At 66.8% G+C, this 51023-nt stretch carries 43 protein-coding genes and 1 riboswitch (1 of these 44 cut by a window edge); of the genes, 18 read left to right on the forward strand and 25 right to left on the reverse strand.

Annotation, left to right across the window (positions count from 1 at the left end):
- The 8 genes from H5T73_06130 to H5T73_06165 all read right to left on the reverse strand — a co-directional run.
- On the reverse strand, positions 1 to 122 hold the 5' portion of the coding sequence (locus tag H5T73_06130; GenBank protein ID MBC7247338.1) for a dTDP-4-dehydrorhamnose 3,5-epimerase family protein. It extends 346 nt beyond the left edge of the window; only the first 122 of its 468 coding nucleotides appear in the window; it begins with the start codon at positions 120 to 122; the stop codon falls past the left edge of the window.
- Positions 123 to 332: 210 nt separating this feature from the next.
- Positions 333 to 3965 carry a carboxypeptidase regulatory-like domain-containing protein gene (locus H5T73_06135; protein MBC7247339.1) on the reverse strand — a complete coding sequence of 1211 codons (3633 nt, stop codon included), beginning with the start codon at positions 3963 to 3965 and terminating at the stop codon, positions 333 to 335.
- A gap of 251 nt (positions 3966 to 4216) precedes the next feature.
- Positions 4217 to 4301, reverse strand: a riboswitch (cyclic di-GMP riboswitch).
- 236 nt (positions 4302 to 4537) lie between these two features.
- Positions 4538 to 6127, reverse strand: coding sequence for an O-antigen ligase family protein (locus H5T73_06140; GenBank protein ID MBC7247340.1), 1590 nt, complete (start codon positions 6125 to 6127; stop codon positions 4538 to 4540).
- A complete protein-coding gene (locus tag H5T73_06145; GenBank protein MBC7247341.1) occupies positions 6124 to 7281 on the reverse strand; it encodes a glycosyltransferase family 4 protein in 1158 nt (385 codons plus the stop codon). The genes H5T73_06140 and H5T73_06145 overlap by 4 nt, the downstream gene beginning before the upstream one ends.
- A complete protein-coding gene (locus H5T73_06150; GenBank protein ID MBC7247342.1) occupies positions 7278 to 8720 on the reverse strand; it encodes a class I SAM-dependent methyltransferase in 1443 nt (480 codons plus the stop codon). Before H5T73_06150 ends, H5T73_06145 begins: the two co-directional genes overlap by 4 nt.
- A 78-nt stretch (positions 8721 to 8798) precedes the next feature.
- Positions 8799 to 9848 carry an alpha/beta fold hydrolase gene (locus H5T73_06155; protein ID MBC7247343.1) on the reverse strand — a complete coding sequence of 350 codons (1050 nt, stop codon included), beginning with the start codon at positions 9846 to 9848 and terminating at the stop codon, positions 8799 to 8801.
- A gap of 84 nt (positions 9849 to 9932) precedes the next feature.
- Complete coding sequence (locus H5T73_06160; protein ID MBC7247344.1) at positions 9933 to 11723, reverse strand: flippase; 1791 nt, start codon at positions 11721 to 11723, stop codon at positions 9933 to 9935.
- A 222-nt stretch (positions 11724 to 11945) separates the two neighbouring features.
- Entirely contained in the window at positions 11946 to 13922 is a 1977-nt protein-coding gene (locus H5T73_06165) for a hypothetical protein (GenBank protein MBC7247345.1), read from the reverse strand.
- 540 nt (positions 13923 to 14462) lie between these two features.
- Between H5T73_06165 and H5T73_06170 the strand changes: the two genes are divergently transcribed.
- The 6 genes from H5T73_06170 to H5T73_06195 all read left to right on the forward strand — a co-directional run bounded on the left by H5T73_06170 (position 14463) and on the right by H5T73_06195 (position 20425).
- A complete protein-coding gene (locus tag H5T73_06170; GenBank protein ID MBC7247346.1) occupies positions 14463 to 15278 on the forward strand; it encodes an acyltransferase in 816 nt (271 codons plus the stop codon).
- Complete coding sequence (locus tag H5T73_06175; GenBank protein MBC7247347.1) at positions 15262 to 15978, forward strand: class I SAM-dependent methyltransferase; 717 nt, start codon at positions 15262 to 15264, stop codon at positions 15976 to 15978. Before H5T73_06170 ends, H5T73_06175 begins: the two co-directional genes overlap by 17 nt.
- A 9-nt stretch (positions 15979 to 15987) precedes the next feature.
- Positions 15988 to 17196, forward strand: a complete 1209-nt coding sequence (locus tag H5T73_06180; protein MBC7247348.1) for a glycosyltransferase — start codon at positions 15988 to 15990, stop codon at positions 17194 to 17196.
- Positions 17197 to 17340: 144 nt separating this feature from the next.
- Positions 17341 to 18462, forward strand: a complete 1122-nt coding sequence (locus H5T73_06185; GenBank protein ID MBC7247349.1) for a glycosyltransferase family 4 protein — start codon at positions 17341 to 17343, stop codon at positions 18460 to 18462.
- 202 nt (positions 18463 to 18664) lie between these two features.
- Positions 18665 to 19732: a glycosyltransferase family 2 protein gene (locus tag H5T73_06190; GenBank protein MBC7247350.1), complete on the forward strand. Its 1068-nt coding sequence runs from the start codon at positions 18665 to 18667 to the stop codon at positions 19730 to 19732.
- 6 nt (positions 19733 to 19738) lie between these two features.
- The gene (locus H5T73_06195; GenBank protein MBC7247351.1) at positions 19739 to 20425 is read left to right on the forward strand and encodes a serine O-acetyltransferase; all 687 of its coding nucleotides are present in this window, start codon (positions 19739 to 19741) and stop codon (positions 20423 to 20425) included.
- A 201-nt stretch (positions 20426 to 20626) separates the two neighbouring features.
- On the opposite strand, the gene H5T73_06200 is transcribed toward H5T73_06195, so the two are convergent.
- The 6 genes from H5T73_06200 to H5T73_06225 all read right to left on the reverse strand — a co-directional run bounded on the left by H5T73_06200 (position 20627) and on the right by H5T73_06225 (position 27630).
- Positions 20627 to 22231: a sugar transferase gene (locus H5T73_06200; GenBank protein MBC7247352.1), complete on the reverse strand. Its 1605-nt coding sequence runs from the start codon at positions 22229 to 22231 to the stop codon at positions 20627 to 20629.
- Positions 22206 to 23408, reverse strand: coding sequence for a glycosyltransferase (locus H5T73_06205; protein MBC7247353.1), 1203 nt, complete (start codon positions 23406 to 23408; stop codon positions 22206 to 22208). The genes H5T73_06200 and H5T73_06205 overlap by 26 nt, the downstream gene beginning before the upstream one ends.
- Before the next feature lie 857 nt (positions 23409 to 24265).
- Positions 24266 to 25240: a hypothetical protein gene (locus H5T73_06210; protein MBC7247354.1), complete on the reverse strand. Its 975-nt coding sequence runs from the start codon at positions 25238 to 25240 to the stop codon at positions 24266 to 24268.
- An 82-nt stretch (positions 25241 to 25322) separates the two neighbouring features.
- On the reverse strand, positions 25323 to 26303 hold the full coding sequence (locus tag H5T73_06215) for a hypothetical protein (GenBank protein ID MBC7247355.1): 981 nt from the start codon (positions 26301 to 26303) through the stop codon (positions 25323 to 25325).
- Positions 26304 to 26420: 117 nt separating this feature from the next.
- Complete coding sequence (locus H5T73_06220) at positions 26421 to 27113, reverse strand: hypothetical protein (protein MBC7247356.1); 693 nt, start codon at positions 27111 to 27113, stop codon at positions 26421 to 26423.
- Between the two features lie 226 nt (positions 27114 to 27339).
- Positions 27340 to 27630, reverse strand: a complete 291-nt coding sequence (locus H5T73_06225) for a hypothetical protein (protein ID MBC7247357.1) — start codon at positions 27628 to 27630, stop codon at positions 27340 to 27342.
- Positions 27631 to 27730: 100 nt separating this feature from the next.
- On the opposite strand from H5T73_06225, the gene H5T73_06230 reads away from it, so the two are divergent.
- Positions 27731 to 27940: a zinc ribbon domain-containing protein gene (locus tag H5T73_06230; protein ID MBC7247358.1), complete on the forward strand. Its 210-nt coding sequence runs from the start codon at positions 27731 to 27733 to the stop codon at positions 27938 to 27940.
- Between the two features lie 379 nt (positions 27941 to 28319).
- Here the strand turns inward: H5T73_06230 and H5T73_06235 are convergent, their stop codons facing one another.
- Both H5T73_06235 and H5T73_06240 read right to left on the reverse strand, forming a co-directional pair.
- Positions 28320 to 29648, reverse strand: a complete 1329-nt coding sequence (locus tag H5T73_06235) for an FAD-dependent oxidoreductase (GenBank protein ID MBC7247359.1) — start codon at positions 29646 to 29648, stop codon at positions 28320 to 28322.
- Between the two features lie 165 nt (positions 29649 to 29813).
- Positions 29814 to 30455 (reverse strand): TetR/AcrR family transcriptional regulator, encoded by a 642-nt coding sequence (locus tag H5T73_06240; protein MBC7247360.1) that lies wholly within the window; start codon positions 30453 to 30455, stop codon positions 29814 to 29816.
- A gap of 216 nt (positions 30456 to 30671) precedes the next feature.
- On the opposite strand from H5T73_06240, the gene H5T73_06245 reads away from it, so the two are divergent.
- Positions 30672 to 31172, forward strand: coding sequence for a MarR family transcriptional regulator (locus H5T73_06245; GenBank protein MBC7247361.1), 501 nt, complete (start codon positions 30672 to 30674; stop codon positions 31170 to 31172).
- Positions 31173 to 31298: 126 nt separating this feature from the next.
- On the opposite strand, the gene H5T73_06250 is transcribed toward H5T73_06245, so the two are convergent.
- A complete protein-coding gene (locus H5T73_06250) occupies positions 31299 to 31841 on the reverse strand; it encodes a LemA family protein (GenBank protein MBC7247362.1) in 543 nt (180 codons plus the stop codon).
- A 285-nt stretch (positions 31842 to 32126) separates the two neighbouring features.
- Here H5T73_06250 and H5T73_06255 point away from each other — a divergent pair, with 285 nt between their 5' ends.
- From H5T73_06255 to H5T73_06275, 5 genes are all read left to right on the forward strand, one after another.
- Positions 32127 to 33254 carry a DNA repair exonuclease gene (locus tag H5T73_06255; protein ID MBC7247363.1) on the forward strand — a complete coding sequence of 376 codons (1128 nt, stop codon included), beginning with the start codon at positions 32127 to 32129 and terminating at the stop codon, positions 33252 to 33254.
- Positions 33251 to 35359: an AAA family ATPase gene (locus H5T73_06260; protein MBC7247364.1), complete on the forward strand. Its 2109-nt coding sequence runs from the start codon at positions 33251 to 33253 to the stop codon at positions 35357 to 35359. The genes H5T73_06255 and H5T73_06260 overlap by 4 nt, the downstream gene beginning before the upstream one ends.
- A 25-nt stretch (positions 35360 to 35384) precedes the next feature.
- The gene (locus tag H5T73_06265) at positions 35385 to 35924 is read left to right on the forward strand and encodes a hypothetical protein (GenBank protein MBC7247365.1); all 540 of its coding nucleotides are present in this window, start codon (positions 35385 to 35387) and stop codon (positions 35922 to 35924) included.
- 215 nt (positions 35925 to 36139) lie between these two features.
- Positions 36140 to 36712 (forward strand): flavin reductase family protein, encoded by a 573-nt coding sequence (locus H5T73_06270; protein ID MBC7247366.1) that lies wholly within the window; start codon positions 36140 to 36142, stop codon positions 36710 to 36712.
- Between the two features lie 386 nt (positions 36713 to 37098).
- The gene (locus tag H5T73_06275; GenBank protein MBC7247367.1) at positions 37099 to 37368 is read left to right on the forward strand and encodes a hypothetical protein; all 270 of its coding nucleotides are present in this window, start codon (positions 37099 to 37101) and stop codon (positions 37366 to 37368) included.
- 39 nt (positions 37369 to 37407) lie between these two features.
- On the opposite strand, the gene H5T73_06280 is transcribed toward H5T73_06275, so the two are convergent.
- From H5T73_06280 to H5T73_06295, 4 genes are all read right to left on the reverse strand, one after another.
- Positions 37408 to 38889: a phenylacetate--CoA ligase family protein gene (locus H5T73_06280; protein MBC7247368.1), complete on the reverse strand. Its 1482-nt coding sequence runs from the start codon at positions 38887 to 38889 to the stop codon at positions 37408 to 37410.
- A gap of 198 nt (positions 38890 to 39087) precedes the next feature.
- Positions 39088 to 41265, reverse strand: coding sequence for a M28 family peptidase (locus tag H5T73_06285; GenBank protein MBC7247369.1), 2178 nt, complete (start codon positions 41263 to 41265; stop codon positions 39088 to 39090).
- Positions 41262 to 42902, reverse strand: a complete 1641-nt coding sequence (locus H5T73_06290; GenBank protein ID MBC7247370.1) for a CocE/NonD family hydrolase — start codon at positions 42900 to 42902, stop codon at positions 41262 to 41264. The genes H5T73_06285 and H5T73_06290 overlap by 4 nt, the downstream gene beginning before the upstream one ends.
- A 453-nt stretch (positions 42903 to 43355) precedes the next feature.
- Positions 43356 to 43688 (reverse strand): hypothetical protein, encoded by a 333-nt coding sequence (locus H5T73_06295; protein ID MBC7247371.1) that lies wholly within the window; start codon positions 43686 to 43688, stop codon positions 43356 to 43358.
- A gap of 147 nt (positions 43689 to 43835) precedes the next feature.
- On the opposite strand from H5T73_06295, the gene H5T73_06300 reads away from it, so the two are divergent.
- Positions 43836 to 44849: a YafY family transcriptional regulator gene (locus tag H5T73_06300; GenBank protein ID MBC7247372.1), complete on the forward strand. Its 1014-nt coding sequence runs from the start codon at positions 43836 to 43838 to the stop codon at positions 44847 to 44849.
- Complete coding sequence (locus H5T73_06305; GenBank protein ID MBC7247373.1) at positions 44842 to 45819, forward strand: WYL domain-containing protein; 978 nt, start codon at positions 44842 to 44844, stop codon at positions 45817 to 45819. The genes H5T73_06300 and H5T73_06305 overlap by 8 nt, the downstream gene beginning before the upstream one ends.
- 79 nt (positions 45820 to 45898) lie before the next feature.
- Here the strand turns inward: H5T73_06305 and H5T73_06310 are convergent, their stop codons facing one another.
- Positions 45899 to 46171, reverse strand: a complete 273-nt coding sequence (locus H5T73_06310) for a hypothetical protein (protein ID MBC7247374.1) — start codon at positions 46169 to 46171, stop codon at positions 45899 to 45901.
- A 191-nt stretch (positions 46172 to 46362) separates the two neighbouring features.
- Here H5T73_06310 and H5T73_06315 point away from each other — a divergent pair, with 191 nt between their 5' ends.
- The 3 genes from H5T73_06315 (at position 46363) to H5T73_06325 (ending at position 49530) form a co-directional block, all read left to right on the forward strand.
- Positions 46363 to 47184 (forward strand): hypothetical protein, encoded by an 822-nt coding sequence (locus H5T73_06315; protein ID MBC7247375.1) that lies wholly within the window; start codon positions 46363 to 46365, stop codon positions 47182 to 47184.
- 67 nt (positions 47185 to 47251) lie between these two features.
- Positions 47252 to 48721 (forward strand): CoA-binding protein, encoded by a 1470-nt coding sequence (locus tag H5T73_06320; protein MBC7247376.1) that lies wholly within the window; start codon positions 47252 to 47254, stop codon positions 48719 to 48721.
- Positions 48721 to 49530: a UDP-diphosphatase gene (locus H5T73_06325; GenBank protein ID MBC7247377.1), complete on the forward strand. Its 810-nt coding sequence runs from the start codon at positions 48721 to 48723 to the stop codon at positions 49528 to 49530. The genes H5T73_06320 and H5T73_06325 overlap by 1 nt, the downstream gene beginning before the upstream one ends.
- A 50-nt stretch (positions 49531 to 49580) precedes the next feature.
- Here H5T73_06325 and hypB read toward each other — a convergent pair whose 3' ends face one another.
- The 3 genes from hypB to H5T73_06340 all read right to left on the reverse strand — a co-directional run.
- On the reverse strand, positions 49581 to 50246 hold the full coding sequence (hypB, locus tag H5T73_06330) for a hydrogenase nickel incorporation protein HypB (protein ID MBC7247378.1): 666 nt from the start codon (positions 50244 to 50246) through the stop codon (positions 49581 to 49583).
- 125 nt (positions 50247 to 50371) lie between these two features.
- On the reverse strand, positions 50372 to 50713 hold the full coding sequence (gene hypA, locus H5T73_06335) for a hydrogenase maturation nickel metallochaperone HypA (protein ID MBC7247379.1): 342 nt from the start codon (positions 50711 to 50713) through the stop codon (positions 50372 to 50374).
- Positions 50714 to 50881: 168 nt separating this feature from the next.
- On the reverse strand, positions 50882 to 51023 hold a 142-nt coding region (locus H5T73_06340), incomplete at its 5' end, for a transposase (protein ID MBC7247380.1).

The following is a 51023-nucleotide window of genomic DNA, read 5'->3' on the forward strand; positions in this document are numbered from 1 at the left end:
AAGCGCTCCAGCAGCCCGTCGTCGTCGCGCAGCACCTCCAGCAGGTAACCCCTCTCGTCACAGTACCTGGCGAGCGGCTTTACCAGCACTCCCTCGATATCGCCTTCCGTTTTGCCCGTCATGCCTGACCACCTCGCTTTCCCGGTTTAGGTTATCGGAGCGGGGAGGGAAAGGCAACCGGGTGCCCCGTTTCATACATCACCGCACTTGGCACTTCCCGTTTGTCCTGGGGGTGAGCGGAGAGTGGCCCGTGGTCCGGCAGGCAAAGGGGGAGAGGGCCCCCTCAGGGAGCCCTCTCCTTTAAGCGGTGTGACGTCGCAGAGCGACCGCTGTTAGACCGCTTGCCGTCCGTAACGCCGGCGCAGCCCCAGTGCCAGGAGGACCAGGCCTGCGAGGACGAAGCCCGCCGCCAGCAGGAGCAGGGGAAGCTGCTCCATGCCCGTGGCCGGGAGCGCCGTGGTGCCGGCGGTGACCGCCGGAGGTTTGGGCGGGGTCACCACCTCGCCTCCCACCGGGACGTCCGCGTTGAGGAAGTCGATGTCGTCCCTGTCCTCCCCCGGGGCCAGCTCAACGTCCATGCTGGTCTCGAAGACGTTATAGTATTTCGTGGTGTCGAACTCCTCGCTCACCGTGTAATCCCCCGCCTCGAGCAGGGGGAAGGCGTAGGTGCCGTCATCGGCGGTGGTCTGGGTGAAGCTCACCAACTCGCCGCCAAGGGTCTCCCCCTCCAGCTTGATGGTGACGCCCGCCAGCGGCGTGTCCGCGTCGTCTATGGCGCCGTTGCGGTTGACGTCCAGCCACTTGGTGCCGGAGATGGAACCGTAAGGGGCGTTGGAGAAGATCACCGATGCCTCGTCGCCAGGCTCCAGTGTGATGTCCACGCTCACGGGACCGGTGGCGTAATAACCGGTGGGCACCTTCTCGGATACGGTGTAGTCGCCGGGGATGAGGTCCTCGAAGGCGAAGGTGCCGTCCTCGCCGCTGTAGGCTGTCACCGTGAGGTCATCGGGGCCCGTGAGGGTGATCTCCACGTCCTTGAGGCCCTCCTCGCCCTCGTCCCGCACCCCGTCCCCGTCCAGGTCCTCGAACTTGAGCCCGTCGATGCGGGAGTAGGGGCAGTTGCCGAAGTCCCTTTCCTCTCCCTCGCCCGGGGAGAGTTCCACCACGAAGGTGGTCGGGGTGGTCGGGAAATAACCCTCCTCCGCCTCCTCGACCAGGGTATAGGTACCCGCCTCCAGGTTGGGGAAGGCGTAGGAACCGTCCAGCCCCGTGTCCATGGTGGCGATGGGATCCCCCAACGGGGAGTCGCCCTCGTAGAGCTTGATGGTCACGCCGGGGATGGTCACCGTCTCTCCGGCATCCCACACCCCGTCGAGGTCGGCATCCAGCCACTTATGGCCGGAGATAGAACCGTAGGGGCTGTTGCCGAAGGAGACCGTCTCCGTCTCCCCGGACTCCAGTCCCACGGGGAGGGAGGTGGGGGTGGTGGGGTAGTAACCGGGCACGGAGGACTCGTCCACGGACACCGTGTAGTCGCCGGGCACGAGGTTCTCGAAGGAGAACTGGCCCCCGCCGGCGGTGACGGTGGAGAGGCCTCCCGGATCGAGGGTGATGGTCACACCGTCCAACCCCTCCTCGGTGGGATCCATGATCCCGTCGCCGTCCAGGTCGAGGAACTTGATGCCCCTTATGGAGGCGTACTCGCAGTTGAGGAAGTCGATGTTCTCCACGTCGTCCCCGCTCACCACGATGCCCTCTTGCGCACCGTCAGCGGGGTTGGTGGGGAACCAGCCGGGGTCGAGCACCTCCTTCACGTCGTAGGTGCCGGGAGGGAGGTCGGTGAAGGAATAGAATCCCCCCGCCCCCGTGGTGGTCCAGTCCACCATGGTGCTCCCCTGCCAAAGCTCTATCCTCACTCCCTCCAGCGCCGGCTCGCCGGCATCCTTTACCCCGTCCCCGTCCAGGTCCTCGTACTTGTGCCCGGAGATGGACCCGTACTCGCAGTTGAGGAAGTCGATGTTCTCCACGTCGTCCCCGCTCACCACGATGCCCTCTTGCGCACCGTCAGCGGGGTTGGTGGGGAACCAGCCGGGGTCGAGCACCTCCTTCACGTCGTAGGTGCCGGGAGGGAGGTCGGTGAAGGAATAGAATCCCCCCGCCCCCGTGGTGGTCCAGTCCACCATGGTGCTCCCCTGCCAAAGCTCTATCCTCACTCCCTCCAGCGCCGGCTCGCCGGCATCCTTTACCCCGTCCCCGTCCAGGTCCTCGAACTTGTGTCCGGAGATGGAGCAGTGCTCGCGCTGGTTGAGGAAGTCCAGGTTCTCCACGTTGTCCCCGCAGCCCACCGCGACGTCCTCGTGCACGCCGTCAGCGGGATTGGTGGGGGACCAGCCGGGGTCGAGCACCTCCTTCACGGTGTAGACGCCGTGCGGGAGATCGTCGAAGAGGTAACTGCCGTCAGTTCCCGTGGTGGTCCAGTCCACCATGGTGCTTCCCTGCCAGAGCTCGATCCTCACTCCCTCGAGCGCCGGCTCGCCGGGATCATTCACCCCGTCCCCGTCCAGGTCCTCGTACTTGTGCCCGGAGATGTGGAAGCGGCCTTGAAGCAGGAAATCTCTGCGATACCAGTAGCAGGGGAGCGGACAGTTCCGCAGGGGAAGATCGTATTCCGTATCACCGACGGCATCATAGCCTTCCGGTACCACCAGTTGCAGCTTGTACCAGGCGAACTGGTCACCGGCATAAGCGCGTGGCAGGTTTTCCCAGATAACGTGGCCCCCAGTATAGTTCACGGGGATCTTGATTATATAAAATAGCACCTCCCATCCCCAGCCGGGGCCTGTTATCTGGCTGGGGGGTGTCACCGGGGTGAGTCCACCGTCGTGTTCTATATGGAAAAGCCTCAGGGTTACGCCGTCAAGTGGAGTGTCGCCGCCGTCGAACTTCCCATTGCAGTTGCTGTCCACACTCACTCTGGCTTCAATTATGCCATCGTTGCAGACAACCGGCTCATGCAGCCGGTTGAGGAAGTCGAGGTCGGTTATGTCCTGCCCTTCGGCCACCGCTATATCGTCGTGGGAGCCGTCGGCCGGGTTGGTGGCCACCCACTCCGAGGTCAGGATCTCCTTCACCGTGTAGGTGCCGGGGTCGAGGTCGCCGAAGAAGTAGCTGCCGTCTGCTCCCGTGGTGGTCCAGTCCACCATGGTGCTTCCCTGCCAGAGCTCGATCCTCACTCCCTCCAGCGCCGGCTCGCCGGCGTCCAGCACCCCGTCCCCGTCCAGGTCCTCGTACTTGTGCCCGGAGATGGAGCCGGGTTCGGGCGGTTCCACGGGCGTGTTCCCGAAGAAAACGGTCACCGTGTTGTAAGAACAGGAGGGGGTCGTGCAGGAGATGGAATAGGAACCGTAACAATTCTTGGTGATCTCCACGCGGTACGAGGTGTCGGTGGTGGCGCGGTAACCCGCCGGCACCACCTCGCTCACCGTGTACCAGCCCGCTTCCAGGCCGTCGTAGCATACCGTCCCGTCGCTCCCCGTGGTCTTGGGATTACCGCCGTTGAGCTTGATGGTAACCCCGGGCATCCCGCCCTCGCCGCAGTCCTTCTTGCCGTCCTTGTCCAGGTCGAGGAACTTGACCACGCAGATCTTTCCCTTGGGCTCCGGCTCCGGCGTAGGCCAGCAGAGGGGGGATAATTCCCCCTGGGTGCTTTCCGTTCCCCCGCCGCCTTCCTCTACCTGCGGCCCAGGTGCCGCCTGCTCGGCCACCTCACCGCCGTTCCCCGGCTCAGCCGGGGCTTCCTGTGGCAGCAGCGCCGTTCCGTCGCCCGTTTCTCCCGCCGTCGTCTCCTGCACGGGTTCAGCCGCCTCGCCGTCTCCGGCCAGTGCGTTGACGATGCCCCCCAGAAGGGTCACCAGGAGAAGGACGGCGATGGAGAGGACCACCAGCCATCGCTCTCGCCTTTTCACGATACGTCACCTCCGCTTAAGACTGCCTTTTGCCGCTCCGTTTCGTCGGCTGCCGGGTATGGACGAAGGAGCCGGGGATGCAGGTAAATCATCGGGTTAGAGGGGTAGGATGACGATATGCCCTTTACAGCCACGCCGAGTCAGTTCTGGACCAGACCGGAAAACCTGCCCCTTTTCCAGCCCTTGCGATCCTCTTGCATCCTCCTTTTGCTAACCGGTTCTCAATACCCGTATAAAAAACCCGACCGTTTACACGATCGGGCCGGTTTCACCACTCGCTCCCCGCAACCCAGGCGACCAGCTTGAGGTTACGGATCCTCGCTTTCCCCATCGTACGCTCGCCTATTCGATTGTATGACAATTATACATGAATATAGGGGTTTTGTGAACGTTTCTCGAAAACGTGACAGCTTTGTCACAACAAGGGCAGGTCATAAGGCAGATCATGGGAAAGGACCAGAAGGGACCGCCGTCATCCGGAACCCCTGCTCGAGCCGCTGCAAGGTCAAGGTGTGACCGGGTTTTCCGTCGTTTTCCGTGGGAAGAAAAGCCACCTCGGCGCCGCCGCGAGGTCAGGGCGTGACCCCCCGGAGGGAGCCGGGGCCGTGGAGAGAGGACGCGGCCCCGCCGACCGCGAAGAGCGGGGCGGGCCTGGTCGCCGCCTCCTCGCGGTAAAGGTTGTAGAGCACGCTTCCCATGCCCAGGTAGAACCAGAAGAGGGTGAGCATGGGGATGGCGAAGAGGATCCACGCCCCGAACATGTTGGCCACGGCGTAGCCCACCATGCCGAGGATGAAGGCCTCCGCGTGGAAGTAGATATAGGGGTCGTGACGGGACGCAGAACGCGCCCGCAGCAGCGTCCCCCAGTAGATGGCGAAAAGGAGCAGGAAGGCGGTCAGACCCACCAGGCCATGGGAGACCAGGTAGGTGAGGTAGGCGTTCTCCACCGCCGCCCAGGTCTGGCGGATATTGTTGTCTATGATGCGCTGCCCCTCCATGCCCATGCCCAGGCCGAAGAGGGGGCGCTCCAGGAAGTAATCGAAGGCTATCCTGTAGGAGTACGTGCGCGCCTCCACCGCCTCCTTGGCGCTCAGGCCGGAGAACCTCTTCTGCACGAAATCCGGGGGATGCAGCATGACGAAAACGAGGGCGACGATCATGACGACCGTGGCCGCGGCCAGCCACACGCGGCGGTCCATGAAACCGAAGGCGCCGTAGGCGAGGGCGATGACGCCGAAGGCCACCCAGGCGGCGCGCGAGCCCGTGAGGAAGAGGGCGGCCAGGTTGGCGCCCAAGCCCAGCAGGAGGAGGAACCAGATGAAGGTCCTGCGACGGCGCCAGTAGAGGCTGAGCAGGCTCACGTAGAAGGGGAGGGCGAAGACAAGGTACCCTCCCAGGATGTTGGGGTGGAGGAAGGTGGAGTTGATGCGGTAGGCCTGGCCCTCGCTCTCACCCGCCACGTAGTTGACCTGCTGCGGGTAGCCGAGCCTGTTGAGCACGTGCTCCGCGATCCATTCCGTCTTCGTCTGCCCGATGCCCTTCTGCACCAGGCCGAAGACGGCCACCAGGGTGAAGCAGACGAGCATGATCACCACCAGGCGGTGGAAATCCTCGCGCGTGCGCACGATGTTGATCACGGGGAAGAACATGTAGACGAAGACGACGGTGCGCACGAAGCGGAAGGCGAGCACCAGGCCGTGCGCCCCGTTGATGATGCCTATGAAACTGGCCAGGATGGAGGTGGCGACGTAGAGGGCGATGCCGATTACCATGGGGCTGTAGGTCTTCCACTCCGCCTTCCCGTTCGCGGCCTTGATCACCCACGCCACGAAGGTCATGGCCATGACTATCTCCTGGAGGTTGAAATGGATGCCGCGCCCCTCCCCCAGCATGGCTGTCCCGAGGCCCAGGTTCCAGGTGGGTCCAGCCTGGGGGATGACCAGGTTGAAGACGGCGAAGAGGGCTATGCCCACCCACAGGTGGTGGTAGATGAGCACGAAGAGGGCGCACCCCCCTATCACGGCGCAGGTCGCGATCACCGGGGCGCGGGTGGAGATCAGCCCAGCGAGGACACCGGTGGCCGCGATCGCGGCGAGCAGCGCCGCCGTCTTGCGGGAAGACGGCAGGCCGCGTGCTTTAACGTCACCGGCAGTCAGCTTCATGTCGCGCACCACCCCGCCACGCGGCGGTAGAGGGAGAGCACCTCGAGGGCGGCACGGTCCCAGGTGAAGGAAGCCGCCCTTGCCAGGCCCCTCTCCGCCAGCTCCTCCCGGTACCTGGTATCTTCTACCAATTTTAACATGCCCCCGGCGATCCCGTCCGCGTCCGCGGGGTCGACCAGCAGGCCTGCGTCCCCCACCACCTCCGGCAGGGACGAGGTGCGCGAGGCCAGCACCGGCGTCCCGCAGGCCATGGCCTCCAGCAGGGGAAGGCCGAAACCCTCGTAGAGGGAGACGCAGATGAAGGCGTCCGCCCCGGAGTAAAGGGCGGGGAGGTCCTCCTCGGGGAGGAAGCCCGTGAAGACGACCTCCTCTTCCAGTCCCAGCTCCTGCACGAGCCCGTCCAGGTAGGCCTCAAAACCGCGGCGGTCTCCCGCCATCACCATGCGGTGGGAGGCGCTGTGCGCGAGCAGGAAGCGCTTGAAGGCCAGCAGCATGACGTGCAGGTTCTTGCGCGGGTCGAAGCCGCCCAGGTAGAGAAAGTACGGGCCTTCCAAGCCGTGGCGTGACAGCACCTCCCGCACCCTCTCCCTCTCGCGCACCGGCGCGTACCGCGGGGACACGCCCTCGTGTACCACCGCGATGCGCTCCGGTGGGATCTTCCAGAGGCGCTCCACGTCCCGCGCCGTGTTGCGGGAGACGGCGATCACGCGGCCGGCGCGCCTGGCGGCCGCGCGGTGGAAGCGCATCCACGCCCAGGCGGTGGGGCCCAGGTAGGGGCCCCGCAGCACCAGCAGTATGAGGTCGTGCACGGTCACCAGGCTGGGACAGGGGAGGAAGGGGGTGAGGTTGTGGTCGATGCCGTGGAAGACGTCCACGCCGGCCCTGCCTACCGCGCGGGCGTAAAGGAGGTGTTCCGCCAGCATGCCCGGGTAGGAATACTTTTCCAGGGATGGCAGGGGGCACCAGTGCACGCGCCGCCGCGCCTCCGCGTCCAGCAGGCCGGGATGGGGCCCATCCCCGTAGCCGAAGAGCAGGAATTCCATTTCTTCCCCGGCGTTCCTCGCCAGGGCCTCCACCAGGCATGCCGTGTAGCGACCTATGCCCCGCAGGCGGTTGGCGTTGCCGAGCCCCCGCGCGTCTATGCCCACCCTCAACCCGCCGTCCCCCCTGCGTCGCCGGTCCTGCGTGCCCGCAGGAAAAGGACCCTCCCCCGCTTGGCGAGGAAGGGCCATCCCGCCAGGTAGAGGAAGAAGGAGTGGTCGCCGCGGTAGAGGGCGGGGAGCTTGAGGTCCGGGAAGAGGGTCGGGGTCCCTTCCACGTGGAAGCCGCCCTTTTCCGCCAGCACTCTCAGCTCGCGCGGGGAGAAGGCGAGGCGTGGAGGGGGCACGGGCCTCGTCTCCATTCCGCGGTAGAGGCGGTTGCGCACCGCCAGCGCCAGGGCGCCCCCCGCCGCGAGAACGCGCCTCCACTCGCGCAGCAGCGCCGCGGGATCATCCGCGCGGTCCAGGGTGAACTGCGAGGCCACGGCGTCGAAGCTCCCGTCCGCGAAGGGGAGGGAGAGAAGGTCCCCCGTCAGGCGCCTGTACCCGTCCCCCGGCAGCGCCTCCGCGGCGGTATGCGCGCCCCCGCGCGGCCCAGGTTCCAGCCAGGTCACCTCGACCCCGGCCAGGCGCGCCAGGCGCCTTGCCAGCAGGCCCTCCTCCTCTCCCACCAGCAGCACGCGGGCGCCGCGGGGAGGGTTCAGGAGCCGCGCCATGTACTCCGCCCGCACCTCCGCCTCGCTCCCCCGGGGACGGGGGGAGGCGACGGCCATGAGGCTGGTGCAGAAGAAATAACCCAGGGGGCGGGCGAAGAGCGCCTTCATTACCAGTTTCTCCCAGGGAGCGGGTTGGATGCCGGGAAAGAAACTGCGCGGCCGGATGGAAGCTCGGTAACCCGCCTTGCGCAGGCCGCGCAGGAGGCTGAGGGGGCTCTGCTCGTTGACGTGCATGACGTCGTCGTACTGGCCGCGCAGGCTCTGCGGGAATTCCCTCCGCAGGAGCAGCCTCGCCGCCGCCCTCACCAGGGGGTAGCCGAAACGGTAGAACCAGGTGTTGGGCCCGGTGTGCACGATGAGCGACCCTCCCGGACGCAGCACGCGCCCGATCTCCGCCAGTGTGCTCTCGATCTCGTGGGGATGCAGGTGCTCGTAGACGTCCACGAAGAAGACGACATCGAAGGAGCCGTCGGGGAAGGCGAGGCCCTTGGCGTCCGAGAGCATGAATTCCACGCGCCGGCGCGCGTCCTCGTCCAGCAGCGCACGGCGTTCCCGCGAGAGTTCCAGGGCCGCCTCCGCGTAGTCGATGCCCACGGCGTGCGCGCCCCTCCTCGCCGCCTCGCAGGCCAGCTCGCCGCGGCCGCAGCCGATGTCCAGCACCCGTTTCCCGGAGAGGTCCCCCGCCGCGTCCAGCGCCTCCCGTATGCGTTCGGGGATCTTTTCCAGCCCCGCGGCGAAGATGTCGTAGCCCTCGCAGTCGGTGGTGAAATACTGCCGCGTGTAGAGGTCCGGGGATACCGGGTCGGGGAGGTTTCTCCCTTCACGGGCCATGGGCATCACCCCGCGGCAAGGGGAGCCCGCCTGCGGGCCCCCTCCCGTTCCCGGCAGCCTTCGCGGCGACGCTCACTTCGCCTTCTAGAGGTATCTCTCGAACCAGGAGAACATCAGTTGCCATACTTCCTGCCTTCCAAGCGGGCTGTTCACGCAGTGCGCCTCGTCGGGGTATACCTTCAGTTCCACCGTCTTCCCGGCCGCGCGCAGGGCCTCGTACATGCGGCGGGCCTGGTCGACGGGGCAGAGGGGGTCCTTTTCGCCGTGCACGAGGAGGACGGCGGCCTGCGTTGCGGAGGCGTAGTTGAGCGCCGAACGCACCGCGTACTCCTCCGGCTTCTCCTCCGGCGTCCCGCCCACCATGGGCAGGAACTGGTCCTTGAGCGACCTGAGCTGGGGGTCGCCGCTGTTCGCCGCGTTGTAGTAGAGGTCCGCCGCGTCGTAGAAGCCGGCCTCCGCCACCACCGCCCTGATGCGGGGGTCGCGCTCCGCGGCCAGCATGGAGACGGCGGCGCCGTGGCTCTGCCCGTACATCCCGATGCGCCCGTCCTCGACCAGTCCCTGCGAGACCAGGTAGTCAATGGCGGCTATGACGTCGTCCACCTCTCCCTTGGCTCCCTCGTGGGAACCCTGCGATTCCCCGCTCCCCCGGAAATCGGGGTTGAAGACCAGGTAGCCGCGATCACGGATGAGGAGGGCCACGTCGCTGAAGTCCCCGGCCGTCCCGAAGCCGGCGTGGTTCACGATGACCGCCGGCCAGGGGCCGTCGCCGTCGGGTGGGCGGAAGAGGAGACCGGATACGGGGAGGCCGTCCAGGCTCGTGTAATGGACGCGCTCCGCCACCAGCTCCACGTCGTCGAGGAGGCGGTAGGTCTCGTCCACCAGCCTGCCGGCGCGGCCGAAATCACCCTTGTTGTAGGCGTCCAGGGCCTCCATCCACTTGGCGCGCGCCTCGCGCACGTCGTATCCCTCGTTGGCCTTCCTGCTGATCTCGCCGGCGGCGGCCAGGCCACGCACGGTGACGCCCACCTGGGTGATGATCCTGGTGAGGGAGCATCCGCAGCCGCCCGCGAGGAGGGCGGTGGACAGTATGAGCAGCGCTACAAGCGCCAGCCTCCAGCCACCCCTTTTCATGCCCCTCCTTTCCGCGCGTTTTCCTCTCGTGCGTCGCCTTTCCATTATCTCATCCTATTATCTCATCCCATTATCTCACCCGTCTTACGCGGTGAGCAGCTCGTTCAGCTCCCGCAGGTCCCTTCTCCTGAACGCGCCCGCCGCGAAGCCCACCAGCAGGTAGACGGCGACCAGGACCAGCGAGACGAGAAGTGCGTGTCGCATGGAGGAAGCGAAGGATTCCCCTCCCTTGCCCAGCGCGGCGTATAGGACGCCGGAAACACCGTAGAGCGTTCCCGTGACCAGCAGCGGGGCGCCGGCGAGCCTCAGGAGCCGCGGGCGGTAGGAGAGCTCCCGCGACAGCAGCCAGGCGAGCACCAGGAACACCACGCACTCGCTGACCAGCACGGTGATCGCCGCCCCCGTGTATCCCCAGAAGGGGATGGTGGCGAAGTCCAGCCCCGCCTTCAGGAGGACGGAGAAGACCACCAGCTTGGAGATCTCCTTCTGGCGGTCGATGACGATGAAGAAGGGGAAGCATATGGCGGTCATGAAGGTGAAGTTCATGGCCGCCATGGTCAGCCACGCGGCGTGCCAGGCGGTGACGAACTGGTGTTCCTGGAGCACCAGCACGGGCCGGGCCAGGACGGGCAGTATGACCACCAGCGGGGCTATGAGGAACAGCGCGTAACGCAGCAGCCGCTCCCATATCTCGCCCAGCCTCTGGGGATATTTTCCAGCCACCCTGGATACCGCCGGCAGGACGGCCATGTTGATGGCCAGGGTGAGGAAGACGAAGGCCTTGGCGAACATGCCGGCGGCCCCGTAGAGTCCCACCTCCGTGTCGCCCTTCAGCCAGGAGAGTATGGGGATATCGATGCCCGCGTAGACGACCACCCCCGTGGCCACCACCGCCAGCGGCCAGGCGCTGCCCAGGAGGTAACGCCACAGGGCGGTGTCGATGGCGAGGAAAGCGAGGCGCCGTGGCGCCGCCTTCTCCGCGGGCGGCGGGCCCGCGATCCCGGCGGCGGCCGTCGCGACCCCCCTCTCCCCGACGTCCGCAGCGTCCGCCGGGGTTTCCCCGCCCGCGGCGGTCTCCGGGACCCCCACACCCGCGGCGGCACCCCCTTCCCCGCGCGCCTCTTCCCCGATGGTCGCATAGGAATAATCGGCGAGAAGGGCTTCCACGGGCGCCTCGCCCCCCATCTCGGGAGCGCGGAGGATGGCCTCCGCCGCGGCGTATGCGCTCGGGTCCACCGCGGCGGCCTCTCGTTTCCTCAACAGGCGCCGGTAAAGGGGGTAGAGGTGCAGGAGGGAGTAGACGTAGGTGAGGATGTATATGAGCATGAGCCAGACGAGGACGTTGCTCCATCCGGCGCTGATGACGTAGATGCTGAGCGCCACCCTCAGGACGGCCATGATGAGGTACACGCCCGATACCAGCACCAGCCTCTCCAGGGCGATGAAGTTCTCGGCCAGGGAGTTGGAGAGCGGCTGTTCCACCAGGAGGCTGAAGGAGATGGCGAAGACCACCCAGAACTTCTCGCCCCCCAGGGAGCCCCCGCCCTGCAGGGCGGTGCTCACCAGGTTGGTCGCCATGAGCAGGATGAAGGCCGCGCACCCCAGGAGGAGGCGCATGGAGACGATGTTGACGAGGTAGCGGCGCATGCGCGAGTCGTCCTGCGAGATGTCGCGTATGGAGATGTTGCCGAGCCCGAAATCCGGGATGACCTGGAAGATGGTGTAGAGGGCGAAGGCGTAGTTGTAGATGCCGGCCCTCTCGGGCCCCAGCTCTCGGTTGATCATGACGGCGAGGAGGAAGGTCAGCCCCGAGGTGACCACCTTCGCCGCCACCAGGGCGGCCGTGTTCCTGGTGAGGCGGCCTACTCTCTCCAATTCACCATCTCCCCCGTTCCTTTTGCCTCCCTTGCTTGCAAGGCGGAAGGAGCGCGGCCGCCCCCGTCACCGGAGACTCCGCCCCGGCCGCGGAGCCACGTGGCCCACGGGGAGTGGGGTCCGTTGCCCGGGCCCGCGGCCTTCACCCACCGTTCTTCTCCCTCTTGCCGCTCGCCGCGAGCCCCTTCGCGTTTCCTTGCGCCCCGTGCGTGCCGCCTCGCCTCATTCCTCTCCCCTCGGGTGCAGGCGGAGGCGGTGCTTTTCCTTGCGCTTCGGGTCCCTGCCGTTCGCGGCCCCCGGCCCCCCTTCCTCCCGCGACGCCGTTCCCGCGCCGTTTTTCGCGGCCGACCTCCCCGGTGACCCGGCCCCGGCCTCGATGAGGAGTTTCTGCAGGTGGCGCTGCGCCTCGGCCTCGCTCATGCCCGCGAACTCCCCTTCCCTGCGCATCATCCTGATGATGGAATCGGTGATGCGCTTCACGCTCTCCTCGCTGATGCGGTAGCGGCGCAGGAAGGAATGGTAATAAGTGGTAATGGCCGCGGTGGCCGTCTCCCTCACCTCGCGCTTTTCGGAGTTGAGGGCGCGCAGCCAGTTCTTGGGGATGGGCTCCCCCTTCTCCCCCATGCGCCGGAAGTCCTCGAGCGTCCTGTCCGGCTGCTGCGCCGCACCCGGGGTCTTCTCCCTCTCTTTCGCGGCGCCTGCGCCTTCCCCGGGGGTCGCGGCGGCCGCGGGTGCGGCGACGGGGCCCGCGGGGGCGGCGACGGCGGGCTTGCGCTCCCGCACGGGCGGACTTGCGGCCGGTACGGCGGCTCCAACCGCGGGAGCGGCAGGCCGCACGGAGGCGGCGGCACGGGCACGTTCCTTCATCTTGACGTTGGCCAGGGCCACGCCCGAGGGCACGATGCCCAGCAGGCGCAGGTTGTGCATGGCCTCCACGGCCGCCTTTCTCGTGCAAAGCCCGCTGTCGATGATGACGAGGCAGGCCTGCGCCTGTGAGGCCACCACGGCGGCGTCCATGGAACCCGAAAGCGGCGGGGCGTAGAGCACCACCTGGTCGTAGAGGCTCTCCAGCTCGCGCAGGTTGCGCGCGAAGGAGGGAAGCGAGAGCAGGTCGGTGGAGTTCTCCCTGCGGGACCCCGATGGGAGCAGCGAGAGGTTGGGGAACTTGCCGGCGATGGCACGGCCCTTCAGGTCGCCGTCGCCGGCGAGGGCGTCAGAGAGGCCGGGCCTTCCGGCTACGCCCAGTAGTCCGCTGAGGGCGCCCGCCCGCAGGTCGCAGTCCACCAGGAGTGTGTCCCTGCCGGTGGCGGCGATGCTCATGGCCAGGTTGGCCGCCACCGCCGGGCCCGCCTCGAAGGGGATGGCGGCCACGGCGAGGATGGACCTCGGCGCTTCCTCCCTGCGGGTGAGGATGAGACCCGAGCGGAGCTCGGAGTACGCCTCCCAGGTTCGGGACCCCTCGCCGAAGGCGGGCAGGAGCTGCAGCGCCTTCTCGCCCTTTTCACGGGGTAGTATTCCCAGCACGGGGAGCCCGAGCAGCTCCTCCGTCTCCTGTGGCGTGCGGAAATGGGGGTCGAAGTACTCTATGAGCACGGCGATGGTGAGCCCCAGCAACAGCCCCACGAAGGCCCCCAACCCAAGGTAGACGGCGGGCTTCGGCTGGGTGGGCTTGCTGGGGGGGACGGCGCGGTTGGTGAAGACCAGGGTGCCGTTGAGGATGAGGGCCTTGAGGTTCTCGTCGAAGTACTCGTTCGCCTCGCTCTTCAGGGTCTTGAGGGCCAGCACCTCCCCCCAGGTGTTGGCGATGTCGGCCACGCGGGTGGGGCTCACGTCGGAGACGGTTATCTTTATCGAGGTGGAGTTGGTCTCCGGAACGGCGCTGACCTTGCCCAGCAGTTCCTCGGGCGTGATGTCGATCCCCTCCTGGGCGAGACGCCTGCTCACCGCCTCCGCCACGTCCAGTCCCTCGGCGTAGTTGGCCATGGAGCGCATGAGCACCACGAAGGAGGCCTGGATGGTGGCGTCGGGGAGCTTGGTGGTGGGGTTGTTGGGCGCCATGGCGGAAACCGCTATCTCCACCTTGTAGATGGGGTCCTGCGCCTGGGTGACGATGGCCGCCACCAGCAGCGAGATGAGGAGCAAAGCGATGACGATCCACGAGCGCTTGACGATGGCGCGACCTATATCCTGGAACTTCATCCCCCGGCCTTTCTCTTCTCCTTGCCTTCCTTACCGGTCACGTTCACACGCACCCGTTCCGACGCGACACGACTCTCGCTGCAGGTATGCCCATGCCCCGTGCGTCGTGGTATCCCGAGCGCATATCCCGCAAATAGATATATCGGTCACGGGATGCGGCACTTTATCTCAACGGGATACCCGCCCTCGCCGGATGCGTACCAGGGTTTATTATAGCAGTCGGCGCAAAGGACGTTTTGCGCGCCCGCGCACGCCGTGCCGCCCGTGGATACGGCGGGAGCCGCGGGCCCCGTTCGCAAGCTCCCGCCCACGGTATATCCAGGGATATTAACTCGGTTAATATAATGGGAGATGATGAAAGGCGCCGCGGCACCGCGGTGCGCAAGGGTGGAGGCGACGGCAGGATACGCCGTGCGCGGGGGGTGCCCCGCGCTCAACGGAAAGGCGTGTTTGTCGATAAATCATTTAGCCCCGGACATCGGCGGTGGCGTTCCCGCGGGTCCGGGAAGAGGGGGCCCGAAAGAGAAAGGAGCCGTGACCATGAAGGGGGATAAGAAAGGGGATAATCACCTCAACGATTATCTGAAGTTGCTCAGGGGCTACGCCTTCCTTGCCCGCAATCTCCTGGGCGGTAAGATCATCAACAACATCCTGGACATCCTGGCCTTCATGGATTACCGCACGCTGATGATCCTCTCCATGTGGCATCCCGACCTCACCACCAGGATAAAGCTTCTGCGCAAGCGGGGGGTGCAGATATCGGAGAAGGCCTGGGTGGACCTGGGCGTGTGGATCGAGATGACCACCCCGCAACACGTGATCATCGAGGATTACGCGAAGATAGGCTACGGTGCGGTGATCTACGCCCACGATGCCTCGTTCAATTCCGTGGTCGACCTCCCCATGCGGGTGAGCACCACGCGCATCGGCTACAACGCCGCCGTAGGCGCGCGCTCCCTCATCCTGCCGGGGGTAACGGTGGGGGAGCACAGCGGCGTGATGCCCGGTTCCGTGGTCACCAAGGACGTCAAGCCCCTCACCATCGTGGGCGGGGTGCCGGCGGAGGAGATGTTCTCCGCCGTGGACCTGGGGCTCGCCTGGCAGGAGGACGTCATCGCCCACCCCGAGAAATACTACGACCACCCCAACCCCTACCGGGCGCCCTCCACTCCCGTCGACTACCTGTTGAAGTGGAGAGAGGCGGGCGTGAAGGTCAGGAGCTGGACGGAACTGCGCACGGGAACGCCCTTCGACCACATCCTGGAGGCGAAGGCGAAGAAGATGTTCCCGGAAGGCGGCGGGGCGCGGGAAGAGGAAACGCGGGGAGGGGAGGAAGCCGGTGGCGGGGCGCGGTGATCGTCAACCCGCCTCCTCCGGGGACGGCGGGGCCGGGAGAGGGGCCAGGAGAGAAGGCGTCCCTTACGACGAGGGCTACTACCGTTACCGCGAGTCCACGCGGGATTTCCGCATCGAGGTGGAGCTCCTCTACCGCCTGCTGCGCCCGCAGCCGGGGAGCCGTATCCTCGAGGTGGGCTGCGGCGGCGGCGCCCTCCTCTCCTTCCTGGAGGGAAAGGGGCACGAGGTGGTGGGGGTGGACATCCTGGAGGAGGCGGTGCGCCTGGCGCGGACGGCCGCCCCTTCCAGCCGGGTGATACGGGCGCGGGCGGAGGAGCTGCCCTTCGCGGACGCCTCCTTCGACCGCGTCGTCAGCCATCACCTGGTGGAGCATCTCGAGGACCTGGCGGCGGGACTGTCGGAATGGAGGAGGGTTCTCCGCCCCGGGGGTCTTCTCGCCGTGTGCACCCCCAACCGCCTCTATCCCAGCCCGCGCATCTTCGAGGACCCGGGCCACGTGCACGTCTACGACGGGAAGGAGTTGAGGCGGGCGGTGGAAGCGGCAGGGCTGGAGGTGGAGAGGTGCTTCACGGTCTTCCCCCATCTCCTGAGAGACCGCGTGAGCGTGGCGGTGGGCGTTCCCCTCTACCGTGTGTTCTCCGGCCTGCCCTGGTTCAGGGAGAGGGGCCGCAGCCTGCTCCTCTCCGCCCGCAGGGGGTGAGACGCCGCCATGGCACCCTGCCGCCTGCTGGTCGTGAACCACGCCGTGGAGATAGGGGGGGCGGAGCGCGTCCTGCTGCGCTTTCTCGCCCACCTGGACCGCGGGAGCTTCGAGCCCTCGCTGGCCTGCCCGCGACGCGGCCCCCTGGTGGAGGAGGCGGAGGGCATGGGGTTCCGCGTTCACCTGGGATTTCCTTCCAGGCGGCTCCTGCAGGTGAAAAGGAGGTCGCTGGGGGAGAAGCGGTGGGCCGTCCTCGCCTATCCCTGGGACTTCACGCGCACGGTGGTCGGGCTGTCCTCGCTGATAAGGAAGGAGGGGTACGACCTGGTGCTAACCAACAGCGCCAAGGCGGACATCTACGGCAGCCTGGCCGGTTGGCTGGCGCGAAGGCCGGTGGTCTGGAGGTTGCACGACATCGTGGACGAGCGCGCCTTCAGCCGCCTGAACCTCCTGCTCTTCCGCATTTTCGCCTCCCTCTTCGCCGCGCGTGTCCTGGCGGTTTCCGAGGCCTCGCGCCGTGCCCTCGTCTCCCTGGGGGTGGCGGAGGAGAAGGTGGTGACCGTCCACAACGGCGTGGAGGAGGCGAGGGTGCCGCGCGCGCGGAGGGAGGGGGCAAGGGAGGAGTGGGGCATCCCCGCGGACGCTCCCCTGGTCGGCATGGTGGGACGGCTGGTGGACTGGAAAGGGCCGGACGTTTTCCTGAAGGCCGCGGCGGAGGTGTCCCGGCGTTTGCCGGAAGCGCGCTTCATGCTCGTGGGGGACGCCGTCTTCGGCGAGCGGGCCTACCTCGAGGAGCTCAGGGAGACGGCGCGCGGGCTGGGACTGGCCGAGAAGGCCGTCTTCACCGGTTTCCGGGAAGACGTGCTGGAGATAATGTCCTCCTTCGACGTGCTGGTGCACGCCTCCATTCTTCCCGACCCCCTGCCCACGGTGCTCCTCGAGGCCATGTCCCTGGGGCTGCCGGTGGTGGCCGCGGATGGCGGGGGCGTGCGCGAGATAGTGGAGGAAGGGGTGACGGGGCTGGTGGTCCCCCCCGGCGACGCCGCCGCGATGGCGCGGGCCGTGTCGTGGGCGCTCTCCCATGCGCGGGAGGCGAGGGAGATGGGGGAGGCGGGAAGGAGGAGGGCGCGGGAGAGGTTCGACCTCGCCGCGAAGTGCCGGGAGATGGAGGACGAGCTGGCCGCCGTGCTGGAGAGGCGGGGTTCCCGCGGCGCGTGATGCGGGCGCGCGTGATGCGGGCGCCCGGACTCGCCGCGGCGCCACGCGTGGGCGGCATGCGTGCATGGTAAATAATGGCATGGAGGAACAAGGCATGGAGGGCCATGGCATGAAGGGCGCGGGAGAGGAGTCGGAGGCGGCGACATGATCGTCGGGGTGGAGGGACGCACCCTGCAGGGCGAGAGGTACGGGGTGGCCAGGTACCTGGTGAACCTGCTGCGGGAGCTGGTGCTCCTGGAGGGCGAGGAGGAATACGTGGTCTACCTCTCCGGGGAGATCGCGCCGCTGCCCTTTTCGTCCCCCCGCCTGCGCACCAGGGTGCTTTCCCGCGCGCCGGGGCTTACGTGGAGGCATCTCCGCCTTCCGCTCGCCATGCGCCGCGAGGGGGTGGACCTGCACTTCTCTCCCTCCTATTTCCTCCCCCTCGTTAAGGTGTGCCCCTCGGTGGTGGTGGTGCACGACCTCACCTTCAAGGTGCATCCCGAGTGGTTCTCCGCCGAGCGGCGCTTCCGCTTCGACGATATCTTCTGGCGTGAGGTGAGGCGCGCCGAGATGATCATCACCGTCAGCGAGCATTCCAGGGGGGACATCGTGCGGCTGCTGGGGGTGGAGCCTTCCCGCGTGGAGGTGATCTACGAGGCCCCCGACGCCTTCTTCCGCCCGGTGAGGGACGAGGAGAGGCTTGCGGGGGTACGCTCGCGCTACGGCCTGCGCCCCGGCTTTCTTTTCACGGCCGGGGCGGTGCACACGCGGCGCAACCTGGAGAGGCTGGTGGAGGCGGTGGCGTCGGCGGAGAGGGAGCTGGGCCGGGAGCTGCAGTTGCTCATCCTGGGACAGGCGGCGCCATTCAGCCCCCCGGTGGACATCGAGGGAACGGCGGAGCGCTGCGGTTTGCGGGGGGGCGTGGTCCGCCTGGGATACGTCCCGGAGGAGGAGCTCCTGCTCCTCTACAACGCCTGCGGCCTCTTCGTCTACCCCTCTCTCTACGAGGGTTTCGGCCTGCCGGTGATAGAGGCCATGGCCTGCGGGACGCCGGTGGCCTGCTCCAACGTCACCTCACTGCCCGAGGTGGCGGGGGAGGCGGCGGCCTATTTCGATCCCCTGAGCGTGCCGGACATGGCGGCGGCTATCTCCTCCGTCATCGCCGACGACGCCCTGCGGGAGGGACTGCGGGAGGCGGGAAGGAGAAGGGCGGCGGAGTTCTCGTGGCGGCGGGCAGCGGAGGAGACCCTGCGGGTTTTTCGCGAGGCGGCGGGAAGGGGGTGAGGCGGCGCTCGCGTGGAAGCGCACCTTGTAAGCGCCCCCCGGGGCGTGAAGAATAATGGTGGAAATGGGTAGGCAAGGGGTAGCGACGGGAAAGGAACGAGGAACGGGGAAGGCGGGAAGGAAGCGTGGGGAGCAAGGTAAGTCGAGGACGTGAGAGGCGAACGCGAGGCGGCAGGGACGTGATCCCGGAAAGGAGACGCTGGTGAATGACGAGGTTGCTCCGGAAGCGGGGGAAAGAACGCGAGAAGAGGCGAAAGCAGGGGCGGGGAATGCGGCGAAGGGCGAAGCCGAGGAAAGGGCGGGTGAGTACCGCCCGCGGGTGAGCGCGGTAATCCCCAACTGGCACCGCAAGGACGACCTGAGGGAGGCCCTCCTGGCCATCAAGGCGCAGACCTATCCCGTGGAGGAGATCATCGTCGTTGACAACAATTCCCAGAACGGGACGCGGGAGATGGTCAGGGAGGAGTTTCCCGAGGTCCTCTTCATCCAGTCGCCCCACAACATCGTCATCCAGGCCCTGAACATAGGGGCCAAGACCGCCTCGGGGGACATCATCCTCCACCAGGACAACGACGGGGTCCTGGCCCCCGACGCCGTGGAGCGCATGGTGAGGGTCTTCGCCAGCGATCCCCGCATCGCCGTGGTGCACTGCAGGAACCTCTACTACGACAGCGGCGAGGTCTTCGACCCCCTGCACTGGTTCACCCCCGAGGAGCACGCCTCGGACGGGGTCTTCGACGTGCCCTCCTTTCACGGCAACGGGGCCATGATGCGGCGCGACGTCCTGGAGGAGATAGGCTACATAGAGCCCGAGATACTCCTCTACCAGTTCGAGCGCAACATCTCCGCCAAGGCCATCGACCGCGGCTACCGCATCGTGTACCATCCCGCCGCCACCATAAGGCACAAGATCTCCCGCGAGGTGCGTGACCCGGGGCACCGGCTGTACATCACCATGACCGGGGGCTGGTGGTACCTGGCGCGCTTCTATCCTGCGGGCACGGCGTGCAAGAAGGCCTTCCACTACCTGGTATTCTTTGTCCTCTACTCCATAAAGCACCGCACCTTCCGGATGTTCTTCCGCGGCATCTTCGACACCCTGCTGGGGCTTCCCCAGGTGTTGAGGGGCCGCAGCGTCCTCTCCCCGCAGACGGTGAGGTTCCTCGAGAGCAAGCCCTACGAAACGGCGATGATAAAATACGGCTCGCTGGAGACGGCCCGCAGGTGGCTGGCACGGGCCATGCGGAGACAAGGGGAAAAGGAGGGATGACGGCGCATGAACGAGGAGAAGAAGGCGCACTTTCTCGACGACCTGCGGCTGGCCCTGAAGCGCAAGGGCCTGGGCGGCCTGGTGAGGGACATATTCCTGCACCCCGGCAACCAGGCCATCGCCCTCTACCGCGTTTACCGCTGGCTGTACCTCAAGGGACGCATAAACCTCGCCTTCCTGGGTTACCGGCTCAATTACTTCCTCTGCGGGGTGGAGATCCACCCGGACGCCGAGATCGGCCCCGATTTTCACCTGGACCACCCCATCAGCGTGCTCATCGGCAGGCGCACGCGCATCGGCAGGGGGGTGCGCATCTATTCCCACGTGGCGGTGGGGGCGGTGGGCTTGCCGGAGGAGAACCCCTTCATGGACGTGCGCGATTACGTGCAGATCTATCACGGGGCCATGGTGGGGGGCAGCGCCGTCATCGGGGAGTACGCCCAGATAGGGCTTAACGCCGTGGTTTGGAACCAGGACGTCCCCCCCTACTCGGTGGTGGTGGGGAACCCGGCGCGGGTCATCAAGGTGGAGGGGAAGCGGGTGAACCCCGATGATTACGTGGGGTACAAGTACGACCCCTCCCATTTCCACGGGCCTCCTCCCGAGCACGACCCCGACAAGGAGCCCGAGCGCAGCGGGTCATGGACGGACCCCTCCACCTACTACAGGGGTGACGGTCCGCGCAGTGGATGAGAGCCGGGGGCGGCCTGCGAAGACCGCCCATGATACGGGGCAGCATGCGGCCGTTGCGGCGGAAACGGGCGCGAGGCAGCGTGTTCTCCCGGAGGGCGAAGCGTTTTCACATTGCGAAAGCCGGGCGGCGGTGGCCGCCCGGCCTCCCCCCAAAAACCCCGCAGCCCTATCCTCTCGTTACGTGCCTCGCAATCCGCCCTCTCAATAGGCGCCGTTCCCCGAGAGGACGGCCTTGAAGGTGCGCAGGATTATCTTTATGTCCTGCCACAGGGACCAGGTCTCGATGTAGTAGAGGTCGAGCTTGATCATCTCGTCGAAGGGCAGGTCGCTGCGTCCGCTCACCTGCCACAGCCCGGTGATGCCGGGCTTGACGTTCAGGCGCTGGCGGTGCCAGTCCTTGTACTGGCGGACCTCCTCCTTGATGTGCGGACGGGGCCCCACCAGGCTCATCTGCCCGGCCATGACGTTGAAGATCTGCGGGAGCTCGTCGATGGAATACTTGCGCAGGAACCTCCCCACGCGCGTGACGCGGGGGTCTTCCTTTTCCTTCCAGCAGAGCCAGCCGAACTCGTTGTCCCGCTTTCCGTTCACCATGTGCACCTGCAGCCTGTGGGCCCCGTCGTACATGGAACGGAACTTCAGGCAGGTGAAGCACTTGCCGTCCTTGCCCACCCGCTTGTGGCGGAAGAACACCGGTCCCGGCGAGTCCAGCTTGATGGCGACGGCGGTCACCAGGATGACGGGCAGCGCCACCAGGCAGAGCACCGTCCCCAGAACGCGGTCCTCCAGGGCCTTGAGCACCTTCTTGTAGCCCCGCAGCCTCTTCTCGCGCAGGCGTATGAGGGGTATGCCGCCGATCTCGTTGACCGCGATCTCGTCGGTGATGACCTCGAAGAGGCGCGGCACGACGGAGCACTCCACGCCCGCCTCGTTGCAGCGGGAGGTGAGGTCCAGGAGCTCCTCGGAGGAGGCGCTCGTGAAGGCGACGATGACCTTCTCCACGTTGAAGTCCTCGATGACCTTTTCGATCTGGTCCAGGCTCCCCAGCACCCTCAGGTCACGCAGGGCGGGTTCCTTGAACTCCGCGAAGAGGGGGTCGTCGTCTAGGAAACCTATGGGGCGCAGGCCGAAGCACTTGTGCTTGACGAGCTTGCCCGCCAGCGATTTTCCCACCTTTCCCGCCCCCACGATGAGGGTGTTGCGCATGACCGCCTCGCTCATCCCCAGCATGGAGAAGAGCGACTGCAGGAGCGTCCTTCCCAGGAAGAGGAAGATTATGGTGAAGGCCCAGAAGAAGACGATGAAACCGCGGGGGGTGGCGTGGGAATTGATGAGGAATGTGAAGATGAGGGTGAGGACGACGTAGGCGTTCACCGCTCCCACGATCCTGGGTATGCTGTCCAGGATGCGCACGCGCCGGTAGGCGTCGTACAGGCCGCAGGCCTTGAGGGCCATGAAGAGCACCGGCGAGGTGAGGGCCAGGGTTATGGCGATGGTTCCCAGGGGAACGGCCTCCTCGGGCGGAAAGAGCCTCACGAACCAGGCGTTCTCGAAGCGCAGCCAGTAAGCCATCCAGATGGCGAGCCAGAGGGCCAGGGAGTCGACGGCCATGCGCACGACCACCCTGGCGGCCACCTCAAGGCGGCGGGAGACGGGACGGCGCAGGAAGCCGCGCGTCGCCTCGGAGATGATGGCCTGCAGTTCCTCGTCCGATATCTCCTCGACGGCGTACGTCGAAGAGGGTTCGGCCCCGTCGAGCGTCAGGCCCCAGCCGGATCGCTTATGCCTGGTGAGCTGCCTTTCCATAGTAACCCCCCTTTTCCTCGTTTCCCGGTGGGGGCACTTCCCTCAGGTGCCCCGCTTTTGCCGCCTTTCCCGTGGCATCGCGAAAACTCTTCCAGGCCCTTTCCACGTATGTGGAAAATTTTTCCTTGAACACCGAGGTGTCGAAAAGCAATGCATGCCGCCTTACCCGCTGCGGGTCGAAGCGGCCAGGGTTGAAGTCCCTCACCGCCTCCTCCAGGCATTCCGCCTCCTGGCGGTCGAAGAAGACCCCGGTCTCCCCCTCCACCACCGTCTCCAGGGCCCCGCCGGCGCGGTAGGCGATCACCGGCCTCCCCGCGGCCATGGCCTCGAGGGGGACGATGCCGAAGTCCTCCTCCTGCGGGAAGACCAGGGCCGCGCAGCGGGAGTAGAGCTCCCCCAGCTCGGCGTCCCCCACCCTCCCCAGGAACTCCACGTTGGGACGCGCCATGCGGCGCAGGGACTCCAGCTCGGAGCCGGTGCCCGCGATCTTCAGGGGGAGGCCCAGGCGGTTGAAGGCCTGCACCGCTATGTCCGCGCGCTTGTAGGGGATCAGCCTTCCCACCAGTAGGAAGTAATCCTCCACGCGTGAGGACGGCTGCAGCCATGACGTGTCCACGGGAGGATGGATGACGTCGGCCTCCCTGCGATAGTACTTGCGGATGCGCCGCGCCACGTGCTCGCTGATGGCCACGAAACGGTCCACGCGGTCGGCGGCGCAGCGGTCCCACACCCGCAGGTAGTTGGTCATGTAGGGGAGCAGCGCCCTGAGCAGCGGGTTGAGGACCCCGAAGCGCGGGTTCTCCAGGTAATGGTGGTAACCGCTCCAGTAGTAGCGGATGGGCGTGTAGCAATAGCAGATGTGCAGCGTTTCCGGGCGCGTTATCACACCCTTGGCCTCCGCGTGGCTGGAGGAGATGACCACGTCGTAACCCGAAAGGTCGAACCTCTCGAAGGCCACCGTCCTCAGCACGGGGAAGGCCTGGTGCCTCGTCCTGGCCAGCGGAAGCTTCTGCAGGAAGGAGGTGCGGACGTCGGCGTCGGCGAGCGCCGGGAACTCGCCGGGCACGAAAACGGAGGTGTAAATGGGCGCTTCCGGATAGATCTCGTGCAGGGTCAGAAGAACCCTCTCCGAGCCCGCTAGGTTAGTGAGCCAGTCGTGCGCCAGGGCTATCCTCATCGCCTCTCCAGGAACTATTCCTTCGAGACCTCGTCCTTCACGTGGTTTGCCGGGCGTCATTTCGGGCGGTGACAAGGAACGACCATTGTTTCTGGATGGTGGGTGAAGATTATTCCCGCGTCACGGTGTCATCGGGATGGAAAGACCAAACGTTTCCAGACCTTCGCCCGTATGGATCGTTTTTGCGCCCGATTTTTTGTCCTAACACCCCCAGTCGTCACAAGACGCTCTTACCGCCTATACACTGGAAAGATAACCGCTATCTTCTATAAGGACATCCTCTGTATCCGAACGCCGCGCCCGCGATGGTTTACCGACAATCCGTATATTTCCGCTTCTTTTATATATCCATCCATAACAGATTCTAAACCCGGAGGCGCGGAACGGCAAGTTACCCACACGTCAATGTTACAGAATCACAACCTTGCCGCAACAGTTTCGTAACAACAGGGCTTGCGTGGCCGCAAGATAGTATGTAAACTATTGGTTTACATCTATATGGATGAGGTACCGGTCCCTTACTTTCTTGCCCGGTGGACGTCTTGTGCCGCGGTGAACGCGTTTCTTGATCCCACATCCTATATGACCCCATGCCCGATCGTTGTATGCCATCGTTGCCCTTACCTGGCCGGGTAACGGGAAACGGGAAAAGGGGAACGAAGACCGATATCCAGAAAGATCATCACCCGCACGCATCCGGTTAACGGGTATGCGAGGAGGTCCTCGATCCGCGTGCTTCGCTCCGCGGCGGCTGCCCTCGCCGCGTCATGCGGAGCGTGTCTTGCCGGCCTGGATGCCGTCGTGACCGGAACCCTCCTCGCGGAGGGGCCTTTGCCGCGCCCCGCGGGGCGCGGCGCCTACCCTCCGCCCGCAAGGATCCGTTGCGCCTGCTCCCGCCACGACTGGAGCGGGAACCATCCCATCCACTGTTCCGGCGCCATGCGGATGAACCTCTCCACCTCCGCGACCGCCTCGTTCATGATGCGCTGCACCTCGGCCCTGCGCTCCGCCGTCCTGTCGCTGAAGATGGGAGGTCCGAAGATGAGCAGGCTGGCATAGGGGTCCTTTCCGCGCAGCAGGGCCATGGGGACGATGGGGGCCCCGGAGTCGTAGGAGAAATGCGCCCACCCGCTGCCCACGGCGGCCGGCTTCCCGAAGAGCTGCACCACGCTGCTTCCGGGGACGTCGAAGGCGATCCCCACCCACTTCCCCTTGGCCAGGTGCTCCCTTACCCGGGGTATGACGTCCTTGTCGACCAGGAACACCGGCTCCTCGGGGTCGCAGCCGAGTAGTCCCCCGAAAAATATCATGGCCTCCAGGTAACGGGGTACCGTGGTATCCGCGGGATTGTAGGTGAAGGTGGTGTAGGGTCTCCCCCTGCGGGCCATGACGGCGTGGGCGGTGGCTATCTCGCCCAGGTGGGCGCCGACGAAGATGACCCCCTTGCCCAGTGCGGCCGCGCGGTCGAGGTTCTCCTCCCCCTCCACGCGCAGTCCCCGCATGTATCGCTCGCCGTTCCTGCCCAGCTTGCACATGTCCAGCATGGGCATGAACATGGTGGCGCACGCCCCGCGCGCGATGGCTTCCAGCCTCTTCTCGTCGCTTATCTCGGGAAGGGCCTCCGATATCCTGGCCTTCAGGCGCCGGCGCATGCCCGGGCGCGCGTAGTAGACGGCGGCTCCCAGGCCCCGGAAGAGCGCGTACATGAAGGAAGCAGGCAGGAACCTGAAGAGGAACAGGGTGGTGCGGAAAACGGCCAGCAGGAAGCCGTCCAGGGCGCGCAGGATGACGTTCGGCCGCTCCTTCCTCTCCTCCCCTTTTCCCTCGTCCATCGTCAACTCCTTTCAGGCGCGGTTTCCACCACCCGTAACGGGCCCCTACCATGGCGGGAAAGGGTCGCCCGTGTCGTCGACGCTACCGGGAGGCGGCCTTCCCCAGGATCTCCTGTGCCTTGTCCCGCCAGCTCTGCAGGGCGAACCATCCCATCCACTGCTCGGGGGCCATGCGGATGAGCCCTTCCACCGCGGTAACGGTTTCCTGCAGGATGCGTTGCACCTCGTCCTTGCGTTCCGCCGCGCCGTCGCTGAAGACGGGAGGGCGGAAGATCAGCAGGTTGTCGCAGGGGTCCTTGCCGCGCAGTATGGCGAGGGGCACCACGGGCGCCCCGGTGTCGTAGGAGAAGTGCGCCCAGCCGCTGGCGAGGGCGGCCGGCTTCCCGAAGAGCTGCGCAATGCCGGTGCCGGGAACGTCGCAGGTGAGCCCGATCCACTTGCCCTTTTTAAGGTGCTCTATCACGCGGGGGATGATGTCCTTGCCTGCCAGGAACGCCGGCTCCTCGGGGTCGCAGCCGAGGAGCCCGGCGTAATACTGCAGGGCTTCCACGTAACGCGGCACCGGGGTGTCGGCCGGGTTATAGGTGATGGGGGTGTAGGGCCTTCCCCTGCGTGCCATGATGGCATGGGCTATGGCCACGGGTCCCAGGTGGGCGCCCACCAGGATGACCCCCTTGCCCAGGGCGGCGGCGCGGTCGAGGTTCTCCTCCCCCTCCACGCGCAGCCCCCGCATGTAGCGCTCACCCTCCCTGCCCAGCGTGAAGACGTCGAGCATGGGGATGAAGGCGCTGGCGCAGGCCCCGCGGGCGATGGCGTTTATCCTCCGCACGTCCTTTACTTCCGGGAGGGCCTCGGCGATCCTGGCCTCCAACCTGCGGCGCATGCCGGGCCGCGCGAAGAGGAAGGCGGCCGCGATGCCCCGGAAGATCGCGTACATCACGGTCGGCGGGAAGACGCGGAACATGATGCGGGTGGCGTGGAAGAGCGCCATCATGGAACCCTGTATTATGCGGAAGATGATGTGCGGTCTTTCCTGCCCTTCATTGCCGGCTTGCTCGCTCATCCAGCCTCTCCTTTCGTGTCCGGGTTCTTCCCCTGTGCGGCACCTTTGCGATGCTTAAGGTTGGCATGACGGGCCCGTTTAAGTCAATCCTCGCCGCAACCTCGCCGGAAGCGGCTCTCACTTGGAGGGCATGAGGGCCTGGATGGCCTCGCCGGCCTGCTTTATCAGGGCGTTGGCCTCGTCCACGAGGGCGAGGTCTCCGGTGGCGATGGCCTGCATGTAGAGGTCGCAGGCCTTGATGTAGAGGTCGAAGATCTGCAGGACCTGCTGGCGCATGGGCTCCAGCTCCGGGGCCAGCGCGATGCCCGCCACCTGGTTGCGGTAGCTCACCAGGGTGGACTTGGTGCGGGATATCTCGTTGGCCATCTCCATGCCGGTGATGATATCCTGGCCCATGACGTCTATGTTCTTCTGCAGCGTGTTCAGGTCCTGGAAGGTCTCGGAGGGGATGGCGGTCTCCAGCGCCTGCATGCCGGTGGACTTGGCGAGCTCCTCCTCTTTCGCGGCCAGCTCCTCCTGCTCCTTCCTCAGCTGTTCCTCGTGCTCGGGGCTGTAGCGGTCCACGTACTCCACCTTGTAATTGCCGGCCTCCGAGGGGTCGACCCAGGCCGTCTGGGTGTTGTCCTCCCAGACGTAGTTGTCGATGGGGTCACGCACGATGGTTCCGTATCTCACCATCACCTTGTCCGGCGTGAGCGTCATCCAGGCGATGGCGATGACGATCATGGCCGCCAGGACTCCCATGCCCGCCCAGAGGCCGGCCTTCGCCCCCCGGCTCAGGTTGGCGTACCACAATGTCAGCCTGTGCATCTCGGCCCCCCGCCGTCTCGTGTGTCTTACATCCTTGTACGTCTTACATATATCTGACCGGACCGCGTGCCCGGCGGTTCCCGGGCGATCCCCTTCCGCCGCGGCGAGCGAGGCGGCCGGTAGCGGCTTGCCCGGGCGGGAACGATTAAATGGTAACACTAAACGAGGGTGCCTTCCACGGACGCCGCCAACCGAAGCAATCCGGCAAACGGGACGACTATGCGTGCTACCCCGTTTTTCGCAGGACCTCCTGCGCCTGCTCCCACCAGGACCACAACCCGAACCAGCTCATCAACTGCCCCGGTGCCTCCCGGATGAACCTCTCCTCCGCGGCCACCACCTCGCCCATGACGCGCTGCACCTCGGCCTTGCGCTCCGCCGACGTGTCGCAGAGGATGGGGGGTCCAAAGATCAGGCGATTGTCGAAGGGCCCCTTGCCGCTCAGGAGGAGGGGACGCGTCGGGTATCTCTTGCGTGATGCGGAACGCGGCTCCTGCTGCGGGGTCGATGGCGGCAAAGGCGACCCCGTAGATGGGCTCGTGAAATCGGGTTGACCTGGGTCATGGCCGGCGTGGCGCGCGGCGGTAGAATGCAAGGAGAGGAGAAGGAGGTAAAGGATGCCCATTTTCGAGTACCGTTGCACGGAGTGCGGCAACCGCTTCGACGCCTTTTTCCGCCGCGCGGAGGACGCGGAAAGGGAACTCCCCCGCTGCGGAAGATGCGGGTCGGACGCGGTGCGCAAGCTCTTCTCGGTCATAGGCCTGGGAGGAGCGGGGAACACGGACGTGAATGTCCGTTCCGGGGAATGCGGCACCCGCTCCACCTGAAGCCCCTGGTGAGGGTCCCGTGAGGACCGTGGGGAAAGGGACAGGCTGGACGGTGCCTGTACGCGGCAGGCGGAAAAATCGAGCCGCGTGTGAAGGTCGCGGTTAAAGGGGTGCGGTCGAAGAAATGGAATGGATGATCCTGGCGGGGATAGTGGCGGCCTGGCTCATACTGGGCCTGGTGGTGCTGCCGCGGCTCGGTGTCCCAACCTGACTTTCCGGCGCGTGCCGCGTGCGGCACGGGGAGGAAGGCGGGCGCGAAAGCGGGGAGGAAACTTGACGCCGCCCCGGCGTTCCTGGCGTTGACCGGCGCGCCATCGGGCGGACGCCCCAAGGCGACCCCCAGGTAGACCTCGGTCCTTGCTTCCCTGAAAGCATGATCTCAGGCGCGCATGGCCGCCTCGGCAGCATCAATGCCGCTGCGCAGCGCGCCCTCCACCGAGGGCATGAAGAGGTACTCCCCGGCCAGGTACAGCCCCCTTATCTCGCCGCGTATCTCGGCCTTGAGGCGCGTCATCTCCCGCAGCATGCCCGGGGGCGCCAGGCACACCGCTTCCTCCCAGCGGCGTATCTCTCCGAAGACGGGGTCCGCGGGCGGGGAGGGAGCGAAGCGCCTGACCTCGCCAAGGAGGAGCGCGAGTACTTCACCGTCCCTCGCCTCGTTCAGCTCGCGGGCGTACCTTCCGTAGGTGAAGCAGTGCGCCATCCCCCCTCCCGGCGGTGCGTAGCGGGGGGACTTGGCGGAGTTGTCGGTGAAGCCGGAGAGGGGGGAACGGGTGGCCCGGGGCAGGGCTACCGCGTACCAGCCCTCCGGGAGGAGCCGCCGCGGCAGGCCGAACATGGCATGGCAGCAGGCGCTGTAGCGCACCCGGCCCAGCGCGCTCCTCATGCGGTCGGGCAGGTCGGGCAGGAGCGCAAGGGCCTGGGAGGCGGTGGTGGCGCAGATGACCGCGTCGGCATCGAGAAAGCCGCCCTCCGTCTCCACCCCCTTCACCGCCTTTCCCTCGATGACGATGCGGCGCGCCGGGGTGGAGAGGAGTACGCTCTCCCGGCATTCCCCGTGGAGTGCTTCAGCAAGCGTCCCCATGCCGTCCCGCAGGGCGAAGAGACCGTGCAGCGCGTACCAGGCCAGGGCCAGTCCGTAGGCGGCGCCCAGGTCCTCCGGTTCTCCCAGGGTAAGGCAGGAGGCCAGCGGCTGGAAGAAGAACTCCAGCGCTTCGCCGCCGCCGCGCCGCAGAACCAGCTCGGCCAGGGTCTCGCCGTCCAGGTCCAGCGCGTTCCGGAAGTCCACGAAGTGGAGGTCTCGCCTGCGACGGAAGACCAGGGAAAGGACGCGCGCCGCCTGCCAGGCGCCCCGGGGGGTGAGGAGGCGGAAGCGCGCCAGGTCGCGGCGGTCGCGCCAGAGCACGCGCGGGTCGAGCCCTACGGTCAGGGGATGCAGGCGGCCGTCCCTCCACGTGCCCGCCTTGAAGGGGAAGGGTACCACCTGCTCCGCCAGCCCCAGTTCCCGGCAGAGGCGGAAGGAGGTGTCGAAGTAGCGGAAGAAGAACTGCGCCCCCTGGTCCAGTATGAACCCGTCCCGGCGGGTACCGGCCAGGCGCCCTCCCGCCCTGTCCGTCCGCTCCAGGGCGGTCACCTCCACGCCGCCCTTGCGCAGGGCGCGGGTGGCGGCCAGTCCCGCGGCCCCCGCTCCCACCACGACGACTTTCAATTCCCCTCCTCCTGGCAAGATATCCCAGCCCCTGGAAGTCCATCCCGGGGAATCGGTTCCTTTCCCTGCTCCCCCGCGATACCGCCGAGGTTATTATAGGCCATCGGCGGGGAGCGCCTGCGAAGGCGGGCCGGGTGTTGCGCCGCCTGCACCCCCGCGCCTTCTTCAGGCGTGCCGCAGGGTGTGGAATATCACCGCGCTGAGGTTGCGCACGAGGGTTTCGCGGTCGCACGGTATGCTTCGCACCAGCCACTGCAGGTTGGCGAACTCGACCATGTTCAAGATGATCAGGGCGGTGATCTCGGGGTCGAGGTCGCGGCAGCGCCCCTTCTCGAGGTGCTCCCTGAGCTTGCCTTCCAGGATCCTCACGAAGGGTTGTAGCAACTCGTTCAGCGTGCTTCGGAACTCCCCGCTCTCGAGGGACGCTTGCAGTATAAGAGGGAAGATGGAGGAGTGGCGCTCGAAGACGCCCGTCACGTCGCCGATTATGGACTCCACGTCCTCAACGCTTTCGACGGCGGTCTTTTCCACGGCGTCCTCGCGGTACCATGCGAAGGACTCGAACTCGCCGATCATGTCCTGGACCAGGTGACGCAGGAGATCGTCCTTGTTGCGGAAGTAAAGCCAGAAGGTGCCGTGCCCTATGCCGGCGCGGGATATGATGTCCGCGACGGAGGTCCCCCGGTAGCCTTTCTGCGCGAAGACCTCCTCCGCCGCCTTGACGATGCGGCGCAGCGTCTCTCGGGACCTTTCCTGGACCAGCCGCACCTTCCGCCCCGTGTTGCCGCCGCGTGGCGATGACTGCATGGTCACCCCCGGAATCGCGCGTCGTCCCGGTCATCACCGACTGCCACAATCTAACACCGGCATCGCCGCAGGTCAAACCCGCCCACGCTTCATGCGGAATTTCCGAAGCCCCGGTCCTTTTCGCGGGTGGCTCCCCGCGCGGACCGCTCCCCGCGCGGACCGTTCCCGCCGCCTTCCTTGACCTGCTTCCCCGCGGGGACATAAGATGTCCATAAGATGGAAAAGGTGCGAGAGAAAAAGGAAAAGCCGCGCGGCGACGCGGCGCCGCGTCACGGAGCCGCGGCTTTCGTGCGCCTGGTGGAGACGGTCTTCAAGTTCATCCACGCCTGTTACCCGGAATTCGCCTCCGTGCTCGAGAAGCACGATGTAAATTATTCCCAGTACGCGGCGCTCCTGACGGTTTACATGTACGGGAGCCTCACGGAGGGGGAGCTGGCGCGCCTCATCCACGTCAACCCCTCGACCATGAGCCGCATGCTCCATGCCCTGGAGCGGAAGGGGTGGCTGCACGCCGCGCGCGATCCCGCGGACCGCAGGAGGGTGACGGTCACCCTGTCCCCCTGGGGGCGCAGGCAGGTGGGGGAGATGATCGGCGGGGCCGCAGAGGTGATGGTAAGACTCACGGATAGGCTCCCCGCGCGGGAGAAGGAGGGCGTGTACGGGGTGGTGGAGCTCATCGACCGCACCCTGCGACGCCTCATGGAGGTCGCGGACTGATGGAAAGCGGCCGGGGCGACGGGGACCCGCGATACGGGCGCACGCCGTTCTCCGCTACGGCGTGATATCTCCCTCGAGACGGTGATGTTATGCCGCGGGACGCGGCGGGAGCCGCGCGCCGCGTCCTCAGGCCGGAGCGTCCTCGTCCAGCTCCAGCTGGAAGTATGCGGCGGGGGAGAAACGGAAGAGAGCCGCCAGGAGGTTCGCCGGAAAGCTCTGGATGAAGGTGTTGTAGGCGCGCACCGTCCCGTTGTAGTACTTGCGGGCGGCCGCCAGGTGGTCTTCCACGCGCACCGTCTCCTCCGCCAGGCGCGCGAAGGACGAGTCCGCCTTGAGGTCGGGGTACCTCTCCGCCAGGAGCCGGACCTCGCGCAGGGCCTCGGCGAAGGCGAGCTCCCGCAGGCCGCGCTCGGCGCTTCCGCGGGCGGAGACCGCTTCCTGGCGGGCGCGCGCCGCCCGCTCCAAGACTTCCTTCTCGCGCGCGGCGTAGCCCGCTGCGACGCGGTTGAGCTCGGGGAGGAGACGGTGGCGCAGGTCCAGCTGCACGTCGACGTCACGGAGCGCCCTCGCCACCTTGTTGCGCAGCCGTATCATGCGGTTGAAGACGGCTGCCACGGCGAGGACGAGGAGGGCGGCCGCTGCCAGGAGCGCGTACACGAAAGGGTCCATGCGCTTGATTATAGCAGGGGGTCACATCTTCGATCTTCGGGGAGGCGGCGGATATGCCGGCACGGGGCGGTGCCGCGGGCGACGGACGAGGATGTGACCCCGGCGTACGGTATTCTATAATCGGTCGTGGGGAAGGATGCGCATCGTTCGCGGTAAGCAGGGCGCGGGCTCGTTCCCTTGACCGAGCGGTGCGCGGCGGCGGGAGGGACAGCATGGAGGGCTTGCATGCACCCGTGAGTTCGCGGGATCCGGAGCGGCCGTTGCCGGCCGCGGGGGAGAGGTGAGATGGCGGGCTTACGTTTTCTGCATACCGCGGATGTGCACCTGGGGTCGCCCTTCGGCTTCCTGGGCAGGCGCGGCAGGGAACAGCGCGAGCAGCTGAAAGCCACCTTCGCGCGCGTGGTCGACCTGGCGCTGACCTCCCAGGTGGACCTCCTAGTCATCGCCGGCGACCTCTTCGACAAGCCTCACCCGGGAGCGGGCCTCTTGAGCGAGGTGGCCTACCAGCTGGGACGGCTGGACGCGGAGGGCATATGGACGGTTATCGTGCCCGGCACCCATGACCCCATGCTCCCCGGCTGCGCCTACGAAAAGGGCCCCCTCCCCTCCCTGGCGCACGTGCACGTCTTTCGCGGGGAGGAGATGGAGCCCCTCTTCATAGAGGGACTCGACCTCGCCGTCTACGGCATGGCGTCCCGCCGGGAAGGCGGTGACGCCCTGGCGGCTTTCCGCGCCGACGAGGAGGCGCGCTGGAGGGTGGGCGTCCTGCACGCGTCCGTGCGCATACCGGGCCGTGTGGAGGAGGACGGCATGATGGTCACGAGGGAGAGCATAGCCGCTTCGCGCCTCCATTACCTGGCACTGGGCCACTGGCATTCCCTGGCCGAGTACAGCAGTGGGAGCGTGACCGCCTACTATCCCGGGCCGCCAGAGGCCCTGGGCGCCGGCGATGGCGAGAGGGGAAGGGTTCTCCTGGTGGAGCTCGAGGAGGGGAAAGGGCCCAGGGTGAAACCCATCAGCGTCGGCCGCAGGCGCTTCCTGCGCGTGGACATCGACGCCGGCGAGGCGGGCGGCCCGCAGGGGGTTTACGCGCGTATCAGGGATATGGCGGACGGCGACCTCGCCCTCGAGGTGAGGGTGAGCAGGTCGTGGGGAGAGGAATGGGTTGGTTTTCCATGGGAGAAGATGGAAGAGGAGCTGGAGCCGCTCTTCTTCCGCTTCCGGCTGCGCGTTGCCCCCGCGTCCCTGGATGCGCGGGAGGTGGAGGACTTCCCCGAGAGCACCGTGACGGGGCGCTTCCTGCGCCTCGCCCGCGAGGAGATGGCGCGGCGGGAGGGCGAGGAGTTGCTGGTGGCCGAGGAGGCCCTGCGCCTCGGGCTCGCCCACCTGGCGGGAGAGGAGGCGGGCCCGTGAGCGCCGGGAAGACGGCCGTGAGAGTGGAGAGGATATCGCTGCGCAACTTCCGCCGCTTCCGGGAGGCCGCGTTCTCCCTGGGAGAGGGGATCAACGTGGTCAAGGGGCCCAACGAGTCCGGCAAGTCCACCCTGTTGCAGGCCGTGCTCGCCGCGCTTTTCTGGAAGGCGGATTCCACCCGGCGCGAGGTCAGGGAGAGCGTCACCTGGGGAGAGGAGGACGGCTTCCGCCTGGAGATCGAGGGGAGAGCGGGGGACGGCCGCTTCCGCCTGGTCAAGGATTTCTCCGCGCGCAAGGCCACCCTCTCCTGGGAGGACGGGGAAACGTCCGATCCCGCGCGCATCGAGGAGCGCCTACGCGACTGGCTCGGCCTGGGGAGCGAGGCCGCCTTCCGGGCCACCGCCGGCATCCGCCAGGACGAGGTGGCGCTCATAGCGGAGGGCAGGAAGCAGCTCGGTGAGAGCCTGCAGGTGACCGTCTCCGGCCTGGAGGGAGGGAAAGGCGCCCTGCGGGCGCGCGACTCGCTGCGCGGGGAACTGGCCGACCTCCTGCGGGGAAAGCGGGGAGCGGCGGCGAAGAACCCGGGGCCGCTGGCGCAGGTGGAGGAGAGGATGGAGGCGTTGCGCGCGCGGGGCGAGGAGCTGTCGCGGGCGGCGGAGGCGCGCCTCGCGGCCCGCACGCGCCTGGCGGAGCTGGAGGCGGAGGAGGAGGCTGCGCGCGAAAGGCTGGAGGTGCTGGAGAACCTGGCGCGGGACTCGCAGGAGCGGCTGGAGATCGAGGAGGACATAGAGGATTTCCACCGTCGCTACGGCCAGCTCGCCGCGGCGGCGGAGCTCATCGCGGAGGATGAGGAGCTGGCGGAGCTGGAGAGGAGCAGGTACGCCGGCGTGAAGGCCCTGCTGGAGGAGGATCGGGGCGAGCTGGGTGGGCTGGAGCTGCGGCGCGCGGGGCTCGCAGAGCAGTACGAGGCGATAAGGAAAAAACTGGAGGGAGCCCACACCCGCCATGCCTCCTGGGCGCCGTGGTCGCTCGTCGCGGGCATGACCGCGGTGCTCGTGGGGGTGGCGGGGGTGGCCTTCTCCCCCTACCTGCTCCTGCTGGCCCTGCCCGGGATCGCCCTCCTCCTCCTCGCCCTGCTGCCCGGCGGCTACCTGGGCTTCCTGCGGGAGGGCAGCCGGGTGAGGGAACTCCGCCTCCAGGTGGCGGCGCTGGAGGAGAGGAGGGGTGAGCTGGAAGCGGAGGCGCGGCGCATGGCCTCGCGCGCGGGCTGCGATTCACCGCAGGCTTTCGAGGCCCTCCGCATGGAATACCTGGAGCTTCTGGCCAGGCGCAAGGAGATAGCCGACAAGCTGGAGGTGCTGGTGCCGGACGGTGAGGTCTCGGGGTTGGAGGAGAGGGCACGGCGCCTGGCGGTTGAGGTGGGTATGCGGGAGAGGAGATTGAAGGAGCTGCAGGGCAAGGTCGTGGACCCCCTCCGTCTGCAGGAGGTTTTGCGGGAGAAGGAGGTCCTGCGCCGCAGGCTGGACGGGCTGCGCGAGGAGCGGGTGCGCTGCGAGGTCGTCCTCTCGGGCGAAGAGGTGGAGGAGGAGCTGCTGCGGGTGGAGGAGGAGCTCGCCGAGCTGGAGGAGAGGAGGGCGCGCCTCTCCCACCGGGCGGAGGCGCTGCGACTCGCCCTGGATTGGTTGGAGAGGGCGGCGACGGACACCCTCTCCTCGGCGGCCCGCCGCCTGGAGAGCCTGGCGGGGGATTACCTGGGGCGCATCACGGGCGGCAGGTACAAAAGGGTGGTGGTGGATGGTAATACGCTGGAGCTCTCCGTTTGGTCGCAGGAGAAGGGAGGGCCCGCTTCCCCCTCTTCCCTGAGCCGCGGGACGGTGGACCAGCTGTACCTCGCGGCGCGCCTCTCCCTGGTGGAGGTCATCTGCGGAGACCGCAACCCTCCCCTCCTCCTCGACGACCCCTTCGTGACCTTCGACGGCGCGAGGCTGCGCCGCGCCATGGAGCTCCTGCGGGAATACGCCCGCGGCGGCCAGGTGGTCATCTTCACGTGCGGCGACACCTACGACGCCTTCGCGGACCGGGTGGTGGAGCTGGAGCCGGCGTGAGGCGGGAGCGCCGGGGAGCGGGAGCGTGCGACGGCTGACGATGAACCTGCGTGAACGTTTCGAGGATTACCGGCGACGTATCCGTTTCGGCGACCTGGACCTGGCCTCCAGGGCCATGGCGCTGCTGTGGCTGGACATCTTCCGGGAACGCGTCTTCCGCAACTGCTTCCCGCGCGTAGGCTCGCAGAGCCTCTTGCGGGAGGTGGGGGAGGTCATCGACGCCACCTTCATGGAGGGTTACATCCTCGCCCGCGCCGCTTACGGGCAGGGGACGGAGAGCGTCCTCTTCACCGATCCGGCGCGTCCCGGCTCGGTGGAAGAGGGGGTGGAGAGGCTGCGCCTCATGTACGAGGAGGAGGCGGTGAGCGCGTCCCCCTTCGCCGACGAGCCCCTGGGTGTGGAGGCCCTCGCCGAGTCCCTGGTGCGGGAGGTCGCCTACGGGCCGCGCCTGGTCATGCTCGAGGAGAGGGAGCTCCTCAAGGTCCACCTCATCTACGCGCTGTGGGCGGGATACAGGCTGGCCGCCTTCGAGCGGCGCCTGCGCGCGGGCGGACGGGAACCGTGAGGCCGCCTTCCCCCGGGAAGGTTTTTCGGGTCCGGCGTTGGGGAAGCGGGCCCCCGGGGACGGGCCCGTGGAATAATATGCGGAGGAAGTAGGCGAAGGATCGGGACGGGCGGCCGCCGCGAGCTGCGACGGCGTGGCGGCTGGGGACGCGAGGGAGGGCCGCGGCGGCCGGGGGCGCCGTGCCCGCGGGGAATCCTTCGGGCCAAGGAGGAGACATGGAAAAAATTGTTAAGGAACCATCCACGCTATTTCTGCCCAAGCCGGTGGTGCTCATCACCACCGCCCATGCGGGAAGGGACAACGTGATGACCGCCGCCTGGGTGAACGTGGTGTGCATGGAGCCGCCGCAGGTGGCGGTGGCCGTGCGGGAGAGCCGCTTCACGCACGGGCTCCTGCAGGCAAGCGGCGAGTTCGCGGTCAACGTCCCATCCCGGGATCTCTGGCATGCGGTCGACCTCTGCGGCATGGTCTCGGGCCGCGACCAGGACAAGTTCTCGCTGGCGGGGTTGACGCGGGAGCGCGCGCGGGAGATCGCCCCTCCCCTGGTGGCCGAGTGCCCCTTGAACCTCGAGTGCAGGGTATGCGCCTCCCTGCCCCTCGGCTCGCACACCCTCTTCGTGGGTGAGGTGCTGGCCGTGCACCTGGACCGGGAGTGCCAGGGCGACAGGGGGACCGTCCGGGTTGAGAGGTTCAGGCCTTACGTGCTAAACCAGCGGGAATACTGGTCCATGGGGGAGAGGATGGGCGGTTACGGGGACACGGCCGCCGAGCTGGAGGTCATCCCGTGAGCGCCGGGGGAACGCGAGCCGGCGGCAGGGAGGCATGGTACCGCCTGCGCTTCGCCTTCGCGCACCCGGTGGTGCGTTTCCACCAGTGGCAGCTGCGGCGTGGTGGCGTGCAGTGCGGCCCCTACGTCTGGATCTCCGCCCGGCCCGACGTGGCCCTGGCCGGCGAGTCCACCTGCAGCATAGGGAACGGGACCTTCATCCCCTCCACCGTGCAGATCCGGGGAAACGACCGCGGGCGCATCGTCATCGGCGAGCGCTGCTCCCTGGACACCCTGGCGCGCCTCTTCGCCGCCAACGACGCCACGCTGCTGCTGGAGGAGAACGTGGCCATCGGCCCCTACAACATCATCAACGCCTTCGACGACTGCACCATCCGCCGCAATTCCATGCTGGGCCCCTACGTGAACATCAACTGCGCGGACCACGGCATGGAGCTCGGGGAGCCCATGCGTTTCCAGCAGGGGACCTACGGGCCCGTGGTCATCGAGGAGGACTGCTGGATAGGTTCCCACGCCGTCATCCTCAAGGGGGTGACCATCGGGACGGGGGCGGTGGTGGCCGCCGGCGCGGTGGTAACCAAGGACGTCCCTCCCTTCGCCGTCGTGGCCGGGGTGCCCGCCAGGGTGATCGGGGACCGCCGGGAGAAGAAGGGATGACCCGGGCCGGGAAACCGGTCCCTGGATATACCGGGTATTTCAATAATCCTTGGGGCGCATGTCCAGGACGCGGTAGGCCTTGAGGGCCACGACGGGGTCGTAGATCTCCTCCATGGGCACGAATTCCACCTTTGCCCGCATCTCCACCGCCGTGATAAGCCTGCCCTGGATCTCCTGCTCCAGCCGCGCCTTGTCGCACCCCTCCTCCGGGGCGATCTTCACCACCAGCTCGTCCGGGGAGTAAGGGTCGGAGAGGTCCCGCTTGGTGAAGATGATCTGGTACTCCTTGACCCCCGGCGTGTTGGCCACCTTGTCGCGCAGGACCTCCGGGTTGATGAGGGTTCCCTTGAGGTTCACCAGCTCCGAGGTGCGGGTGGCGTAGGTGCTGCCCACGGCGACGACTATCCTCTCCGTGTTGCGCCCGCAGTGGGGGCAGGTCTCGTGGGTCATGGCGCCCAGGTCCCCTATGACGTAGCGCAGGAGGACGGTGCCGCGCCTGTTGAGGTGGGTTATGCAGATCAAGCCCCGCTCCCCGTCCGGGAGCCTCCTCCCGGTCTCCCCGTCCACTATCTCGAAGAAGTAGAGGTCGGGGGCGGGGTTGTGGCAGCCGCTGAAGTCGGTGCATTCCGGCATGGCGCCCTGCATCTCGGTGAAGCCGTAGGAGTTGCTGATGAAGGGGTCCTCCGCGCCCATGTTCATGAGCCGCCGCCGCATGTCGTCTCGCATCCCCCTGGGGCAGGCCTCCCCCAGGGCTTGGATGTGCTTGGTGGCGGAGAAATCCCGGCCCTCCTCCTCCGCCTGCATGATGAGGCGGCGGATGAAGCTGGCGATGCCCAGCCAAACCTCGGCCCGGCCCTTCTCGATGAGGTCGATGGCGTAATCCAGGGAGCGGTGCACGGGGAATTCCGGGTAGGTCATGCCCGTGCACCCGTACATGGAAAGGGCCCCCAGGCCCATCATGCCGATGTCCCGCGCGCGGAAGAACCCGATGTGGGGGACGGGCCCCAGGGGGAAGAGGTTTATGCCCCGCGCGTAGGGCGGGAAGCCCCCCAGCTTTATGCCGCGGAAGATCATCTGCCATATACCGTGCGCGTCGTGCACCGTGTTCCAGAACGGGGTGGGCACACCGGTGGTGGAGCCGGTGGTGTAGGTGACGTCGAAGATCCAGTCGTAGAGGTTGGGGCTGGAGGGCTTGAGCTTGAAGGAATCGGGCTCGGCCATGTAGTCCTTCTTGTGCGTTAAGGGAAGTTTTTCCAGGTCATCCAGTGATTGGATATCACCCGGCTCGATGCCCATCTCCCGGAAGACCCGCTTGTAGTAATCGTGGCCGTCCCACACCCACTCCATCTGGCGCCGGAAAAGCCGGTCCCGCGCCTCGCGGATCTTCTCCGGGGGCCAGAAACAGGGATCGTCGTCGTCGCGGTAGAGCGGGATGCTCTCGAGGTAGCGGCGGGTGTTCTCCGGCGTCACCGGTACCTTTTCGCAGGTGCCGTCATCCCTGGGAATGTAAAGAACGCTCATGCCATCCTCCTTCCATTTCCTTCCTCCCTCCCTGCTTGCTCCCGCATCCAGGAGGTAACACGGGGGAAGCGCATGGAAAGAGAAGCCCCTCATATGCGCAACACCTTTGCAGCCCCGCACCATCCTGGACGGTGCAATTTTAGACCGCGTGGCCGCGTGATCACAAGCCCGCGAAGGCACGCCGGCGAGGGCCCGGCGTCAGCGTGCCCCGGCTAGGGAGAGGACGAAGCCCTGGATGAGCCTCCCGGTGAGGCCTACGTGGCCGGCGTCGATCTTGTCGTAGCTGTCGCGCGGGGTGTGGTACCACGGGTCGTCCTTCACTTCCAGCCACACGGCGGGAAGGCCGGCCGTCTCGAAGGGCTCGTGGTCGGAGTAGCTCCCGCTCTTCAGGTAGGGGAGCCGGATCCCCGTACGGGCGGCATAGGAGAGGAGCGAGTTGCACAGGTCCATGGGCCCTATCCCCATGGTGCGGGCGTAGAGCTGGCTGCCCACGCCCACCATGTCCACGATCACCGCGCCGCGCAGGCGCGCCCTGCTCTCGGGAGAGAGGTTGGCGACGTAGTAGCGCGACCCGAAGTGGTGGAGGTCCGTGCCGTCCACCAGGCGCTCCTCGCCGCCGAATAGGACGAAGGTGACCTGCAGGCCGGGGAGCCCACCTTCTTCCGCCAGGCAGCGGGCGAGCTCGAGCACCACCGCGGTCCCCGAGGCGTTGTCGTTGGCCCCCGGGCTGCCGGTCCCGCCCTTGGTGTCGTAATGGGCGCCGATGACCAGGATGGGGGTGGACGGGCCGGGAACGGCGGCCTCCAGGGTGGCCACGACGTTGCGGCTGACCGCGCCGTTGGGTAGCGGCACCTCCTGCACCGCGGGCTGGTAACCGTATCCCTGGAGGACGGAGGCGATGTACGCGGCGGCGGTTGCCTCTCCCGCCGTTCCCTCCACGCGGGGGCCTATCCCGATGCTCAGGTCCCGTATGTGCCGCATGGCGTTGGCGGCCTCGAAGCCGGCGCCGGGGAAGTAGAGGGGCCGCTCCGCGACCACGGGCAGGGGCGACCTCACCTCGATGGAGACGTCCCGGCCCCGGGGTACCTCGCGGAAGACGTCGATGGTGAAGCGGGAACGCGCGGGTACGACGTATTGCTTCGCGATCGTCTCGTCCCAGCCGAGGATGTAATCGACCTCCACCGGCGCCTGCACGTATCCGGGGTTGAGCAGGCAGAGGTACTCGTGGAAACCGGGGCGGGTTGTCCCCTCCGCCAGCAGCCAGCGCGTGCCCGCGGATTCCACGCCCAGGGAGACGTGGCCGCCCCGGCAGATGCCGCGGTAATCGAAGTACATGGGGCGTTCGGCCAGGAAGGGGTCGGGCGCGCTCACGGCGAGGGAGACGTTGCGGCCGCTTCCCACCAGCGCGTTTATGCTGATGGTGTGGCGGCGGTGGGGTTCGAGGTGGAAACGGAAGGACCGCTCCTCGCCGCCCTCGAAAAGGCAGCTCACGGTGGCGTCGGTCCCGTCCGGGTCACCATCGCCGGGAAGGTAGAGGCTGAGCCATTCCTCGAACCCCGGCCCCGTGTAACCCTCGGCGAAGAGGAAATCCCGGCGCGGCTGCGCGAGCCCCCCGGCGGCATGCCCTCCCGGCCAGGCGTCGTGGTAGTTGAAGTACATCACCCTCTCGCAGCAGATGGGCCCTCCCGCCTCCACGCGCGTGGCGACGTCGTGGCCGCTTCCGGTCACCGCGTTGACCAGCACCGTGCGTCGTGCGCCGGGCGGAAGGGTCACCGGGCAGGTGACGACCCGCCCGTCCTCCAGTGCGAAGAAGAGCGATGCCGGGATTTCCGTCTCCCCCGGGTTGGCCAGGAGGACCCATTCCTCGAAACCCGGGCGCGTGCAGCCCTCGGCGAAGAACCAGGAAGCGCCGAGGTATTCCGTGCCGCCCCCCACGGTGCACCCCGTCCACCTGCCGCGATAGCTGAAGTACATGGGGCGTTCGGCCACCACGGGCAGGCCGCAGTGCAGGTGCAGGGACACCTCCCGGCCCTCTCCCGCCACCTGGTTCACGTTCAGGGTGGTGCGGGAACGGGGCGCGAGGGAGAAGGAGACGGTGCGCGGCGGACCGTCGTTGTAGAGCACTTTCAGGTCCAGGGAGGACCAGGCCTCCTCCGGGTTGAAGACACAGAGCCATTCCTGGAACCCGGGGCCCGTGTAGCCTTCCGCGAAGTACCAGTCGGTGGCGGCGCCGGCGCGGGCCTCGCCGCAGAAGCCGTCCCCGGAGGCGGAGCAGGGCTGCGGGGGCAGCAGGAGCAGGCAGAGTTGAAGGCAGAGCACGAGGATGCTCGAGGCAACCGGCAGCAATTTCCAGTTACTGCCGCGGGCTCCCGTCACGCCTTCGCCTCCCGCAGGGGCAGCTCAAGGCTGCTTATCCCGTCCCCGAAGCATACGCGCACCCCTCCGCCGAATACGGGCAGGGCAAAGGCGAGGTTGCTCCCGCTGAGGGTGAGGCGGAAGCGATGGCCCTGCCGCAGCAGGTAGTCCACGGCCACCATCTCCAGCGTGACGGAGACCTCCCTTTCGGGCGCGGCGCCCTCCAGGGTGCAGGTCCCGTAGGTGATGAGGACGGGCAGGCCTCCGTCCGGAGGCACGTCATACAGGAAGGCGTTCACCTGCGCCCTCTCCCGCAGGGGCTTCACCGCGAGGGACAGCCTCGGGACGCCCAGCAGCTCGAAGTCCTTCCTGGTGGGGGAGGTGGAGAAGGAGAAAAAGCCGTCACCCGCCTCCCTGCGTGGGCCGGGGAAGCGCAGCTTGAAGGCCTGGGGACGCAGGATGGAGGGCCCGGAGTTGACGGGGTTGAGCAGCCTGGTGCGCAGGACCACCTCCTCGCGCCTGCCACGGGGCTGGGAGGTGAGCTTCAATTCCCCGCCGTCCCTCCCCAGGTGAAGGACATGGTTTTCGACGCCGGGTGGAGGCCAGGAGGGCTCGCTTTCCATGACGCCCTTCCAGGGCCGGTAGAGGCGAACCGGCGGCTCCGCGAGCACCCCGTTGTCCTCGCCCTTGAGCCAGTAGTCGAACCAGCGCCTGGTGAGCTCCCATATATCCTTCCCCGCCCAGCGGGGACCGACGCCGGGGTCGATGGCGTGTATCCCGTTGGATATGTAGAGCATCTTGGGGGCGTCAAGACGCCGGTAGAATTCCAGTATCTGGTTGGGCTCGAAGAGGTCGTCGTTCCAGGAGCAGCAGATGAGCATGGGCTTGCGGTATTCCTCGACCCGGTGCAGGCAGGAGCGGCGGCGCATGTCCTCCCGGTAGGCCTCGCGGTCGCCGCGCCCCGTCAGGAGGTACAGGGTCCAGCGGTAGAGGGGGTTGCGCGGGTTGAGCCTGGTGGCCCAGGTGGCGGTGGTCACGAGAAAGGTGCCCCAGAACATCTTGAGGGAACCCTGCGGGGCGAGGCTCCTGTCCAGGTCCGTCCAGCCCGCCATGGGGACCACCGTGCGCACGCGCGGGTCCCTCTCGGCGATGAGGAAGGAATGGCCGCCGCCGTAGGAGATCCCGGTGACGCCCAGCGCCCCTTCCAGCAGCGGAAGGCCGCTCTCCCTCGTGAGCCAGTCGATGGCGTCCTCGAGGTCGTTGATCTCGTGGTCCGGGTCGGCGCAGAGAACTTCTCCGCCCGACGATCCCCACCCCCGGCAGTCGTATGCCAGCACCACGTATCCGGACGAGGCGAAATGGGGCGCGTAGAGGTGGCACTGCCAGCGCGAAAGCACCCAGGAATGCACCATGATCAGGGCAGGGAAGGGGCCTGTGCCGTGGGGCACGTAGAGGGCCGCGGAAAGCCTGGTGCCGTCCCTCGCGACGAGCTTGAACTGCTCCATGCGATAGCCCCTGCGCTCGCCCCGCACGCGTGCCTGCCATGCCGCGAGGCGGGGCAGTAAAGGCAGGGAAGAAATGCAGGCGACCTGCAGGAACCTCCTGGCGGAGTCGAGGCGTCCCTTCTTCCCGGCCTTGCCGCTCTTCTTACCGGACATGCGCTTAACCCCCCCCATCGTGCACCGTGAACCTACTTTTTCCGCTCCATGATACCAGAAACGGAAGCGGCTCGTTACACCTGTGCGTGCCCCCTCTTTGCGGGCACGGCGGGGCGCCTGTCGCCCGGCCGCATTTTCCCGCATCGCCGTGAGCGCGCTCCCCGAAGACGGTTGGTGCTATTATCTAAATGGTATGGGGCCGATGGGCGTTTTGGTTTGGGTCAGGAAGATGTCGCGGGAAAGGGAAGGAAGCGGGGATGCCGGAACAGCTCTCTTTCTTCCGTTTCAAGGCCTTACCGGTAACGAGTGCCGACCTGCCCGCAGGCTGCGGCCAAGCGCCTGCGCGTTGCGGGCACTGCGACTATCCGGTAACGAGGACCGACCCACCCGCAGGTTGCGACGGGATGGCCTGGAGGCTGCCTCCGCCACCCCGGGAATACGCGATAGCCATGTTCAGGGGGCACGGCAGCTTCGCCGTGGCACGGGTGCGGCAAGGGGTCTTTCGGTGGACATCCAGCCTGGAGGCATCGTGCAAAGCCCTCTTTCCGCTGCGCCCGCCCTCTCCCCGGGAGAGTCAAGGGGGTGAGGGAAGGCGGTGAGCGGTAACCCGGCCTCGGCGGCGTCCCTTTCTTCCCGTCCGACCAGGGAAAGGACGAGGAGAAGTGCGAAGGCTGCCATGCACAATAAGGCCATCACCAGGCCCAGCGCCCCCGCGCTCTCGCTGGCGCTCGCCAGGAGCAAACCGGCCACCAGCAACGTCGTGCGCGTTCCTTTCATCTTCATCATCCGCTCCTCGTGCGTCCCTACGGTGTCCTCTCGTACATCCGTTCCTGCCGCCACCCGTTGCATGCTATCACCCGCCAGTGACAGCGCGCGGCGCGCGCGGTCGGGCCGGCCGGGTCGCGGGGAGATCCGCCGCGGGAGGGATGGAAGGTGAACAAGGCGGAGAGGCTGATAGACCTCATCGCCATGCTGCTCGAGGCCAGGCGCCCCGTCACCCTGGAGCGCATAAGGAACAGCATCCCCGGCTACCAGCAGGCGAGCGTCGCCTCCTTCAAGCGCATGTTCGAGAGGGACAAGAGCGAGCTGCGCGAGATGGGAGTGCCCATCCGCGTGGAACCCGTGGACCCCTTCGGCGAGGAGATGGGATACCGCATAGCGAAGGAGGAGTATTACCTTCCCGAGATCGATTTCACCCCGGAGGAGAAGGTGGCCCTCCTCCTGGTGAACCGGCTCGCCTCGGGGGGCATGATCCCCCTTTCGCGGGAGGCCGGCTCCGCTCTTCTCAAGCTGAGCCCCGACCTCGGCGACGTCGGGAGAACGGACAGGACGGGATACGCCCCCCTGCGCTTCGTGCATCCTGCGGAGTCCCTCGAGGCCCTTACCAAATTGTGGGAGGCCTCGGTCAAGCGCCGCACGGTGCGTTTCACCTATCGCTCCCTGGGATCTTCCCGCTCCCAGGAGAGGAGCATCGATCCCTACGGGCTCTATTTCGACCGGGGAGCCTGGTACGTCGTCGGCTACTGCCACCTGCGGGGCGAGGTCCGCTCCTTCCGGGTTTCCCGCATCGAGTCGGAGGTGGAGACGACCACCGCTGCGGATGGGGGTCCGGACTTCGAGCGCCCGAAGGATTTCCGCCTGCGGGAGCATGCCCGCATCCTTCCCTGGGAGTTCGAGGAGGGCACGCAGTACCGCGCCGAGGTGCGCTTCTCGCCGCGCATCGCCTGGCTGGTGGAAAGGGACCTCGGGGACATCTACCCTTTCCGTTCCCTCAAGGGGGGAGGCGGGAAGCTGCGGGTCACGGTGCGCAACGAGGAGGCCTTCTGTAACTGGGTCCTCTCCTTCGCCGAGGATGCCGAGGTCCTCTCGCCGCCGGAACTGCGTCGCAAGGTGAAGGAACGCCTCCTGGAGATCATGAGCACGGTGGGAGGTGAAGAGGGTGGCTGATGCGGCGAGGTTGCGGCGCCTGCTCTCCCTCATCCCCTACGTGCTCAAGCACCAGGGGGCGACCTTCGACGAGCTCTGCGAGGTCTTCGGGGTAAGCCGCGCGCAGCTCGTCGACGACCTCAACCTCATCTTCCTCTGCGGCCAGCCGGACTACAGCCCCGCCGACCTCATCGACGTGGTCATCGACGGGGACCGGGTCTACATCGGCATGGCGGACTATTTCTCCCGCCCCCTGCGCTTCACGCCGGCGGAACTCTCCGGGCTCTACCTGGCCTGCAGCGCCCTGGCCAGGCTGGCGGGAGCGCCGGCTTCCCCGGGACTCAGCTCGGTGATGGAGAAGATCCGGGTTGCCCTGGGCATGGAGGAGCTGTCCCCCGAGGAGGTCGAGCAGAGCCTGGAGCTTGCCTCCCACGCCGCGGAAGGGGAGATACTCTCAAGCCTCGCGCGGGCATGCGAGGAGAGCCTGGTCGTGGACATGGAATATTATTCCTACGGCAGGGACGAGCTCACGCGCCGCAGGGTGAGCCCGCTTTCCCTCGAGTTCGGCATGGGCCACTGGTACCTGCGCGCCTGGGACGAACCCAGCGGCGAGGCCAGGGTCTTCCGCGTGGACCGCATCAAGGAGCTCACCTTCAGCGGCGAGACGTTCCGGCCCCCGGAGAAGGAGGAGGAGTCCGGGGGGCCGTACGGTGCGGTAAAGGAGGGAGGTATCACCGTGCGCCTGCGCTTCGCGCCGGCCCTCGCCGGCTGGGCGCGCGAGCAGCCCATCTTCGATGGGGTCGAGGAGGAGGGCCCGTTTCTCGTGTGCTCCCTGAAGACGGACAAGCTCTCGTGGCTGGAGAGGGAGCTCCTGAGCTGGGGTCCCGGGGTGGAGGTGCTCGAGCCGCGGGAGTTGCGGGAGGGCCTCCGCCGCAGGGTGGAGAGGATACTCTCGCTCTACACCGGGAAGGACGGGAAGGGCGGCGCGTAGGAGAACAACGCGAGTTCGCAGGCGTGTCCGCTGAACGTTGAGCAAGGACTTCGTGCGCGGGATACCCGACCCCGGGTCGTCAGCGCGGTTGACGTGAGAGGTAGGCTTGCCGGAAACGGTCGAGGCTCATGCTGTCCAGGTCGTTCTTTATCTCCCTCTGGCGCCGGCGCGCCTTGTCCAGCTCCTTGAACCTCTCCCCGTAGACCAGCCGTTGCGTGCGGAAATCCCAGACCTCGACGAGGAAGCCGTCTCCGTAAGAGGCGTCTATGAAGCCCTTGCTGATGCGCACCTTGAAGGATTTGCTGGCGGCCTCACCGCCGTTCCCTCGCTGCAGAGATTCGCGCCTGTGCAACTTCCGTCCTTCCCCCGTGTCTTCAGGGCCACAGGTGATATTTTAACACCGGACGCAAGAACCGATGAACATTATTATATAAATTGTATGCCAACGTTGGGAGCCCATGGCCTCCGCCCGCGGCGTGGACCCCGCGAACCCATCGTTTATAATGGGGAACGACGACCCTTCCGGAAAGGAGAGTTGCACTTATGCGCAGGTCCATGGTGGCGGTGCTGGTCCCGGCCGTCCTCGCCCTCATGCTCATGGTCCCCGGATGTGGGAACGGTGGGACGGCGCAGGCGGTGGATTACCTCGGGCGCATCTCCGAGATACACGACGGGGTGGCCTGGGACCTGAGCTACGTGCTGGAATCTCTTAGCGGCATTCCCAGGGACGAGTATTACCACCTGGAGGAGCTGCGGGGGCTCTTCGACGAGGCGCGGGGGATCTTCGCGCTGGCATACCGGGAGGCAGACTCCCTGCAGCCGCTGCCGGAGGCGGAGGAACTGCACGCCGATCTCCTGAACTTCTACCGGGAGGGGGAGGAGAAGATCGGCAAAACCGTCGATTCCCTGGGCTTCTTCCAGGCGGTGCTGCCCATGCTGGCCGACGTGCAGAACCTGGCCCTCCCCTCGCTGCCGGAGGCCGCCGCCCCCGAGGAGATCAAGGCGGCGGGGGAGGAGGACCGCCGCACCATCGACATGTACCTGGCGGACCTGGAAGGATGGCGCCCCCCCGAGGGCTTGCTCTCCTACCTTGAGAGGACAAGGGGACTTTTCAACGCCCTCAGGGATGCGATAATCGGCGTGCAGCAGGCGCCGCCCCCCGAAGAGCACGCGAGGCTGTCGCAGTTGCGGGAGCAGTATGCCGCGATGGCGGAAACGGCGCGGCAGCTGCAGGGCGAGGTGGCAAGCTTCCTGTCCGGCGTGGGTTCCGGCATAGACGCCCTTATCAGGGAGGGGAGGGAGCTGGCGTCGCGCGTCCAGGACCTGCTGGGGGCTCCCACGGCGACACCCCCGGAAAAGAGATAAGGCCGTATATCGCGGGAATCCGCATCGCCACGAGCGAAGCCACGAGCGAAGGGAGAAGAAGGTGGGCATGAATTCCGACGACGCGGTACACGCCCTGTTCAACCCCCGCCGCATGGCGGTCGTGGGGGCTTCGGCCAACCCGGCCAAGTGGGGACACATAGTGCCCTCAAACATACTCAGGAACGGTTACCGGGGAGACCTCTTCCTGGTCAACCCGCGGGGAGGGAGCATCCACGGCAGGGACGTACACCGCAGCCTTGTGGAGATAGGGGAACCCGTCGACCTGGCCATGATCACCATCCCCGCGGAGGAGGTGGCGAAGGTCATGGACGATTGCGCCCGCGCGCGGGTGAAGGCTGCCATCGTCATCTCCGGCGGCTTCAGCGAGTCCTCGCCGGAGGGCAGGAGGCTGGAGGAGGAGCTGGTGGAGGCGGCGCGCGCGCGCGGCGTGAGGCTGGTGGGGCCGAACACCATGGGCATCTACTCCGCGCCGTGGTGCCTCAGCGCGCTCATGCCCCCCGTGAGGCCCCGCCCCGGGCACATCGCCTTCGCCGCCCAGAGCGGGAACCTGGGCACGCAGATGCTGGGATGGGGCTCCTACCGCGGCATCGGCTTCTCCCGTTTCGTCTGCGTGGGGAACGAGTGCGACCTCGAGTTCGCCGATTACCTCGCGTACTTCGCGGCGGACGAGGAGACCAAGGTCATCCTGCTTTACGTGGAGGGCTTCAAGCGCCCGCGCCGCATCCTCGAGCTGGCCAGGGAGGTGAGCCTGCGCAAGCCCATCGTCATCTACAAGTCCGGGGGGACGGAGGCGGGCAGGAAGGCCGCAGCGTCCCACAGCGCGGCCATGGCCGGTTCACACGAGGTCAACCGGGGCATGATAAGGCAGGCCGGTATGATCCAGGCGGAGACGACGGAGGAGATGCTGGATTTCTCGGACGCCCTGGCGAAGCTGCCCGTTCCCCGCGGGCGGCGCGTGGCCATACTCTCCTGGGGAGGGGGCTGGGGAGTCGTGGAGGCCGACCTCTGCGAGCGCGGCGGCCTGGAGGTGGTTCCGCTTCCCCCCGAGGTCAAGGAGGAGCTATCCTCCATCCTCCCCTCCTACTGGAGCAAGGGAAACCCGGTGGACATGGTGGGTATCGTCAACCTGGACGATCACGCACGCTGCCTGGAGATCCTGGCCTCGCACCCCTCCTTCGACCTCGTCATCTCGCTGGGCACCATCAACGCCGCCGCCGCCTTCGGCATGGCGGAAAAGGACGAGGAGAGCCCCGAGGAGGAGAGGGAGATACTGCGGGCGCAGCGCATGTACGTGCGCGAGGGGAGCAACCGCTTCGCGAGCAAGGTGATCGACCTCATGCGTGAGCACGGCAAGCCCATCGTCACAGTGGGCATGCCCCAGAAGGAGATGGAGGCGGCGGACATGGCCGACCTGCCGCGGGACGAGCTGTGCATATACACCAACCCCGAGCGCGCGGCCAGGGTGGCGGCCATGCTGGCGGCGCGGGGGGAGTACCTGCGCTCGCGGGGGTCCTGATGGGGATTTTGCCCGCTTTGCTGTTGGGGGTGGTGCAGGGCTTCACCGAGTTCTGGCCCATCTCCAGTTCCGCCCACCTCGCCCTCCTCATCCACATCTTCGGCTGGGGGGAACCGGAACTCTCCTTCCTGGTCGCCCTGCACCTGGGGACCTGGGTGGCCGTGACCTGGTTCTACCGGCGCCGCCTGGCCTCCATCCTGCGCGCCTGCTGGAGGGAACTGCGGGGTGCGGAGAAGGGCGAACCGCAGGCGCGCCTGGGATGGATGCTCCTCCTGGCCACCCTCCCCGGCTTAATCGTGGGGGCGGTCTTTTCCGAGTCCTCGGAGATGATGGAGGGCATGCCCCTTTTGATGGTCTGCCTGCTGGCCGCCTTCGGCCTGGCCCTCTGGGCGTCGGACGAGCTCGCTCCCGAGGCCGCGGGGTTGGAGGAGATGGGTTGGAGGGAGGCCCTTTCCGTGGGGCTGGCCCAGGCCCTGGCCCTGGCGCCGGGCGTCTCCCGCTCCGGGGCCTCGGTGACCGTGGCCCGGGCGGCGGGGTTGCGGCGGGAGGACGCGGCCGACTTCGCCTTCCTCCTCTCCGTTCCCATCATCGGCGCCGCAGCCGCCTTCGAGGGCGTGAAGCTGGCGCTCGGGGGCATGACGGCCGACCAGTTGTGGCCCGTGCTCGCCGGGGGCGCGGCCGCGGCGGTGAGCGGCTACCTGGCGGTGGGCTTCCTCCTCTCCCGCATAAAGAAAGGGACCTTCAGGCCCTACGCCGTGTACCGCCTGCTGCTGGCCGTTTTCCTCATGGCGATATTCCTATGGTTTTGAACGGGATGCATCGAACGGGATGCATCGAACGGGATACCTTGACCCCGGCTTCAACCTCGCACTTTCCCGAACTCGGACGCCCTCTCCAGGAGCCAGTCCGCCCAGGCCTGCAGCCCCTCCCCGGTGCGGCAGCTCACCTCGAAGACGACCATGCCGGGGTTCATCTTCGAAACCGTCGAGCGCAGCTCCTGCATGTCGAAGTCGCCCAGGCCCAGGAGGTCGATCTTGTTCACCAGGAGCACCTGGGAGTCGCTGAACATGAGGGGATATTTCAGGGGCTTGTCGTGGCCCTCGGCCACGGAGAGGATCATGGCCCGCAGCCCCTCGCCCAGCTTGAACTCCGCCGGGCAGACCAGGTTGCCCACGTTCTCGATGATCACCAGGTCGAGCGACGCCAGGTCGAGGTGGTCCAGCGCCTGCCGGATCATGATGGCGTCGAGGTGGCAGGCTCCGCCGGTGTTTATCTGCACCACCGGCACCCCGTGGGATTTCACCTTCTCCGAGTCGACGCTGGAGGCTATGTCCCCCTCGATGACCCCGATGCGCAGCTTGCCGCCCAGCAGCTCGAGGGTCCTGATGACCAGGGAGGTCTTTCCCGCTCCCGGCGAGGCCATGAGGTTTACGGCCAGCACGCCGTGGCGACGGAAGAGCTCCTCGTTCTCGCGGGCGATCTTCTCGTTGGCGTCGAAGATCCCCTCCAGCACCTCGATGTCCATGATCTCCTCCCGGAAAGCTTGACCACCTTCTCTTCCCCGCATCCTTCCTGCCGCATATCTCCACGGCTCGCCCTTGTCCAGATCTCTCCCATGGATTCCCTGCGGATCTCGCCTTCTCTTCGCTCTCATTCTATCTCTATGGACTCCACCAGGAACTCCCTGCCCGAGACGATGTCGGAGGCGATTTCCCCGCAGCGCGGGCAGGTGAGGTCGAATTCCTGGATGTGGAAATCCTCGTCGCAGCGGGAGCAGTGGGCCACCGTGGGCACCTTGATGAAGTTGAGCTCAGCGCCCTGCGCGACAGTGTCCTTGGTGACCATGTCCCAGTAGAAGCTCACGTAGTGATCGACGATCCCGGTCAGCTCACCCAGCTTGATGTTCACCCTGACCACCCGCGTGGCGCCGTTCATGGCGGCGTGGCGCAGCACTATGCCCGCGATGCTCTCCGTGACTCCCAGCTCGTGCACCCTCTCTTCCTCCTCCCCCGCCTTTCCACGATCGGCTGACGCTTTCGGGCCATGCGCTCCACGGCATTCACCCTGCCCGCTTCCCCCTACCACGCCATTCCGGTCAGGCCCGGGCTTCCTCAAGCATAGACTAATACGCTCCCGCCCTCAAAGCCCTGTGCTGGTTCACTACATGGTGAACACATCATCCCTATCCTTGCTCTCCTCCATCCACGCCTTCAGGAACTCCATGGGGGTGAGATAACCCAGGCTCTGGTGTGGTCTCACGTAATTGTACACGTAATTCCATCTGCAAAGGATCTCGTTGAGC

The organism is Actinomycetota bacterium (genome assembly GCA_014360655.1).
Classification (GTDB): domain Bacteria; phylum Actinomycetota; class Geothermincolia; order Geothermincolales; family RBG-13-55-18; genus JACIXC01.

Coding starts and splice junctions, on each gene's coding strand:
- H5T73_06290 (MBC7247370.1), bottom strand. CDS start 42,902: ATGTCCGGTAAGAAGAGCGGCAAGGCCGGGAAGAAGGGACGCCTCGAC.
- H5T73_06240 (MBC7247360.1), bottom strand. CDS start 30,455: ATGCAGTCATCGCCACGCGGCGGCAACACGGGGCGGAAGGTGCGGCTG.
- H5T73_06280 (MBC7247368.1), bottom strand. CDS start 38,889: ATGAGCGTTCTTTACATTCCCAGGGATGACGGCACCTGCGAAAAGGTA.
- H5T73_06180 (MBC7247348.1), top strand. CDS start 15,988: ATGGCACCCTGCCGCCTGCTGGTCGTGAACCACGCCGTGGAGATAGGG.
- H5T73_06270 (MBC7247366.1), top strand. CDS start 36,140: ATGGAAAAAATTGTTAAGGAACCATCCACGCTATTTCTGCCCAAGCCG.
- H5T73_06250 (MBC7247362.1), bottom strand. CDS start 31,841: ATGGACCCTTTCGTGTACGCGCTCCTGGCAGCGGCCGCCCTCCTCGTC.
- H5T73_06195 (MBC7247351.1), top strand. CDS start 19,739: ATGAACGAGGAGAAGAAGGCGCACTTTCTCGACGACCTGCGGCTGGCC.
- H5T73_06210 (MBC7247354.1), bottom strand. CDS start 25,240: ATGGACGAGGGAAAAGGGGAGGAGAGGAAGGAGCGGCCGAACGTCATC.
- H5T73_06215 (MBC7247355.1), bottom strand. CDS start 26,303: ATGAGCGAGCAAGCCGGCAATGAAGGGCAGGAAAGACCGCACATCATC.
- H5T73_06325 (MBC7247377.1), top strand. CDS start 48,721: ATGGGGATTTTGCCCGCTTTGCTGTTGGGGGTGGTGCAGGGCTTCACC.
- H5T73_06155 (MBC7247343.1), bottom strand. CDS start 9,848: ATGAAAAGGGGTGGCTGGAGGCTGGCGCTTGTAGCGCTGCTCATACTG.
- H5T73_06165 (MBC7247345.1), bottom strand. CDS start 13,922: ATGAAGTTCCAGGATATAGGTCGCGCCATCGTCAAGCGCTCGTGGATC.
- H5T73_06275 (MBC7247367.1), top strand. CDS start 37,099: ATGCTGGGCCCCTACGTGAACATCAACTGCGCGGACCACGGCATGGAG.
- H5T73_06315 (MBC7247375.1), top strand. CDS start 46,363: ATGCGCAGGTCCATGGTGGCGGTGCTGGTCCCGGCCGTCCTCGCCCTC.
- H5T73_06205 (MBC7247353.1), bottom strand. CDS start 23,408: ATGAGGATAGCCCTGGCGCACGACTGGCTCACTAACCTAGCGGGCTCG.
- H5T73_06255 (MBC7247363.1), top strand. CDS start 32,127: ATGGCGGGCTTACGTTTTCTGCATACCGCGGATGTGCACCTGGGGTCG.
- H5T73_06230 (MBC7247358.1), top strand. CDS start 27,731: ATGCCCATTTTCGAGTACCGTTGCACGGAGTGCGGCAACCGCTTCGAC.
- H5T73_06320 (MBC7247376.1), top strand. CDS start 47,252: ATGAATTCCGACGACGCGGTACACGCCCTGTTCAACCCCCGCCGCATG.
- H5T73_06295 (MBC7247371.1), bottom strand. CDS start 43,688: ATGATGAAGATGAAAGGAACGCGCACGACGTTGCTGGTGGCCGGTTTG.
- H5T73_06170 (MBC7247346.1), top strand. CDS start 14,463: ATGAAGGGGGATAAGAAAGGGGATAATCACCTCAACGATTATCTGAAG.
- H5T73_06245 (MBC7247361.1), top strand. CDS start 30,672: ATGGAAAAGGTGCGAGAGAAAAAGGAAAAGCCGCGCGGCGACGCGGCG.
- H5T73_06185 (MBC7247349.1), top strand. CDS start 17,341: ATGATCGTCGGGGTGGAGGGACGCACCCTGCAGGGCGAGAGGTACGGG.
- hypB (MBC7247378.1), bottom strand. CDS start 50,246: ATGGACATCGAGGTGCTGGAGGGGATCTTCGACGCCAACGAGAAGATC.
- H5T73_06150 (MBC7247342.1), bottom strand. CDS start 8,720: ATGCCCATGGCCCGTGAAGGGAGAAACCTCCCCGACCCGGTATCCCCG.
- H5T73_06200 (MBC7247352.1), bottom strand. CDS start 22,231: ATGGAAAGGCAGCTCACCAGGCATAAGCGATCCGGCTGGGGCCTGACG.
- H5T73_06220 (MBC7247356.1), bottom strand. CDS start 27,113: ATGCACAGGCTGACATTGTGGTACGCCAACCTGAGCCGGGGGGCGAAG.
- H5T73_06140 (MBC7247340.1), bottom strand. CDS start 6,127: ATGAAGCTGACTGCCGGTGACGTTAAAGCACGCGGCCTGCCGTCTTCC.